The organism is Chryseobacterium soli (genome assembly GCF_000737705.1).
Classification (GTDB): Bacteria; Bacteroidota; Bacteroidia; order Flavobacteriales; family Weeksellaceae; genus Chryseobacterium; species Chryseobacterium soli.
In genome coordinates this window covers 173,015-230,685 of sequence record NZ_JPRH01000002.1, presented here as the reverse complement: position 1 = coordinate 230,685, position 57,671 = coordinate 173,015, and the positions used below count along the sequence as shown (strand labels likewise).

Genomic DNA, 57,671 nt, shown 5'->3' with positions numbered 1-57,671 from the left:
TGTTGCCATAGGTTCCGGAGGAAACATCAATAAGGTATTCTCCATGAGCAAAACCAAAGACGGAAAACCGATGACACTGTCTCATCTTAAAAAGGTATATAAAGAATTCAATGAACTTTCTGTAGAGGAAAGAATGACGAAACACAACCTAAGAGAAGACAGAGCAGATGTGGTTGCACATGCGTTGAGGATTTTCAACAATGTGATGACCTGGTCTGAAATCAACAGGATTTTCGTTCCTAAAATCTCTGTAGCTGACGGGCTGATCCATAATATATACAGCCAGTTACACGACAAGAAGAAATAACTTCAAAGAGTTTATTTGGGCTTCCCAATACAACCATTGTACTGAATGTATACTGTAAAATATCAGTATATATTCAGTATGAAGGAAAACAAAAAGAGTACAGCAGTACCATCGTCTGACCGGATTTCCCGGTAATCATCAACATTTTTCAATTTTTTACAGCAGGTTTGTAAAGTAAAAACCATCATCAGAACGTCTGATAAAAAAGATAATGTTCTGAATATGCTTAAAAACAGAAGAATTCACCATTTCGACATCATTTCTTTTGTAGAATCCAACTTTAGCCAAGACAAAAACTATGGCTATATCTTGCATTATGTTTCATTTATGCATTTAAAATTTGCAAAACATGAGAATGAAATGTCCTACCTGCGGTGGAAGAATCAGTTGGTGTTTCAAAATTCTTTCAAATAAAATTATTCAAAATTATCTGGCTTAAAATCTTAACTTTAAGCAAGTTCACTTATTAATATATTTTTTTAATTATGAATTCAAAACCAATCAAAATAATTCTTACCGGTGCTACAGGAATGGTAGGTGAAGGTGTTTTAATGGAATGCCTTGAAAATCCTTCTGTTTCCGAGGTACTGAGTATCAGCCGAAAACCGTCCGGAAAAAAGCATGCTAAATTAAAAGAATATCTGGTACCGGATTTCCTTGTTGTAGATCTGAATGATGAAAATCTAAAAGGCTATGATGCCTGTTTTTTCTGTGCCGGAATCAGCAGTATAGGAATGAGCGAAGAAGACTATACCAAAATCACATACGATACCACGGTACATTTTGCGAAAGCTGTTCTTCACCAAAACCCGGGAATGGTTTTTACCTACGTTTCCGGAAGCCATACCGACAGCACGGAAAGTGGAAAAACCATGTGGGCAAGAGTAAAAGGAAAGACGGAAAATACTTTGAAAAAAATGGATTTCAAAGGGGCATATAACTTCCGTCCCGGATTTATGAAACCTGTAGACGGCCAGGTGAATGTAAAATGGTTCTTTAAGCCATTTATCTGGTTGTTTCCTGTGCTTTTACCATCAAAATCTCTAACCCTGCATGAAGTGGGGAGAGCAATGATCCATGCCGTACAGCAAGGATATCCGACATCCGTTTTAGAAATAAGGGATATTAAAAGGTTGGCTCAATGAAAGCAATGCTGAAAAGGATCTTCCTTGTCATTTTTATTTTGGGTATTCTCACCGCCATTTCAGCGTTTATACATATACAGCCCCAATTTGGGAAACTCCCATCAGGTGAACGTCTGGAAAGGATCAAAAAGTCTCCGCATTTCAAAGATGGGGAGTTTCATAATTTTTCTGAAACTCCTACCATTGCTGAAGGTCATAGTTTTTGGGGTGAGCTTTATGAAGCAGTATTCAAACAGAATCCTAATGGAATACCTCATCAAGGTATTCCAGCCATCAAAACGGATTTAAAAATCCTGCCGGCTGACAAAGATTATATTGTGTGGTTTGGTCATTCTTCGGCATTGCTGCATCTTAACGGGAAGAATATTCTTACGGATCCTGTTTTCAGTGACAATGCTTCTCCAATACCGTCATCGGTTCCTGCTTTTCAGGGAACTGCCATATATTCTGTTGATGATCTCCCGGAAATCGATTATGTGGTGATCTCCCACGATCATTATGACCACCTGGACTACAAAACCATTAAAGCATTGCAACCCAAGGTGAAAAAAGTCATCTGTGGCTTGGGCGTTGGAGAAGATTTTGAATATTGGGGATATCCGAAAGATAAAATTGTTGAACTGGATTGGTTTGAGAAGTATCAGGATCCCAACGGAGCACTGATTTTCAACACAGAGCCTGCGAGACATCAATCCGGGAGAGGATTTACTCAAAACCAGACACTCTGGGCTTCTTATGTAATCCAGTCTAAGGATAAAAATTACTTTGTAAGCGGAGACGGAGGTTTTGACAAGCATTTTGAGCAGATCGGAAATAAGTATAAAAACATTGACCTGGCCATTATGGAAGATGGGCAGTACGACAAAGCCTGGCATTTTGTCCACAACCTGCCGGAAGAAATTATTAAGGCTTCAAAATATCTTCATGCTAAAAGAATTCTGCCTTATCATAATTCTAAGTTTAATCTTGCCAAACATGACTGGAATACTCCGCTAAACGCACTTACTACCCTGGCGAAAAAAGAAAAAATTCCTGTTTTGACTCCTAAAATAGGGGAAGTCGTATATCCGGATGACAGTCTTCAACGGTTCACGGAATGGTGGAAGAAGTAGGAGTTGTTTTGGTGGATGGTGTTTAGTTGTTAGTGTTTTGATTAATGTGACGTTTGGGAGTATAGGTTTGGGTATGGAAATCTCTGATAAGGCCTTATAAATTAAATATTGAATAGAAAGTACTTATTATTAAACATTTCTTAAGATTCCCGTAAAATGTTTAGAGATAATAAAGTTCATTTTTGCATGAAATAAAGTAAAGTAAAAATGACCAATAACTACTTCTTAAAAGGGTCTGTCATCGCCGCTTTTTTTCTTCAGGGCGGCCTCTTCGGACAAACTCTTATCCATTACTGGAATTTTAACAGCAACACTTCGGTTTCCTCTATTACCACGCCGACTTCCACGCTGGCAGGAGCATCTCTCGCTGCTATTGCAGGAGGAACAAGCGAAATAGATCCCGCAGGAGGAGTCAATCAGAATTTCAATGTAGACAATTTCAATGCCCGGAATAATGATCCTTCCGGCACACACCTAAGGTTCAACAATCCCATCGGTGGAGCTTTACAGTTTTCTCTGCCTACGACGGGTTATAACAATATTATTGTAAAATTTACCACCAGAAGATCGGGTTCCGGAGCAGGAACTCAAACCTGGTTCTACTCTACAGACGGTCTTACTTTCCAGCCTTATCAAACCGTGACTCCACAGGATGCAAATCCGCAGCTGATTACCTTTGATTTTTCATCTGTTTCCGGAGCCGCAAACAATCCGAATTTTAAATTAAAAGTTGAATTTTCCGCGGGTACAGGAGGAACTGTTGGTAACAACCGTTTTGATAATTTCACAATGGATGGTTCCGCAACAGGCAGCGTTGACACTACTCCACCAACGGTTTCTTATCTTCCCAGCAACAACACAAATAATGTATCAGGTACTGTAAATCCCACCATTTCTTTCAATGAAAATGTAAGACAAACAGATAATTCCGCGATCACCGATTCTAATGCACAAAATCTTGTAGAATTCCGTTTAGGAAATGCTTCAGGTACTCCCGTTCCTTTTACCACCACATTCAGTAACAATAAAATCACCGTAATTCCAACAGCCGGTTTAGTTCCCAATCAATCATATTATGTAGCTTTGAAACCCAATACCGTTGAAGATTTCAGCGACAATGGTGTTACCTCAGTCACTTCAACAGTATTTACGACAGCCGGAACATCAGTTTCTCTGGACAGAAATTTTATTACGGTCAATGAGAATGCAGGAACTTTAAGTTTTAAAATTAATGCTAATAATCCTTCCACATCGAGTGTCAACCTGGTGGTAAAACCGGCTCCGTTCAGTACTGCAGACAGCAGTGATTTTACATTCAGCAGCCAAACTATCAATATCACTCCTTCTGCGACTAGCTATACGGTAAACATTCCGATTATTGATGATACCCTTGAAGAGCAGAGTGCCGAATATTTTGTATTAAGTCTTGAAAATCCAGTAGGCACCACTATTACCGGTGATAATACAGCAACGGTTTATATCGTTGATAATGATAAAGCTGCACCGGTTCCCTCCCATCAGATCCAGCTGAATTATCTCGGAAGCTTTGACCCATCAGGAAACAGTACCAGTTCTACGGAAATTGTGGTGCATGATCCTGCCACCCAGCGGTTATTTACGATCAGCTCCCTTACTGATGTTTTTGATATTATCAATTTCAGTACTCCTGGCTCTCCATCTGTCATTAGAACAGTTAATATGGCTCCCTATGGCGGAATTACAAGTATTGCCGTGAAAAACGGAATTATTGCAGCGGCTTCTCCTAATGCCAATCCACAGCAGAACGGTTCTGTCGTTTTCTTTGACATCAATGGAAATTTCCTGAAACAGGTTACTGTTGGAGCATTACCAGACATGATCACTTTCAGTCCGGACGGTACCAAGGTGATTACCGCCAATGAAGGTGAACCGAATGATGCCTATACTGTAGATCCGGAAGGAACCATCAGTATTATTGACATCTCCGGAGGCATAGGAAGTCTTGGTCAAAGCAACGTAACGACACTTAATTTTAATAATTTTGAGTCACAGCTGGCTGCTTTAACCGCTACCGGATTACGAAAGGTAAGGAACAACAATACCCTTTCTCAGGATCTGGAACCAGAATATATTACCGTAAGTGCAGACAGTCAGAAAGCCTGGGTAACCCTTCAGGAAAACAATGCCGTCGCTGAAGTCAATCTTGCTACAAAAACAATCACCAGCATATGGGGACTGGGTAAAAAAGACATGAGCCTTCCCGGAAACGGATTCGATGCGTCTGATAATAACGGAGAGATTCTGATTGCCAACTGGCCTGTAAAAACCTATTATACTCCGGATGCGGTGCAAAACTATAAAATAGGAAATACCAACTACATTGTAACCGCTAATGAAGGCGATGAAAAGGATCTTGCCGGTTTCAGTGAAAGAACAACGGTCGGAGCAAACGGGTATGCTTTAGATCCTGTTCTTTTCCCGAATGCTGCTGTTTTAAAAGCTTCTCACAATCTGGGGAGATTCAGAGTAACCAATGTCAACGGAAATACGGATAGCGATGCTGAATTTGAAGAAATCAATGCATTGGGAGCCCGTTCATTTTCAATCTTCAATGCAGACACTAAACAAATCGTTTATGACAGTGGAGACCGTTTTGAACGGTATATTGCAGCCTATCATCCTTTGATTTTCAATGCTGACAATGAAGCGAATGGTTCTAAAAACAGGAGCCGTGCAAAAGGACCTGAGCCGGAAGGAGTGGCACTAGGTACGATCAGCGGGCAAACGTATGCGTTTATTACTTTAGAAAGAACCGGTGGTGTCATGGTCTATAATATCACAGATCCCAACAGCCCGATATTTACAGATTACAAACATTCCCGTTCCACTTCAGCTTACGGAGGCGACAACGGACCGGAAGGAATTACCTATATCGCTCCTGAAAACACCACAACCGGAAAAGGGTATGTGATCGTTGCCAACGAGATCAGCGGAACTTTATCCATCTATGAAGTGGCTTCTTCTCCTACTTTAGCAACCGGAGAAACAAAAACTGAAAAAGCAACCTTCAATGTATTCCCTAATCCTGTAGCTAAAGGAAACACCTTGTACTTCAACAGGGCCCAGGATTATGAATTGTATGATATGTCGGGTAAATTAGTCGGAAAAGAGAAAAATGCTCTGACGATCAATACATCACAACTCTCTACAGGAGTTTATCTTGTAAAAACTTCGGAAGGACAGATTAAGAGAGTCATTATAAAGTAGAATTAAATATTGAGTCCATCGCAAAGCTCCGGAAATTCCGGAGCTTTTTTTGATTATCATCATTTAGCTAACTGATTAAGCAATAAAAAAACCCTGAAAGATTACTTTCAGGGTTTATATTTTATACTTTGCTTATGCTTTTGGAGGTTCTTCTTTCGGAGTCTCTGAAGTCATATCATCAAAATTCTGTTTCTCTTTTTTCTCGATAACTTTTACAATTTCCTTTTGTACTTCTTCAGGTTTTCCTTTAAGATACTCGGGTAAATTCAATCCGGCCATATTAAAAAGATCGTTAAGAGGCGGTACAGATTTCATCATGCCGGAAACAAAATTAGAGGTTGAGGTTCCGCCATCCTGTCCGTTTCCGCTGTCCCAAACAGTAATTTTATCGATCTTAATATTTTTAACAGCTTCTACCTGAGTTTTTACCAATTCAGGAAGCTTTTCAATTAATAACAACTGGAAGGCACTGTTGGTATCACCACCCGCAGCCTGTATTATTCTGTCATATCCTTCTGCCTGCTTCGTCAGGATCTCATACAAACCTTTTGCTTCAGCTTCCATTTTTGCAAAAATAGCATCTGCCTCTCCTTTGGCCTGTACCCGAATCTTTTCAGCCTCTGCCTGTGCATCAATAATGGCTTTCTGTTTTGCAATTTCTGCATGAACGACGATATTAGCCTGTTGTGTAGAACGCTCTCTCTCAGCTCTTGCAGTTTCTGCTTTCTGTTCCGCAAGATAGGATTCTTCCAAAGATCTTGCCGCCTGTACTTTTTCTGCCGCGGTAGCGATCCTTAATGCTTCCGCCTCCTTTTCTCTTCTTTCGGCATCAGAATTGGCAATGGTAATCTTAGCTTCATTCTCTCCTTTTACAGCGATTGAGTTGGCCAATGAAGTGGCGATACGGGCTTCTTTTGCGGCCTCTGCTTTACCAATGGCTTCATCTTTACCTGCTGCAGCAATACTTACTTCTCTGTCTTTTTGCGTAATGGCAATTTTTACGTCTCTGTCTCGCTGCGTTTCTGCAATCTGAGTATCTTTTTCTCTATCCGCGATGGCCTTTCCGGTTTCCCCGATTTTGGTTTGTTCAGCTACACTGATGATCGCTTCGTTAATCGCTTTTGCCGCCGCTTCTTTTCCTAATGCTTCAATATATCCGGATTCATCTCTGATATCCGTAACGTTCACGTTAATTAATTTTAATCCTATCTTCTTTAATTCATTGTCCACATTTTTAGAAATATTATCCAAAAATTTATCCCTGTCTGAATTAATTTCTTCAATAGTCATCGTTGCAATCACCAAACGAAGCTGCCCGAAAAGAATGTCTTTAGAAAGCTCCTGAATCTGCTCCGGAACAAGTCCCAGCAAACGTTCTGCAGCATTTCCCATAGAATCCGGTTCTGTAGAAATAGCAATAGTAAAACGACATGGCACATCTACACGGATGTTCTGTCTGGATAACGCATTGGTAAGATTGGCTTCAATAGAAATGGGTTTAAGGTCCAGATAAGCATAATCCTGAATAACAGGCCATACAAAAGCTCCTCCTCCATGGATACATTTTGCAGAGCTTCCACCGGTTTTACCGTAAATCACCAAAATTTTATCCGAAGGACATCTTTTATACCTCGAAATAAGGGCTAAAAATGTGACGAATAGCACCAGTGCAATGACTAGTGTAAGAATAAGACTTCCTGGAATTTCCATATATAGTTTATAAAAGTTGATAACATATTAAACTTCAGCAACGACAAGCACTTCGTCATAGATATAGATCACCCGGACAGAATGACTGGACGGAATGTTTTCTTCTGATTCTGTCATCGCCTGAAGCTCATGATTGGCTCCGTTTACAGAAATCAAAATCTTTCCTTTGCCACTCATTTTAGCAGGAATGGTAAGGTACACTTCTCCCACTCTTCCGATCAGATTCTCCATTTTAAAGGTATTGTCTTCAGTGAGTTTTAAGATCTGAAGGATCAGAATGAAGAACAGAAAGATAAATCCGGCCCCAATCACCACTGAAATGAAGATCAAAAGGGTTTTATTGCCTATCGAATTGTAAAATGCGACTCCGCTCCACCCGAATCCTAACAAAAAATTAATAAGATTTCTAAAAGAGAATAGTTGAAAAGGAGTATCAGTATGCCCTGCATCACTAAAGTCAGCATGAATACCGTCTCCGTGGCCACCTCCTATAAAGGTAAGAACAGTTTGAATTAAAAATATCAAACTGGCTGCTAAAGCAATATACCAAAAGCCTTGATTAAGCGGCTCCAGGTTTTGAAGAAATCCGAACATAATTTGTGCGTTTTCTCAAATATAATTAAAAAAAATGACATTTTCAATTAAAAATAACAAAAAACGCCTTGTTTTTTAATATAAAAATATGACTGCTTAATTTCCAATAATGTTGGAAAGTTTATGCTGTAAAAATAGAGTTTCAAAATGACGAAAAGGGATCCAAAGAAACTGATCAATTGTTAATCAGTTTCATAAAAAAAGACAGACTTAAAAGCCTGTCTTAAAAAAATATATTTGTTGTATTTTTTACTCTACGTTAATTACTTTTTGAATTTCCGGAGCATGCTGTTTGATGGTATTCTCCACCCCTAATTTCAGGGTAGAAAAATTCAGTGAGCAGCCTGAACAGTTTCCTAAAAGTCTAACGAAAACCTGATTATCCTTCACATCGATAAGTTCAATATCTCCACCGTCTTTATTAAGGAAGGGACGAATGCTTTCCAATCCTTCCATTACTCTTGTTACGGTATCTTCGTGTTTTATATTTGTTTCCATATTTTCTTCACTTCAATTCGGTTTTTTTTCAATATACTTGAAAAATTATTTTTTTGCCTTTGGCGAGCATCCTGCTATGGTTGTAATTTTTACAGCTTCTGTAGGCGGAAGGCTCTTATTTCTTTCTACAAGGCTTTCGATCATTTTACGGGCAGTATCTGTATAGATTTCTGCAATTTTAGAATTTTCCTGCAAAGCAGCCGGTCTTCCGACATCTCCTGCTTCTCTGATGCTTTGGATCAAAGGAATCTCTCCCAATACAGGAATTCCCAAATCTTCTGCTAAATATTGTGCTCCCTGGTTTCCAAAGATATAATATTTATTGTCAGGTAATTCTTCCGGCGAAAAATACGCCATATTTTCGATTAATCCAAGAACCGGAATGCTGATACTTTCCATCTGGAACATCGCAATCCCTTTTCTAACGTCTGCCAATGCAACGTGCTGAGGCGTACTCACGATAACTGCACCGGTTACCGGAACTTCCTGAATGATGGATAAATGGATATCTCCTGTTCCCGGAGGAAGATCGATCAGTAAAAAGTCTAATTCTCCCCAGTCTGCATCTCTAATCATCTGGTTTAATGCTTTTGAAGCCATAGGACCTCTCCACACTACTGCCTGATTAGCTCCTGAAAAATATCCTATTGAAAGCATTTTCACACCATAATTTTCAATAGGTTTCATCAGATTTTTTCCGTTTACTTCTACTGAAATTGGCTTCTGTCCTTCTGTATCAAACATGGTAGGAACAGAGGGTCCGTAGATGTCAGCGTCTAACAATCCTACTTTGAAACCCATTTTCGCTAACGTTACGGCCATATTTGCAGCAACGGTAGATTTTCCCACTCCTCCTTTTCCGGAAGCGATGGCAATAATATTTTGAATTCCTGGAATTTGTTTTCCTTTTATCTGGCTTAGCTGGATTTCGCTCGGCTCCGGAGAAACAATCTTAAGTTTTAAGTTAATGTCTTCCCCAAACTCGCTTGCAAAAGCCTGCTTCATGGCAGCCTCAAGCTTTTTTTTCTCATGCATTGCAGGCGAATGGGCGGTCATGTCGATATACACATCGTTGCCCATTACTTGAAAATTACTTACTAAGTCGTCTACTTCTATCTCTTTAAGGAAATCCTGAACCTTTTCTTTCGTCAACATATAAATATAAATTGTTCACAAATTTACGGAAATTTTACCTATTTAGAATAAGTAAAATCAAGTATTGAGAAAATCGATAGCGACTCCAACAAAATTACAGGAGCTAAAATATTTCATTTAATAATCAATTGATTAGAAATAATACCGTTTAATTGGCCCTGTTTTTCTCATCAAATTTCACATTTCGGTCTGCTCCTTTTATCTTTTTATTTCCAAAGTTGTAAGTAAGCGAAACGGTAAGCGCTCTGGAATCATAATAATTATCAAAAAAATGGGTAGAATCCTGGTAATAGATTTCTCCGTTACTTTTAGCCTGCTTAAAAATATCGGATACATAGATGTTCATCTGAAGGTCTTTATTCATCATATTCAATTTTACTCCGGATGTAAAATTTCCGACATAGTAAGAATAGGTATTTCCTAAACTTGAAGGAAGGCGGAACCAGTAGTTGATGAAAAGCTGAACTGTTTTATCCTTATGTAAAGAAAAATTATTCTGAATATTGAAAACGGTACTGTTTCCTTTTCTAGAGACTGCATCTGTCGCAAAAACCTGAGTTTTCATATAAGAAAAGTCTACAGAATAATTAGTCTCCCAAAATTTAAACAATGTATCGGAATAACTCAGGGAAATTCCTGTACTGTTTTTATTAAAAAAATTATAGAAATTACTTACCTTATTTTCATCTTCTAATCTAACAAGCTGGCCGAATGCATTAAGCTCTCTCTGAAAATAAGCCGAAGCAGAGAACTTTCCTTTATAGATATAAGAAATTTCAAAATTATGATTGATAGAAGGGCTTAAAGCCGGGTTTCCTGAATAGTAAGAATTGATATTGGTATACCAGCGGAATGGATTGATCGCACGGAAGCCGGGTCTGTTTATCCTTTTAGAGTAGTTAATGCCAAAGGTATTATTTTCATTGGATTTATAAGTTAAATAAGCTGTTGGAAAAAACTTTCCGTAAGAATTTTCTGTACTCTGACCGGAAGAAACCGAATTTCCGTTTACAGTAGAATATTCGTAGCGGAGTCCTGCTTTTACAGACCATTTGTCGTTGAATTGTTTTTCTAAACTGATATAGGCAGCGTAGTTTTTCTCATTATATTCAAACAGGTTGCTTCTCTGAGGATCTGTAATATAGCTGCCTCCGGTAAGATTTTGATATTTGATGTCAGAATTATTATCAAAATTGGTGAATTTAATACCAGCTTCTGTTTTTGCAAATGTATACGGAAGGGTAAGATCTGCCTGAGCAGAATAAATTTTGTAATCTAATTCAGAAGGAGTTTTTACGACATACGAATTTCCTGAAGTATCTTCAGTGGTAAAATCAATATTGCTCTGCGGCGAATTAGAAAAATAATTCCCAGTGATGCTCAGTTTATTACTCAGTTTTCCAAATGTAATATCATAATAAGCGCTTATCGTATTCTGTTTATTTTCAGTCCGGTGCTCAGCGTATGTAGACAAAGTATTGGTATAATTCCCATGTTGAAAATAATCAGAAGTATTGGTAATATCCATTCCTGAATGCCCGAATCCATAATCAAAAACAATTCCTATAATAGACTTTTTACTGAGCTGATAGTCTAAAGTAAAATTAACACCCGCACCGTTCCAAAAATCTCTTCTGTCGTCTGAACTGGCTAATCCGTCCGGACCTATAATCTTATAGTTTTCATAAGAATGCTTCTGGCTGTCATACTGTCTTAATTTCAATGAAGAACGGAGCTTTTCATTTTGATAATTAACTGAAGCGGAATTAGAAAACCCTGCATAAGTAGTCTGTAAAAGACTGGTTGTCAAACTTCCGTTCCAGCCCAGATTCTGATTTTTCTTTAAAACAATATTGATGAGACCGCTGTTTCCCTGCGCTTCATATTTTGCGGGAGGAGACGTGATCACTTCTATCCTTTCAATATTTTCGGATCTGATGCTTTTTAGATAATTAATGAGCTCGCTTCCGGAAAGATTCAGCATTCTTTCATTAATCATCACTGCTATTCCGCTTTTCCCGACCATAGAAACTCCTGTATTCTCATCTACTCTTATCATCGGAGTATTTCCCAGAGCTTCTACCCCGTCTATTCCCTGGGAAGCAATAGAATTGGATATATTGTAGATCAGGCGGTCTGATTTTCTTTCAATCAGTTTTTTTCTGGCCGTAAGGGCAATTCCTTCAATCAGTTTTTCTTCTTTTTTTTCAATATAAAAATCTCTTTCTGCATCTCCGGTTACTGTAATGGTTGTATTCAACAGTTCGGTTCCATCCTGTATCAATCTGATGCTGTAATTTCCATTTTCAGAAAGGCTAAGGGTATATTTTCCTTTTTCATCAGAAATAGTGGTATGTTTCGTTTTATCTTTAACTGCCATAATCTCGATGTATGAAGCCGCCCTTCCCTCTCTGGCAATTTTGCCGGTAATACGCTGCGAAAAAGCTAAAATAGGAAGAAGCAGTACAATGGAAAATAGGGTTCTTGTCATGGTATCGTTTCTATTAAGACAATGCTACTGTTTCTTTTATTACATTTTACAGGGCCCATTTTTTTCAATATATTCGCCAGCATAAATTATCGTATGAAAAAAAGTCTGGTTATATTTTCCTTATTTATTGCTCAGATCGTGTCCTCCCAAAACTATTCGCAGTATGTAAATCCTTTTATAGGAACCGGAGGTCACGGACACACTTTTCCCGGAGCTATCGTTCCTTTCGGAATGGTACAGCTTTCTCCTGACACCAGAATAGACGGGAGTTGGGACGGATGCAGCGGTTACCATTATTCAGATTCCGTGATCTATGGTTTTTCTCATACCCATCTTAACGGAACCGGGGTTTCTGATTATGGAGATATTATGCTGATGCCTACGATGGGAAATCCCAGCTTGAATAATAAAGACTATTCTTCAAAATTTTCCCACAAAAATGAGAAAGCAACAGCTGGATTTTATGCGGTCAAACTTGATAAAAGCAATATCGATGTCCGGCTTACCACCACCAAAAGAGTCGGATATCACGAGTATACTTTCAACAGCGCAGGAAATGCCAATGTTATACTAGACCTGAACCACCGGGATAAACTGCTCGAAGGTGAAGTGAGGGTGATTGATGACAAAACCATAGAGGTTTTCAGGCGAAGTGAAGCCTGGGCCACCAACCAGTACATTTATGCACGCATTGAGTTTTCAAAACCAATGAAAATCTCTAAAAAAGACGTGAATGGAAAACAGGAAAGCAATCTGTATACAGGAACCAGACTGGCCCTGGCCTTTTCAACAGCGGTAAAAAAAGGAGAGAAAATTAATGTAAAAGTTTCTGTTTCACCAACGGGTTATGAGGGAGCCGCCAAAAATATGCTGGAAGAAGGAACATCGAATGATTTTGCAACGATACAAAAACAGACCGAAGCCGACTGGAATAAAGAACTTTCAAAAATTGAAGTACAATCCAGTGACAAGGATAAACTGAGCGTATTTTATACGGCATTATACCATGTTTTCACCCAGCCCAATATCAATATGGATGTTGACGGAAAATACAGAGGCCGCGACAATAAATTCTACACTGCAAAAGGATTCGATTATTATTCGGTATTTTCTCTCTGGGATACCTTCCGGGGTGCTCATCCTCTTATGACATTAATCGACAGAAAAAGAACGGCAGATTTTATTAATACTTTCATTAAACAATATGAACAGGGCGGCAAACTTCCGGTATGGGAACTGGCCTCCAATGAAACAGAATGTATGATAGGCTATCACTCGGTTTCTGTGATTGCTGATGCCATGGCCAAAGGCATTCAGGGATTCGATTATGAAAAAGCATTTGAAGCCTCTAAAAATTCTGCTATGCTGGATATTTTCGGATTGAATGCTTACAAGCAAAATAATTACATCAGTATAGATGATGAGCATGAAAGTGTTTCCAAAACAGTAGAATATGCCTATGATGACTGGTGTATTGCCCAAATGGCTAAAATTTTAGGTAAAAAAGAGGATTACCAGTATTTTATGAAGCGTTCTCAGAATTGGAAAAACCTGTATAATCCCAACAACGGCTTTATGCAGCCGAGAAAAAACGGAAACTGGTATGAACCGTTTGATCCGCGTGAAGTCAATAATAACTACACGGAAGGAAACTCATGGCATTATTCTTATTCTGTGCAGCAGGATATTCCGGGATTGATCGCAGCTCATGGAGGGAAAGAAAAGTTTGAACAATTCATTGATGCTATTTTCTCCGCTTCTGATAAAACTACAGGCAGGGAACAGGTGGATATCACGGGTTTAATGGGACAGTATGCTCAGGGAAATGAACCAAGCCATCATATTGCCTATCTGTATAACTTTGTGGACAAACCTCAAAAAACAGACGAAAAAATAAAGTATATTCTTGATAACTTCTATAAAAATACGCCAGATGGACTGATCGGAAATGAAGACTGCGGACAGATGAGCGCATGGTACGTTTTAAGTTCAATGGGAATCTATTCTGTAACCCCCGGAAAACCGGAGTGGGAAACAACAACCCCTTATTTTGATGAAATTAAAATCCATCTCGAAGACGGCACTACAAAAACGATTACTAAAAGTACAGATAAAGCTGAGCTCCGAAAGCTTGGTTTTGAAAATGTAAAACCTGCAAAAGATCTCAGTTATTCCCAGCTGACCACTTCACCTGTCATTGCAGCGGACCGTATTTTTGATTTTTCCACCAAAGTGGTAATTACTCCGCTGGATCCAAAAGACAAGGTGTATTATATGACCATGGACGCAGGTGATGCAAATGTGAGAAAAACGTTTACCCCCTACAAAGGTCCGTTCGTCATCAATAAAACGACTCAGGTTCATGCATATTCGGAAAGAAAAGGAGAGAAAAGTTCAGTGACGGTTGCGCAATTTAACAGAAGACCCAATCATTGGGATATTACGGTGAATGCAACGCCTACTCCACAATATACCGCAGGTGGAAAATTAGCTCTTATTGACGGCATCAACGGAAGTGAAAACTGGAGGAAGGGTGAATGGCAAGGCTATCAGGGACAAACTTTTGAAGCGATTATTGATCTTCAGTCTCCACAGCAATTTACCAATTTATCCTCCACTTATCTTCAGGACAGCAGGGCGTGGATTCTGATGCCCTCAAAAGTAGAATATTATGCCTCGATGAACGGAAAAGATTTTATTCTTCTGAAAACTGTTGACAATACAGTTGATCCAAAAGATGAAAAAGTTCAGATTAAAGAGTTCGGAACAGATATTTTGCCGACTGAAGCCCGGTATATCAAAGTAAAAGCCTACCATTTTGGAAAACTTCCCGAGTGGCATCAGGGCGCCGGCGGCGAATCTTATATTTTTGTGGATGAGATTTCCGTGAAATAAAACAAGATCTTTACTAAAAAACGACCTCTTTTCCGGTGAAAGAGGTCGTTTTATTGTATTATTTTGAAATTGTTACGATTCTTACTATTATATTTCTGATGAATTGGAGATTAATTCATTCGTTCCGACCACTGCAGTTCCTCAGGCAGTTCCCTGTCTGAAAATTCGATATGAATGACTCTTCTCTTTTTACCATTCGTTGTTCTGTTAGATCCGTGAAGAGTCAGTGGTTTCATAATCATAATTCCCCCTTTTTCTACACTGCATATTTCTTCGGTTTCCACAGTCCAATCAATGGTTTCCGGCCTGTAAATTCCTTTGGAATGAGATTTCGGAACTACTTTTAATGCCCCATTATGCTCATCCGTATCATCCAGATGAATTCTTATAGTGTACATATTTTCTAAAATATCCAACGGAGGTTGTACAGCAAACTGGTTCTGCTTGGTCGTCCATGGACCAAAATCAGGCAGATTCACTTTTTTATCAACGGAAATCGTTAAGTCCTGATGATAGGCAACATACCAATTCGATTTTTCGGGTTTATCAAAATAAATACTTTTTACCACCACGTATTTCTCACCGAAAATTTCCCGGACAACTTTTTTAATATTGTCATTAAAGATGAGGTCTTTGATCTCCGGAATTTCCTTTAAAAACTGTCTTATCGCAAACAGATCTTCAGATTTTCTGAAAGTTTCCTTTGATGTATCGATGTTTTCGAGAACGTGAATTATCTTATTAACTTCTTTGTTAGAAAAAATATTGTTGATAATTCCAAAACCATTTTCAAGAATTACATTTTTATGATCTTGTACATTCATTTCAAAAAAATTTTATAAAATATAAATGGTCAATAATGAATTTCCTGTAAACCTAATTACATTCCTTCATTATTGACCATTGACTAGCATACGCTACATTGATAATTCTTTATTTACATATCTCCACCATGGCTTTCCAGCTGTCCTTCCCACTTCGAAACGGCAGAAGTAGCTAATGCATTTCCTAATACATTGGTCATACTTCTTCCCATATCACAGAAGTGGTCAATAGGCAGGATTAAGGCAATTCCTTCCGGAGGAATTCCAAACATGGAGCAGGTCGCTACAATAATTACAAGAGAAGCCCTTGGAACTCCTGCAATTCCTTTTGAAGTCAGCATTAATACCAATAGCATGGTAATCTGCTGGCCAAGCGTCATTTCAATTCCATAAATCTGAGCGATAAAGATGGATGCAAAAGTCATATACATCATACTTCCATCCAGGTTAAAAGAATATCCCAGCGGAAGAATAAAAGATACTACTCTGTTATTACACCCGAATTTTTCTAATTCTTCAACCAGTTTGGGAAATACAGCTTCCGAACTTGTTGTGGAGAAAGCGATCAGTAAAGGAGCTTTGATTCTTCTTAATAATTCAAAAAGACGATTTCCTAAGATAAAATATCCTACCAGTAAAAGAACCAGCCAGAGTACTCCTAATGCAAAGAAAAAGTCTCGCAGATAGATCGCATATACTTTAAAAATTTCAAAACCGTTGGTGGCTACTACTGCAGCAATCGATCCTAACACCCCAAATGGCGCAAACCACATGATGTATCCAACCATTTTAAGGATGGCATGAGCAACGATATCAAATAATTTCACTACAGGTTTAGCGTATTCATCTCCCAGGTTTGCCAGGGCAATCCCAAACATAATAGAGAATACTACAATCTGCAGTACCTCGTTGGTGGCGAAAGCTTCAAATAAACTTTTAGGAATGACATGTTTCACAAAATCTTCAAGAGAGAATCCTTTGCTGCTTTTCAGGAGATCTTCTGCAGATGCAGCATCCTGGATCGGTAATTTGGTAATGTGTCCCGGCTCCAGCCAGTTGACAAGCATTAATCCAATAAAAAGTGAGACTAGAGAAGCCGAAATAAACCAAAGCATTGCTTTTGTACCTACTCTTCCGATCATTTTGATATCGCTCATTTTAGCAATTCCAACCACCAGTGTGGTAAAAACCAATGGTGCGATAATCATTTGTACCAGTCTGATAAAAACAGTGCCCAGCAGTTTTATATTCTTAGAAAACGGTTCTGCACTTTCAGGATATTGCAGATGCACCATCCCCCCAATGCCTACCCCTAAGATAAGCGCAATAATAATTGCTATAAACAGTTTATTTTGTCCTTTCATATAAATAGTTCAAGTTTCGCAAATATAATAGTTTTTCAATTGGTGTCAGATTTTATTAAAATCAGGTTAAGGCTATGTTACATTTATGATCCGATAAAATTAAATGCCTGATTCCTAAAATATTGTAAAAAATTAAAGAAATATTTCTATGGTATTTATTATTTTGGTACAAATTTTATTATTACATTTGATTGTATTAACAACATTAATAAATATACAATATGAAAAAAACTATCGCAATGGCTGCATTGGCTATAGCTGTATCATTTGGAGCTGTTTCTTGTAAAAAGAAAGTTTCTGATGCTGACCTTCAAACTCAAGCTACAACTGTAGTAACGTCTAATCCTGGTGCTTCTGTAGAAGTAAAAGACGGAGTTGCTCATTTAAGCGGAACGTTCCCTGATCAGCAGTCTAAAGATGCTATGATCACTCAGTTAAAAGCTATCAAAGGAGTAAAAGAGGTTATGGATATGTCTACAATCGCTGCTCCGGCTCCGGTTGCTCCCGTAACTACAACTTCGGCTGTAGATCCTGTAGTTCAGAAAAAAGTTCAGGATGCTGTTAAAGATTTCCCAACGGTGAAAGTAGAAGTAGTAAACGGTGAATTAACGCTTACCGGAAATGTTTCTAAAGAACAGGCCAGAAAAATCAAACAATCTGTAGATGCTTTAAAAGCTGGAAAAGTAAATTATAATTATACTGTAAAATAAGGAGAGATGAGCACATTACAAGATAAATATTCAGGTGTAATTACTGCAGCTCAGTCTGCGGGAATTGCAAATCTTCAGGTTCAGGAGCAGGATGGTATTCTGTATGTTTCCGGTAATGCTTCAAACACTGCAGCAAAAGATGCAGTTTGGAATGCACTGGGAGCAATAGATTCTACCTATTCAGCTTCAGACATCAATCTTGATGTACAGGTTGCAGGGTTGGCTGCAGGAGCCTCTCTTACAGTAGCTACTGACGAATCTAACCTTAACATCAGACAAGAGCCTTCTACGGAAGCAGCTGTTGTAGGAAAAGCAGCGAAAGGAGCTTCTGTAACATTAATCGAGCAGACTTCTGACGATTGGTGGAAAGTAAAAAATGCTGATGGACAGGAAGGATATGCGTATTCAAGATACTTGAAAGCATAATTCTTTTTAAAATCAACGATTAAATATGAACATCCCTGCACAGGGATGTTTTTTTTTATACTTTTACGCCTCGGAAAAAAACTATTCATGAAAAAAATCTTACTGCTGTGGATCCTTATATGCAATGTCATCATTTTAAATGCTCAAAAATTAAGTATTGATGGAAAAGTAGCAGATTTTGACAAAAAACCTATAGAAAATGCTACGGTTTATCTTTTAAAACAAAAAGATTCATCCATCATCAATTATACAGCAACCAATAAGGAAGGTAAGTTTTCATTAAAAATTGATGCACTGAACGAACCTTCTATTTTAAAGATTGACGCTGAAAAGCTGACCTCCTATTCCAAAAAATTTGAAAACATAGATAAATCCTTGTCTTTGGGGGATGTGGAACTTGAAAAAAATACGGTCTTTAATATTGATGAGGTAAAAATTACTGTTTCTCCTGTAAAAATTAAAAAAGATACTATCGAATTTAATGCATCCTCTATCAAAGTACGACCGGACAGTAAGATTGAAGAACTTTTGAAACAAATTCCCGGTGTGGAAGTCAGCAATGACGGGAAGATTACTGTTAACGGAAAAGAAGTGGATCAGATCATGATCAATGGAAAACCATTTTTTGATAAAGACGGTAAAGTGGCGTTGCAAAATCTGCCGGCAGATCTCATTAAAAACATCCAGTTTACCACCACCAAAACCAAAGAGGAAGAATTAAGCGGAAAAACACCTAAATCCAACAATACCACCATCAATTTTAATATTGATGAAAAGAAAAACAAAGGCCTTATCTCGAGGCTTACCATCGGATATGGTTCTGATAAGCGGTATGAGGGAAGCGGACTGGTAAGTTATTTTAAAAATGACACGAAGATCAGCCTTCTGGCTTCATCCAATAATATCAACTCACAGGGATTTTCCAGTGATGAGGTTTTCGACAGCATGGGACAGGGCAGAAATTCATGGATGATGCAGGGCGGTACTGTTACCACATCTGGAGGTAACACCTATTATATGCAAGGTGGCGGCGGCAATAAAGGAATCAACAGATCAACGACTATAGGATTCAGCTATAGTGATAAGTTCGGGAAAGATGCAGACTTGGACACCTTCAGTCTGATGCACAGTGATTCTAATCTCGAAACGCGTTCTAAAGTATCCAGAACAACACTTTTGCCTGCCAATACGTTACAGACCAATTCTGAAAGCAACGGTAAAAATGAGTCCAGACAATATAATTTTGATACTTCTGTAAAAATAAAGCTGGATTCTCTGACCAGTATTTATATTTCGCCTTCTTTTTCAAAATCCAAAGGATATAGTTTCAACAATTCCAAATCGGCTACTTTAAGGGATAATATCCTTCTGAATGAAAGTGATTCCTACAGCAGTGTTGATTCGGAAAGCAGTTCTTTCAGTCCTAATATTTATTTTTCAAAAAAATTCAAAAAAAAGGGCCGTGTAGTTTCTGCGAATATCAACAGTTCGATCTCCGAATCTAAAACAAATAATCTCAACAAATCTGAAAATATATTTTATGAAGGTTCAGATTCTAATGACAACCGAAATCAACGGGCTAATAATAAAACCCAGAATAATAACTACAGGTTTACGACTTCCTATTCGGAGCCTATCACAGATTCCTTGAATATTACAGCCAATGTCAGCTATGATGCAAAGGTTTCCCGCGATATGAGAGATGTGAATGATTTTGATGATGCTACAGGACAGTATTCTAAATACAATGTGCCGCTATCAACCCGTATGAACCAAAATATTAATAAATTTTCTCCGGAGCTTTCTCTGGAACTCAACAAAAAGAAAATTAATCTATGGGCATCGGTGAATCTTGATATTACGGATATGAAAATCAATTCTACCTTCAACGCAAAGCAATATGATCTGCAGAAAAACTTTGTATTGCCCGGATATAATCTGAACTTCCAATATGAATTTTCGCAAAATAAAAGACTGAGCATTTACCATTACGCCGATTACAATATTCCCAGTGCAGAACAGCTGACTCCTTATGAAGACACCTCGAATCCGTTGATAACCTACCGGGGAAATCCTGATCTGAAAAACACATGGACCAACCGGACGTATCTTTATTTTAATAATTTCAATATCGTAAAAAACATCAGCTACTATTTCAATGTTGGGTTTACTTACGGAAATAATGATATCATCAATTATTCTACCTATGATAATTCGGGAAAACAGGTCGTAACGTATGATAATGTAAGTGGGAATAAAAGTGTTAACGCAGGCGGAAGTTTCAGCAAAACGTTTAAATGGAAGACCAACAAACTCACCATCAGTCCGAAATTTAATATGAATTATGGCTACAACAGAAACTTTATCGATGGACAGCAATTTATCAGTAATACATACAGCCTTAATCCGGGATTAAATGTTACCTATGAAATTAAGGATAAAATGACCATAAAACCTTCCTACAGGCTTGGATACAATTTTTCAAATTATATCAATTCCGGTATCGCCAATGTGAATACCGCTAACCAGGCTTTAAAACTTGAGCTGACTAATTATGTATTCCAAAGCAAATTTGTATTTGGAAATGATTTTGAATACAATACAAGCTCGAATATTGCACCCGGTTTTAAAAAGGATTTTTATTTCTGGAATACCAGCTTAGGTTATTCATTTTTCAAGAAACAGTTTACCGCGAAAGTAAAAATCTATGATATCCTGAATCAAAACCAAAGCGTGAAAAGAACGATCACCAATTCTTATTTCGAAGACCGGGAAGATCTTATTTTAAAGCGCTACGTGATGTTTTCTCTCAGCATGAAACTGAACAAATTTGCAGGAAAAAAAATGCAATAACTCCAATATTGGGCTCAATACTGATCAAACGGCTGGAATTTCTCCAGCCGTTTTTCTGTGGTGCCTAATTTTCATTACAAGATCCTTTATAGAAAGTACGTCAGAACTATTTTTATTTTTAAATTAGCCACAAATTTAATTTATGAAAATCCACATTTCTATTGTATTTATTTTCTTCTTTATTTTTGGAAGTTCACAAAACACACCGCCAAAGGACAGTTTTGTGAAAGATAATTTTACAAAAAAAGAATTTTATATCCCGATGCGTGATGGTGTCAAGCTTTTTACAACGGTGTATATTCCCAAAGATATTTCCACCAAGAACAAATATCCCTTCCTGATGCAGAGAACCTGCTACAGCATTGCTCCATATGGCGAAAATGAATACAAAACCAAAATAGGTCCGAATGCTTATCTTATGAAAGACAAGTATATTTTCGTCTATCAGGATGTACGTGGAAGGTATATGAGTGAAGGAACCTTCACCAACATGACTCCACAGGTGGAAAGAAAAACAAAAAAAGATGTGGACGAAAGTACAGACACGTATGATACGATCGACTGGCTGCTTAAAAATGTGAAAGATAATAATGGTAAAGTAGGACAATTCGGAACTTCTTATCCGGGTTTTTATACTGCAGTAGGGGTTTTGGCGGAGCATCCCGCTCTGGTAGCCTCTTCACCTCAGGCACCTATTTCTGATTTCTGGAATGATGATTTTCTTCACAACGGAAAATTCATGCTAGGATATTTCAGAACATTTCCTGTTTTCGGCGTTCAGAAAACTCAACCTGAAAAAGAAGCCTGGTACAAAGATTCCTCCATAAAAACAACCTCAGAAGATGGTCTTAAATTTTACAGAGAAATGGGAACATTAAAGGATGGATATGAAAAATATTATAAAAATAATTTCTTCATGACAGAAATTATGAACCATCCGAACTATGATGAATACTGGCAGAAAAGAAGCCTTTTACCTCATCTTAAAAATATCAACCATGCGGTGATGACTGTAGGCGGATGGTTTGATGCAGAAGATCTTTCCGGACCTTTAAACATTTATAAAACGATCGAAAAAACAAGCCCCAAAGCTAAAAACACGATTGTAATGGGACCTTTTTCTCATGGCGGATGGTCTCAGGAGCAGGGAAAACATTTTCATAATCAGATTTATTTCGGTGACAGCATTGCGACCTATTATCAGAAAAATATTGAAACTAAATTTTTCAATCATTACCTGAAAGGAAATACCAAGCAGGATGCCGGACTTCCTGAAGCAATGATGTATGATACCGGAGCAAAAGAATGGAAAGAATTTACATCTTATCCTCCTAAAAATGCCCAGAAAATAAATTTCTATTTAGCTGACGGAACTCTGAAAAAAGCAGCAGGGCAAAACTTTTCAGAATATTACAGCGATCCGAATAATCCGGTTTTGAGTTCAGACAATCTTAAAGATTTCAATGGTTTCACCCCAAGAAATTATATGTCCGAAGACCAAAGGTTTGCAGAAGGAAGACCAGATGTTTTAACCTTTACAACGGATGTTCTGACGGATGATATTGCATTCGCAGGAGAAATCATGGCCAAGCTGAATATCGCCTCTACTTCTACCGACGCTGATTTTGCTGTAAAGCTTATCGACGTTTATCCGGAAGATTTTAAGCCTGTGGAAAAGAAAGATGGTGTGGTATATGCCAATTACCATCAGATGGTAAGAAGTGAGATCATGCCTGCAAGATTCAGGAATTCACGTGAAAAAGGAGAAGCATTGGTTGCCAACCAAAAAACGGCAGTCAATTTCAGGCTTCAGGATGTGGTCCATACTTTTAAAAAGGGACATAAAATTCAGATCCAGATCAGCAGTACGTGGTTTCCGCTTTTCTCTGTCAACCCTCAGAAATTTATGGCAAATCCGAATATGGCGACAAAAGAGGATTATACAAAAGCCTTTATCAAAGTCTACGGCGACAGTTTCATAGAAGCTGATGTCATTAAATAAAAATAAAAAGCTGTATCAAAATCGATACAGCTTTTTTTATTCTTATCTAAAGTTTCCAGTACTTACTCTTCAATCGTTCTGAAAGTAAGATTCACTCTGGGAGTTTTTACTTTGGTTGTTGGTGGAAGGCGGTGCATCCAGTGATCCTGAGTGGTTCCTTTCATAACCAGCAAACTTCCGTTTTCCAGGAAAACTTCCACTTTTTCTTTGGTATTTTTATGTTTAAACAAAAACTTTCTTTCCGCTCCAAAGGTTAAAGAAGCAATAGCTCCGTGTTTCTTAAGATCTTTTTCTCCATCGCTGTGGTAGGCCATTCCTTCGCTTCCGTCGTGGTATAAATTCAACAGACAGGAGTTATAAGTTTCTCCTGAAACGTCCTCACATTTCTGTTTTAGCATCAACAGTTCGGGAGTCCATATCCTGGCATATTTTGTTCTGTTTGAATAAGTATATTCAAATGCTTTTTCTCCAAACCAGGCGACTTTTCTTTTCGTTAGGATCAATTTTCCAAAGATCACCGCTTCATCATTTTCCCAGGGAATCTGATTGAATAAATAATCATAATAGGAAACCGATTCTTCATTAGAAAAAACCTTTCTGTAATAGTGAACGGTTCCATCATTGGGAAGTATATTGATCGGGAACGCTGATAAATCTTCGAATAGGCTCATCATTTTTGATTATTTTAAAATTAAATTATATTGGATAAAAAGGATATATAAGGTAAAAATATTAGGAATCTGAATACTCTGCACGAGTTAAAAATATAACCATTAAGAACTTTATTTTTTTAAGAATAATAAGGGAATCATTAAACCAATCTTATATTCGTGGGTCATATTCCCCTCCTCCGGAGGGGTGGCAAATCAAAGATTTGACGGGGTGGTTTAAAAATTAACAGGCTAAAACCCCTTTCTATTGATGTTAGATTCTTAACAACTTAATATATCTTAATGGTTTAAACAAAATCAATGTGCTAGTAAATTTTCAGAATACACATGAGAACTTTCCCAGCCTATAATCAGCTGTTTTCTCTCACTTCCCCACATATATCCACCAATAGTACCCGAAGATTGAATCACACGATGGCAGGGAATCAGAAATGCTACAGGATTGCTCCCAATGGCTGTTCCGACTGCTCTGGAAGCTTTGGAATTTCCAATTTTCTCCGCCAAGTTTCCGTAAGTAGATAATTTTCCCATTGGGATAGAAAGGAGGCTTTCCCATACTTTAAGCTGGAAATCGGTTCCTTTTAAATGTAATTTGACGGTATTGAGTTTCGTCCAGTCTGTATTGAAAATAGACAACGCATTTTTCTGCAGTTCATCCTGTTTTTCAAAAAAAGAAGCATTAGGAAATTTAGATTTCAAAATTCCTAATGCTGTTTCTTTATCGTTTTCAAAAGCCATGTAACAGATTCCTTTTTCTGTGGAAGCTGCAATTACATTTCCGAAAGGACTTTCAGAAAAACTGTAATTAATACTAAGGCTTTTTCCTCCGTTTTTATATTCTGCCGGGGACATTCCTTCAATATTCACAAACAGATCATGCAATCTGCTCGTGCTTGATAAGCCTGTCTCGTATGCGGTATCAAATAAACTTGCTTTTTCTTCCTTCAGTAAATTTTTAGCATGTTCAAGACTAATGAACTGCAAAAATTTCTTCGGACTCGTTCCTGCCCAATCCGTAAATATTTTCTGGAAATGAGCGGGGCTTAAGTGAATTTTCTCAGCAACTTCCTCCAAACTCGGCTGAAGTTTAAAATTACTCTGGATATATTCTATTGCCTGAGCAATTCTGTTGTAATCGATTTGACTTTGTGTAGACATATCATTTTGTTTTATCTCACAAATTTCCTAAGAATATCCGACAGAAAAAATCCGATTCCTGCGGAATTTTAGTCTTGGTTAATGTGATAATACGCTAACATTTTGTAATAAAGTTTCGCTGCCAGGAATGCACTTGGTTTAGCCATTGGAGAATCCATTAATTCTACAATATCAAAGGCAACTACATTACATTTTTCAAATACTTTTCTTAATAATTCCAACGTTGGATACCATTGCAATCCGCCTGGTTCAGGAGTTCCTGTAGATGGCGCAATCGATGGGTCAAAAGCATCCAGATCTATCGTAATATAAACGTTTCCTGACACTTTTTCCAATACATCATTGATCCAGTTATCATTTACCGCAATTGCATGAGCAAAAAACACCTGTCCTTCCGGTAAATACTGGTATTCTTCAACATCCATAGAACGGATTCCCACCTGAACCAGGTTATGCTTCTGACGGGCTTCGTACACTGCACAGGCATGGTTGGAAGTAGATCCGTGGAATTCAGGACGCAAGTCTGTATGAGCATCCAGCTGAAGTACGGTAAGATTTTCATATTTTTCTCCGACAGCACGGATAGAACCGATGGATACAGAATGTTCACCACCAAAAAGGGTAAACAACTTTCCATCATTTTCCAAAAGCTCTTTTGTTTTTTGGTAAACAGCTTCTGTCATTGCTTCAGGAGTAGAATTTTCAGAAATTTCTCCACCCAGGTATACCCCTTCCAAATAAGGTTCTGTATTGGTTTCGATGTCATAAAGCTCCATATTTTCAGAAGCATCAAGGAATAATGCCGGACCTTTATCAGCTCCTTTTCCCCATGTTGAGGTTCCATCGTAAGGAACCGTTACCAACATTACTTTCGAATTTTCTAATGATGCATTTTCTTCAGGAATTCCTGCGTATGTTTTCATGTTTTAAATGATAAAAAATTGATGGTTCAAAGATAGTTGAATTTACGTTTATGAGAAATATTTTATGAATACTTTACGATTCGTTTCGGGTTATGTTTCCTATTTTTACAGTAAAATTTTTCAATATGTCATTAAAAGCTGTGCTTTTCGATATGGACGGGGTGATTGTAGATACAGAACCGCTGCACAGAAAAGCTTATTTCAACATGTTTAAGGACCTGGGCATTGAAGTTTCCGAGGATTTATACACTTCATTCACAGGATATTCAACCAAAAAAGTTTCCACTACTTTAATTGAAAAATATAATCTGGATCAAAGCCACGAAGATCTCACTAACAGAAAAAGAGTGTATTTCAAGGATTATTTCTACCACGATGCTGGATTTGACCTTATTCCAGGGGTAAGAAAATTAATTGAACATTATTATGAAAATGGGATACAACTAATCATTGCTTCATCTGCCAGCATGGCAACCATCAACATGGTTTTTGAAAAATTTGGTCTGGAAAAATATTTCAACGGGAAAATAAGCGGTGCTGAACTTAAAGAATCCAAACCTCATCCTGAAGTTTTCCTTCTAGCCGCTGAAATGGCAGGTGAACCTCTCGAAAACTGTATGGTAATTGAAGATTCTACCAACGGGATTTTAGCCGCCCACAGAGCCCATATTTTTTGTGCCGCCTATAAAAGTGAGCATTCTGTTAATCAAGATTACACGTTAGCCAATATTACCGTATCAGATTATTCTGAATTGGAACTTGATAAGATATCCACATATTTTAAATAAAAACAGCCATCAGATTGATGGCTGTTTTGTTTATTTTTCTCGTCATTTTCCAGTAATGACAAACGTATTCAATTAATATCCCAGAAGTTTTAAAACATCTTCAGGTTCCTGTCTTTCACGGAAAATCTCATACTGGAATTCTCCATTTTCATCTTTCTGAATCAGAATATGTCTCGGCTGAGGCATCAGACAATGGTGAACACCGCCGTAACCACCGATCGTTTCCTGATAAGCTCCAGTATGGAAAAAACCGATATATAAAGGCTTCGTATCACTGAAAACAGGCAGATAAATCGCATTGGTATGCTGTTCAGAGTTATAATAATCATCTGAATCACAGGTAAGACCTCCTAAGAATACTCTTTCGTAAGTATCATCCCAACGGTTCAGCGGAAGCATGATAAAGTGTCTTGAAATCGCCCAGGTATCAGGAAGTGTAGTCATGAAAGAAGAATCGATCATATTCCACTTTTCTCTGTCATTCTGACGTTTCTGAGAAATAATTTTATAAATATTCGCACCGCTTTCTCCAACCGTAAAACTTCCGAATTCCGTATAGATATTAGGCTCTTCTACTCCTTCTTCTTCACAGAATTTTTTGATTTGCGATACAATCTCTTCAACCATGTATTGGTAATCATAATCGAACTGTAAAGATGTTTTGATAGGGAAACCACCACCGATATTCAATGAATTTACTTCCGGTGCAATTTTCTTCAAACGGGCGTATACACGAAGACATTTATACAATTCGTTCCAGTAATATGCCGTGTCTTTGATCCCGGTATTGATGAAGAAGTGAAGCATTTTCAGTCTTGCATTCGGGTGCTCGGCAATTTTTTGGCTGTAGTAAGGAATGATATCTTTATATCCGATTCCTAATCTTGAGGTATAGAATTCGAACTTCGGTTCTTCTTCAGAAGCGATTCTGATTCCGATATCGAAAGTCGTGTCGATACTTTCTGTAAGCTTATCCAGCTCACGGTAATTATCCAGAATCGGAGTAATATTTTCAAAACCGCTGTTGATCATATCCGAAATCTTAGCCAGATAATCATCCGTTTTGAATCCGTTACAGATCACTTCAATATCTTTGCTTACCTTACCTTTTTTGTAAAGTGCTTTTACGATATCCATGTCATACGCAGAAGAAGTTTCCATAGAAATATCATTCTTCAAAGCTTCTTCAATCACAAAATTGAAATGACTGGATTTTGTACAGTAGCAGTATCTGTAGTTCTTTTTATAATCGGTTTTCTCAAAGGCTTCTTTAAACCAGCTTTTTGCTTTCTGAATATTTTGAGAAATCTTCGGGAGGTAACTAACCTTTAAAGGAGTTCCAAACTTTTCAACAACTTCCATTAAAGGAATATCGTGAAACAACAAATTGTTCTCAGAAACATTAAATTCTTCGGTAGGAAAATACAATGTCTGATCAATAAGTTCCGAGTATTTTATTTTCATTTTTTGACAAGTGAATTAAGAATGCAAAATTGCTAAAAAACTTTGATTTTTTGGTGTTAAATTTATTATAAATTTCTATTAGTAATACCGCAAAAAATTCAGTAAAATTATCAATAAGTGAACTTTTGAATATATTGTTGTCTTTTATTTTCAGAAATCCCCAATACCTGTTGAATATAAATATCCATTGAACCATATTTCTTATTAATTTCATCAAAAGCCGCATCTAAATAATCGCTTTCGATCCAGCTTAATTTTTCAAGAACTTTTATATCCATTTTAGGATATATGAAATGTAAATGATCAGCAAGGTTCAATCTTTTCTGAACGAGTTTTTTCCTGAGATTATTAGACAAGAGATAATCGTTGTAAATCGTTTCTTTATCAAACTTTAAAATGGTCAGAATTAAGGCTGTAATAATCCCCGTTCTATCTTTCCCGGCCGTACAGTGATACAGAACCGGATGATCGGATTCCAGAATTTCTGTAATAATTTTCTTTATTATTTCCGGATTTTCGGTGACATAATCTTTATAAAAATCCAGCATTCTTTTGTTGGCATCGGAACCATTTACTTTTCCTTTTAAAACTAATTTTTTAGCCTGTGACAACTGATCGCCCTGGTCTTCAAAAGCAGAATAGTTTTTATACACCATATTTTCAGGAAGATGATCAGGTTTATCAGCTATTTCTTTTTTATTTCTAAGATCGATAATCTCTTTAATTCCTAGTCTTTCAAGTTCCTTAAAAGAATTGTTTTTTAGTTGATGAAGATGCCCGCTTCGGTATAACTTCCCTTCTTTTAATGTTTTTCCTTCGGTATTTTTAATATTTCCTACCGTTCTAAAGTTGTTTACCTTTTTAATCGCAAACTGATTTTCTGTTTCGTTTTTGCCATATTCAGGCGCAGAAAACTGTTGTACTTTACATGAAAAAATACAGAATAATGAGAGGATGAGAAATGATATTTTAATTGGGTTTTTCAATAATTGAAAATTTACATGGGGTTTTAAATGGGTTAAGCCCATTGATTGAATATGTATTGTTTAATATTATAAGACCATTTTAATAGATCGCCGGATATTCTATTTCATTGATTCCTACAAAAAATAAAAGATCTCCTGATTCATATTCAATAGAAACCTCATCTTCAATCGCAAAATTGCGGGTTCCTATTCTTGAGGTAATGCTCAAATTTCCTTTGGTTAGAGGCCAGTTTAATCCTTTTGTAGTAATGTTTTCTACGGAAGGAAACGGATACAGAGAGATCATCCTTTTTTTTACGTTTTTCAATGTAAAATTATTCGGAACAAAATAATACTCTGAAAATTCATCATAAAATTTGATATTCAGCTGATCTTTAAATGTATAGGCAACGGTAAGATTTCCTAAAAAATGATCCTGTTCCCCTCCACTTGCTCCTAACACATCAATAGATTGAAAGCCTTTTTCCATGATGATTTCCAATGCTTTATGAAAATCTGTTTTATCCTGATCGAGGGTAAGAATAAATTTGTCCTCGTACACTTCTTCATCGGATCCCGAATGTGAATCAAAATCTCCTGAAATAAAATCGATCCGTTCTAAAGGAAAACCTAATTTTTTCAGGTAATGAAATGCGCCGTCTGTACAGGCAATCAATCCATAATGCTCCGGATTCGGAAGAGAAGCGGGAGGTTCTCCGTTGATGAAAAGTAATGCTTTATCTTTCATTCGGATTCCAGTATTCTTCCGGTTCGTTGTTGATTTTTGAAATGTATCTTGCCAACACAAAAAGATAGTCTGAAAGTCTGTTAAGATATTTAATCAGCTCAGGACGTACTTCTTCTGCCTCGTTTAAGAAAACCAATGAACGTTCTGCTCTTCTGCAGATGGTTCTTGCGGCATGTAAAAAAGTAGCAGGTTTTCCACCACCGGGAAGAATAAAATATTGAAGCGGTTCCAGTTTTTCATCAAAAGCATCCATCCACTGCTCAAGCTCTTCAATTTCAGTATCAGCAATAATCAATGGCAAACGTGATTTTCCGTTGGCCAGCATTAACTTATCTACCGGTGTCGCCGCTTCTGAACCTACCGTGAAAAGATCAAACTGAATTTTTTTCAACTGTCTCAAAACTTCGGTATCTTCTATATGGCTTTTTGCAATTCCGATGAATGAATTTAATTCATCAATATTTCCGTAGCTCTCTACCCTGGCGCTGGCTTTAGAAACCCTGGTACCGCCATACAAAGCAGTTTGCCCTTTATCTCCTGTTTTAGTATAAATTTTCATACTACTAAATTACTTTATTAAAATTATGCTCACAAATCTTAGCCTGAAATATTGTGAACTGGCCTGCAGCAATACATCCATAAAAAAATGACCGATTAAAACCGGTCATCCACAAATTATTTATCTACCTCTACATTTAATGTAAAACGATATTAACCTAAACGGCAAAGGCAACCTCTTTATTTGAAAATAAAAAAATATTTTTTCCATGTTCAAAAAACCTACTGACAAACTGTTGTCATTACCCTGTCTTACCTTTGTTTCAACAATAACAAACTAAACAAAACTATTATGACAACTACCACAACAGCAACAAAACAATTCATTACTTCTGAACAATTATTAGAGCACTGGCAAGGACACAGAAATCTGACCAGAAGAACAATCGAAATGTTTCCGGAAAAAGATTTATTTGAATTCTCCATCGGAGGCATGAGGCCTTTTGCAAAGCTGGCAGTGGAATTAATCGGAATCGGAGGACCTGCTTTGAAAGGAATTAATGAAAAAACGACAGAAGCATATCATGAAGATGCCTTTGTTCCTACAAATAAGGCAGAGCTATTAAAAAAGTGGGACGAAGAAACAGAAGTAATCAACCATTATTTCAATATGATTTCTGAGGAGCGTTTTCAGGAAACGTTCAATTTATTTGGACAGTATGAATTCCCGGTGTACCAGAATATTCTTTACTTTATTGATAATGAAATTCACCACAGAGGTCAGGGATTCGTTTATTTAAGAGCCTTAGGAATTGAACCCCCTTTTTTTTGGGAGAGATTTTAGGATCTTTAATGGCTTTATTAAAGTTAAAAATGCTGACACAGCATAAAATGCCGAATCCAATCATTTCACAATAAAAAACTTTCAGAGGATTGCTCTGAAAGTTTTGTTTTTATTTAACTGATCTATTTTTGAATGGTTAAAATATTTTATAATTTATTTGAAATACGGGTAATCAATTCTTTTAGGCTGATTTTTAAAGATTCCGGTTCTAAAACATCCGCATAATCTGCAAAGGTAATTAGCCAACGGGGAAATCCTTCTTTGATCCAATCGGTTTCAAAAGTGAGCTCAATTCCGTTTTCGGTTTCAATTTCTTCCGTTAATCCGTAATATTTTTTAGAATTAACGAGATGGCCAATGATTTTTTTATCGACCAAAAGTCTGACCTTTGTTTTATTTCCGCTGGGATTCTGCCTGTAATCATTGATCTGGCCATATTCCTGTAAAAAAGGGTGCTGGGTTTTAAAAATCCCCAGAATCCGGTCTACCCGAAACTGTCTGAAATCATTTCTCAACGTACAGAAAGCCATCACATACCAATAATTAAATTCAAAAAAAACACCCACTACTTCAATGGTTCTCGAAGATATTTTTTCCTCAACCGTTTTATATTCCACCTGCAGCTGTTTCTTTTCAGCAATACTTTCAAGGATGATGGGAATGATATTCCGGATATGATCTTCTGTTCTGGGATGATAATTAAAAACATCGATTTGCTTTTCAATATTCTGAATTAAATCTTTATCTGAATATTTTAATACTGATCTAACCTTTTCCATGGCTGTCTGGTAATGATTTCCCAAACTTTGATGTAAAAATTTCTGCATCAGTTTCTCGGCAGTGATAAAACTTAGCACTTCTTCTTTTGTAAACATCACAGGCGGAAGCTTATAACCATCCATCAGAGAATAGCCGTTTCCCGCTTCTCCTATAATGGGAATTCCAGCATTTTCCAGTGTTTTAACATCCCGGTAAATTGTGCGGATGCTTACCTCAAATTTTTCAGCGAGATCCTGTGCTCTTACCAAAGGTTTGGACTGCAACTGGGTAAGAATCGCTGTTACCCGGTCTATTTTTTTTAAATAATGGTCGTTCATTAGTCCTCCTTATACGTTTTTACCAAACGGTCTAAATTAAGACTTCTCGCCGAAGCATCAAAAATTTCACGGTAAGTTCCGTCTTTTCCATAGAGTTCATCATGGGTTCCGCTTTCTACTACCATCCCTTTTTTCATGACATAAATTTTATCTGAATCTAAAATTTGAGATAAAGAATGGGAAATAATCACAACAGTCCTTCCTTCTTTTATCGCATCCAGGGAATTTTTGATTTGCTCAGTAGCAATCGCATCAAGGCTGGCAGTAGGCTCATCCAGAAAAATAATAGGCGGATCTTTTAAAAACAATCTTGCAATGGCAATTCGTTGCTGCTGACCTCCTGAAAGCTGTGTGGCATCATGCTGATATTTTTCCGGAAGATCCAAGATCTGATCATGTAAGTAGGCTTTTTTAGCCGCTTCTTCAATTTCTTCAAAGCTGGCATTCATATTTCCGTATCGGATATTATCTTCTATACTTCCCTGGAAAATATGGTTTCTTTGAAGAACAAGCCCAAGGTCGCTTCTGAGAAAAGTATTTTCGAATTCATTTAAATTCACTCCATCCAGCAAGATTTCTCCGGAATCCGGCAGATAAAATTTACACAAAAGATTAATGATTGTTGATTTTCCGGCACCGCTTAATCCGACCAGGGCGGTAGTTTTTCCATTTTCAATCTTCATAGAAACACCATGCAATGCCTTTGTACCGTTGGGATACGTGAAATCTACATTTTTAAGTTCAAAAGTTCCTATAATTTTCTTTTCAACAAAGGTTCCGTTTTCTTCTACTTCCTGATCTGCATTCAAAATGTCAAAATATCCTTCAGCGTAAATCATGGCATCATTCATATCATCATAAATCCTGTGCAGCTGGCGTATCGGTGCTGAAACATTATTAAAAAGCATGATATGAAGCATAATCGCTCCAATCGTCATCTGCTGATCCAGTACCAGATAAACCGTTAAAAGAATAATTAGCACCACTCCAAACTGTTCTAAAAAAGTTTTCAACCCATCGTAGATAAAGTTGGTTTTTCTTGTGAACATTTGGCTTTCCATCAACTGCATCTGAAGATCATATTGTTTCTTTCCTTCAAATTTTTCCCGTACAAAACTTTTGATCACCATAATGGAATTGATCAGGTTTAAAAGACCTGAAGTTTTCTTCTCACGCTGATTCCTGAGCTGACGGCGGACTCCGCCCAATTTTTTTGCCTGCAGAGAACTTATATAAAAAAAGATCGGAACAATAATCGTAGAAACCATTCCCACATACACATTCTGCATGTACATGATGATTAAAGCAATAATTGCATTAGAGAAAAGGGGAAGTATGTCTATAAAAAAGTTCTGAACAAGTTTCGTTAAACTTTCAATTCCACGGTCTATTCGTATCTGTAATTTTCCTGACTCATGGTTTTCATCATTAAAATAGGCAACTCTGTAAGTTAATATTTTGTCAATCGCTGATTGTGCCAGCACAGAGCTTACGTTAATCCTTATTTTTTCACCATAAAATTTCTGTCCGAAATTGATAAAAATGTTAAGCAGTTCTTTTCCCAGTAAAATAATGGAAATAATAACCAGCACATGAATTCCTTCAGACATCGGATGCGGAAGCTGGGTGAGCTTGGTAACCTCATCTACGGTATATTTCAGAACAATTGGGTTGACCTGGGCGGCGAGAGCCCCCAAAAAAGTAAGAAACAGGGTTCCGTAGATCATTAAACGATACGGTTTTATGAAAGGAACCAGCTGTTTATAAATTCCAAATAAGGTGATGGTTCTGTTAAAGGGTTTTGCCATAAAAGAATGATTAAAAATAAAAAACGTACTGTTTCCGGAAAGAAAAGGTACGTTTTATTATAATTTTCAGCAAATAAATTGCTTCACTTTTTTTACATCAGGTCTAGATTAACCTTCATAAAAATACGTCGTAACATAGTGCAGTTCAGACTTTCCTGCTGCTTTAGATTCAGCTTCTGCCTGCTCCAGTGAATATTGTGACGTAATTTCTTTTTTCTGAAACACAAATGAATTGTTGGCATTCTTATCAACTACTTCGTTGAAGATATGTTCAATCTCAGAATTTGCTAATGATGCAAAACTCATATCCTCAAACCCGTACATCAATCTCAGATCATCATACTGCGAAAAGTTTTCATCTACAAATCCCTGAAGCTGAGATTTTGAATCAAAATTTCCTGCCCAGATATTATAAGCATACTTTTTACTTTTCGGCTTGTCTAAGATACTCTGATATACGAAATTCTCCCCAAGATAAGCTTCCCTTACCTGTGGATCATTGGCAAGATCTTCCGGCAATCCTTCTTTCAGTATTTTCCCTTCAAACATGATATACGTTTTGTTTGTAATCGCCAGGGTCTGCTGTACGTTGTGGTCGGTAATAAGAATTCCGATATTTTTATCTACCAAGCTTCGTACAATTTTCTGAATATCTTCTACGGCAATGGGGTCAACTCCCGCAAAAGGTTCATCTAACAGAATGAAGTTCGGACTGGTTGCTAAACAACGTGCAATCTCCGTTCTTCTCCTTTCTCCTCCCGAAAGAAGATCTCCTCTGTTTTTGCGGACATGCTGTAATGAAAATTCTTCGATCAGCTCATCACATTTGATCTGCTGTTCGCGCTTTGACAATTTGGTAAGCTGCAATACCCCCATGATATTTTCTTCTACAGACAGTTTCCTGAAAATAGAAGCTTCCTGAGCCAGATATCCGATACCTTTTTGAGCTCTTCGGTACATTGCATCCGTTGTAATTTCCTGTTTGTCCAGGAAAATTTTTCCAGAAGTCGGCTTAACCAGTCCTACAATCATATAGAACGATGTGGTTTTTCCTGCTCCGTTCGGACCGAGCAGACCTACAATTTCTCCCTGCTGAACCTGTACAGAAACGCCTTTTACAACTTTTTTAGGACCGTATTCTTTGATTAAGTTTTCTCCTCGTAAAATCATAGCAGCAAAGATAAAGTTTTTTTGAATTCAAACTTTATATTAAAACAGAGTTCACCAGACATTCTCAATGTACAGCATGTATAATATATCTATTTAAACGAAAAAAGAAAATCCATTATTTTTAATTAGCTCTACCTATAACTATCCAATTGGACCCATCGCTTTGTAAAGTAATCCCCCGGTTTCCGACAGTATCATTAAGTGTCCAATTAGAAGAGACATTTCCTAGAAAAGAAATACTTCCGGAAATAAGTATATTGGAATTAATACCCATATACATTTTATAAATTTTTCCTTTGTTCAATGATGTGGCACCCGGCAAATTAATAGGACCCGTTGCAATAACGGTATCATCTGTATCTTGTACTGTTCCCGAAAAAGTTCTGATATTAACGGCTACAGAACCAATATTAGCCCAGGATAATTGAGCATTAATTCCATTTCCTGCAGTTCCTCCATTCGTTACCAAAATCTGATTTGCTTTCCCCCCTGTCTTAGGAAAAATATAGCTTCCTTCCGTAGGAGTCGCCGTTTTCCCAAACTCAAACTGAACACCATCTAGTTCGCGAACGTGAACAGCAGATTGATTATCCTGATTTGATTTTTGACTTATTAAAGAAACCTGATTTTCATATATCTGCATAACAGAAGATTGGTCGGTAAATCCAGAACCACCAGCCTGAATATCTACAATACCCGGTGTAACCTGTAAGGCTCCTATATTGGTCGGTGACTGTGCGACCTGGTGGATAGAATTCTGTTGGATTTGGATCATTCCAATATCTGTTGGATTGGTTATATTATCCGCATTGTATAAAATACTAACTCCCGATCCCATAAAATTTGTTTCAATACCAATGGCGCGGCCCCCTATATTCGCTTCTGTTTTGAAATCACCAACGACTTCTAATTGTTTGGTGGGTACAAAGGTTTCGTCGATACCGATAGCAACTTTACCTTTTTGATAAATGTCTTCGATATTTTCATAAGCTGGGTTTACGGTGCCTTGTATTCTCCAGGGTTCCATATTTTTCGGATCTGGAAAATTTTGTTTCACCCATTTTAAAATCAAGGCATCGAAATAATAGTACCCATTACTTGTAACATTGGCAGTCTGATCGGTAGCAAGCGGATTATCTGCAGCAGCCGTCACATAAACCAATGCTCCGTTCTGATCGGCGGTGTACGTTTTTAATTTTAATTGATTTCCGGTAATTCTTGGAGCGATAATACCATCAAAACGATTGGCATCTGATGGTGAACCGGTAACGTCTAATGTAGCTTTTGGTTCAGCGGTATTGATACCTGTTTGAGCGGATAAAACCGCAGTCAATAGTACTAGACTAATTGAATAAATTTTTCTCATGTTGTGTTGTTTTTTTAATTTATAATACTTGACTCAGCCAAGCATTACTACCTACATCAGAAGGAATACTAAGTTTTCCTCTGAATCTAATTTTTAGTGTGCCTCTTTTATGGTTACAAAAGTATATTCTGTGGTGTTTTTAGTAGAAAATCCTAAATAACCATTACATAAAGCCTCACTTATATCGTTAATAATTTTGGCTCAAAAGTAATTATTTTTTGCTAATTATATATTTTATTCAAAATATTATTGTAATTAAATTTTAATTATCATGATTTTTGTTATTATTACTCAATACAGAAACTGATTAATAGCCTTAAGTTTTGTGGTTTTTTACTTCTTTATCCAAGTCAATATATTTTTCGCTTTTTTAAAGTTTAATCATCAATACATTTTTTTTTTTGACTTATCAAAACAATAAATACACTACAAAAAATTAAATAGCGGTCTATATGGAAGAAGGCTTAACTGCAAAATAAGTTTGTATTAAGATCTACTGCATTTCTATTTTATTTCTATAATTTTATGACACGAACTAAGAACCATGCATTATGGAAAATAATCAAGACCTGACCGATCTTCTTGCTTTAGATCTGGGCATTAATATTACCAACCGCAGACCCTACGCCAAAGAAGTATTCAAATGGCAGGATATGGAATTACTTCCCCACTCTTCCGCCGACACTCTGTTGTGTGAAATTTTTGAATGGAACGGAAGAAACTGGAGAACGACAGAAAACAACCTGATTGGATTTTTATTTTCCGGTGAAAATCTGGCTATCGTTAAAAACCAGCTAATCAAGACCCCAAAACATCAGGCGCTAATTCCTGATTTTGAATTTACCAAAGACAATATGATCGAATATGGTCTTTCCCTACCTTCTTTATTCAATATTGGGGTTAACGGAAATATTAAAAGTGCCAAAAACTTTTCGGTACGGGTGAATGGCGTTACCAAAGCCAGAATTACGAATATTGACTCTCCGGGAATTGAAATTTTAAAAAATTATTCTGCCTTTACCCAAAATGAATCCAAATCGTACAGAAAAAACATTAAGTTCAATTATCTGAGTACTTCGTTATTTTATGCAGAAAGCGTTGAAATATTCCTGGAAAAAGAATCCGGAGTAAAACTTGACGTAAGTTTTCAAACAAAGGATGTAGAAGTTGATGCTAAAATTGATACGGGCACAACGCAGCATTTTGTATTAAAATATTCCGGAAACCAGGCTCCTTTTGCAGCAAAATTTACGAAGGGGAAAGATTTCAACATTATGTGACATATTTTAACTATCTTAGAGATCTTAACCTAATCAACTTTACTATGAAAAAATTAACAAAAAAAGATCTAAAGCAGATTAATGGTGGAAACATTAGACAGCCTGACGCAAACGGTCACTGCGAGTCGGGATGGTTCTTATGTCCTTCCAATATTTGTGTATATGATAATAGTGGCAAGGATCCTATTGTTCCAGGAAAGCCACATTATAATGCCTGTTTTGGATAAAAAATAGAAAAACACCTCAATTTGAGGTGTTTTTTCTTATATCATTGCTTATAATTATTTATTTAAAAGTATTGCTGCTTCTTTAGCGAAATAGGTAAAGATCAGGTCTGCACCAGCTCTTTTGAAGCACGTTAAGCTTTCAATAATTGTTTTGTCGTTATCCAGCCAGCCGTTTTGGGCAGCTGCTTTCACCATGGCATATTCTCCGCTTACGTTATACACTGCAATAGGAAGATCAATCACTTCACGCACCTTGGAAACAATATCCAGGTATGGAAGTCCCGGTTTGATCATGATAATGTCTGCTCCTTCTTCGATATCTTTAAATACTTCATTCAACGCTTCACGGGAATTGTGGAAATCCATCTGATAGGTTTTTTTATCTTTTGGAATTTCCATCTCATCTTTTGGAGCACTGTCTAAAGCACTTCTGAAAGGCCCATAGAAAGAACTTGCATATTTTGCTGAGTAACTTAAAATTCCCACATCAGTAAATCCGCTGTCTTCCAACGCTTCACGGATCGCCAGGACTCTGCCATCCATCATGTCACTGGGTGCCACAATGTCAGCTCCTGCCTCGGCATGGGATACGGACATTCTTGCCAGAGCATCGTTGGTAGCATCATTCAGGATTTTTCCATTTTCGATGATTCCGTCGTGTCCGTAGATGGAATAAGGATCCAGGGCAACATCCGGCATGATGATCATTCCCGGAACGGCATCTTTTATCGCTTTGATGGTAGTTTGCATCAATCCGTCTTTGTTCCAGGCTTCTTTACCGGTATTGTCTTTCAGATGGTCTGACACTTTCATGTAGAGGTTGACAGATTTTACTCCTAACGAAAATAATTCTTTACACTCTTTCACCGTCAGATCTATGCTCCGCCTGAATATTCCAGGCATCGATGGGATCGCTTCCTGTTTGTTTTCGCCCTCCATTACAAAGATTGGCATTACAAAATCATCAGTTGTAAGAATATTTTCTCTTACCAAACTTCTGATAGATTCATTAACTCTAAGTCTTCTATTTCTTGAATGTATCATTTTTGGAATACTTTTTGAATAAGTTTCTACAAATTTACTATAAGTTCTATAAAAAACTATTGCAGGAGATTATAGAATTATTTAATTTTGTTAGAATAGATTTAAGAAATTATAATTTGATGAAAAAACTTTTACTTTTATTTTTATTTTTAGGCACTTTTGTTGGATTTTCCAACAATTTTAAAGCTCAGCTTAGAGAGCCTGGTTCCATCTCACAGAAATCTGATGATGGTGTGCTGGTTGCCTATCCAAATCCCGCAAAGGATTTCCTTATTATTAAGGCAAAAGATTCTGCATTAAGAATCAAGAGTGTGACTTTTTATTCTATTTTAGGAACCCAAGTCGCCAATTATGCTGTCAACATGAACTCCGGAGAAATTAATATTGAAAGATTAAAACCCGGAAAATATTTGATCCGCTATATTCTAAGCGACAATACGCAAAAGGTTACTCAAATAGTAAAACAATAATTTAAATCCTGATAATCATCAGGATTTTTTCTTTTACAGCACTTCTATTTCAATTATTCCGTAACTTTCAGGACTTTTTTATACTCATTATAAAAACAATTTAATGCTAAGAGCCGAACATATTACGAAGACCTATAATGCAGGAAAAAAGACCGCATTGGATGATTTCAGCATCCACGTCCCACCCGCAAGCATTTATGGTCTTTTAGGCCCCAACGGAGCCGGAAAAACTTCATTCATCCGTATCATCAATCAGATTACACAGGCTGATTCCGGAGATGTATTCATCAATGGAGAAAAGCTTAACGCCAGCCACATCCGCGACATCGGTTATATGCCGGAAGAAAGAGGGTTATATAAAAACATGACCGTGGGCGATCAGATCCTTTATTTCGGAGAATTAAAGGGAATGACTAAAAACGATGCGCTGAATGAAGCTAAAAAATGGTTTGAAAAACTGAATATCGACCAATGGTGGAAGAAAAAACTCTCTGAACTTTCAAAAGGGATGGCTCAGAAAATCCAGTTTGTAGTAACTGTTCTTCACCGACCGCATCTTTTGATATTAGATGAGCCTTTTTCAGGTTTTGACCCTGTGAATGCTAATCTTATCAAAGATCAGATCATCGATCTTAAAAATAACGGCACTACGATTATCCTTTCTACCCATAGAATGGAAAGTGTTGAGGAAATGTGTGATTATGTAGCGCTAATCAACAATTCTAAAAAAATCATCGACGGAAAGGTTTTTGATGTGAGAGAAAAATTCAAGAAAAATATTTTCGGAGTAACGCTTTCTGAAGTGGATGATGCCCAGTTTGAACATTTTAAAACCAAGTATGAGATTTTTAATTCTTCTCATGAAAATGAACTGGTTTCTTTTGACTTAAAAAATAACAGTGATCAGAACAGCATCATTCTGGATCTTGTGAATGTTGGAAAAGTAAGATCATTTGACGAAAAAATTCCCAGCATGAATGAAGTGTTTATTAATGCCGTAAGTAATCATCCTTAATTTTTATGAATAATATTTTTTTAATTACAAAAAGGGAATTTCTTACACAGGTTAAGAAAAAATCCTTCATTATATTGACGCTTTTGGCTCCTGTGATGATTATCGCATTCGGAGCTGTGGTAGGATTAATGTTCAAAGCGAATGAATCACACAGCATTATTGAAGTGGTTGATAAAAGCGGACTTTTCAAAGACCAGTTAAAATCCAATGACAAACTTAATTATGTCTTTGTTTCTGCAGCTGATGAAAAATCCAAGATCAATAATTTAAAAGGCAACGAATCATTGGATGGTATTTTGATTTTACCGGAATTAAAGAGTCAAAATTTTGATGAGCTGGAACACAGCACAAGATTGGTCGTTAATAATAAGATCGGCTTTGATACCAAGCAGAGAATCGTTTCAGATATTATCAACGTCATCAAAAAAGAAAAAATCAAGCAACTTGGAATCCAGCAAGCCCAAATTAATGATCTTGATAAAAATTTCACGCTAAAAACCATTAATGTATCGGATAATAATAAAGAGGATTCGGATCTTTCTTTCGGTGTTAAAACCGGTTTAAGCATGGTGTTGATGTACGTCACCTTTATGTTTATTATCATTTATGGGGTAAGAGTGATGAGAAGTGTTCTGGAGGAGAAAAACAACCGTGTGGTTGAAATTATTATTTCTTCTGTAAAGCCGTTTGAGCTGATGATGGGAAAAATTTTAGGGGTAACGCTGGTTGCTCTGACACAATTCACGATCTGGATCACCATGTCGGTTATTGGAGCATTGGTTCTTAATACGGGCTTTTCGCCTTTCCAGAAAAATATTCCGGGAGGCAATGAAGAATTGGTGAGCAAACTTGATATTGGCCAGATTGCAACTCAGGTTTCGCACAGTTTACTGGAACTGAATTTCCCGCTGATTATTTTTGTCTTTATCGTCTTTTTCCTGTTAGGATATATCTTTTACAGCTCAATATATGCTGCAATTGGTTCTGCAGTAGATAATGAGACAGAAACGCAGCAGTTTACTTTATTTGCTATTTTACCGCTGACGTTGGGAATGTATGGAAGTTTTTCTTTAATGAACAATCCTGATGGTCCTCTGGGCTTCTGGCTGTCTATTATTCCCTTTACCTCGCCAGTTGCGATGATTGCAAGGATTCCTTTTGGCGTTCCGGCCTGGCAGATTGCACTTTCTATTTCGTTATTGCTGATTACCACTGTTTTCATGATATTCCTGGCAGGAAAAATATACAGGGTAGGCATCTTAATGTATGGAAATAAGGCTACTTTAAAAGAGCTCTGGAAATGGATTAGAGGATAAGATACATCTATATAAAAATAAAAATCCCGGGAATTTCTTCCTGGGATTTTTTATGTTTCTGAAAACAGAATTTTATTTAAAGATGTAGCTTAGGGTTACACTAATAACCTGTTCAGATTTGGATTTTGTAGTACCTTTAGGTTCGTTATCAAGCCCTGGATATGTATTGGAAAGACCAAGATCATATTTCAGCGCTAATTCCAGCTGTCTTTTGTAGCTGTACCCAACTCCCAATCCTATCCCGAAATTGAAACTGGCAGCTTTTCCAGTTACTCCAGGATATAATGGATTAGTAACATCCGGGTCATAATATTCTCTTCCTACTGGTGAGTTTTTAACATTTTGGCTTACCAAAAAGTTAAATCTAGGACCTACCAATCCAAAAAACTCTGATTCAGCTTCTGAAAAATAGCCTTTAAAATAAATCGGCACGCTCAGATAGTTATTAGCATATACTGCATCATATCCACTTCTTCCTTTAGCATCTTTATCTTTTCCTGTTTCTCCTGCTCCGTAATAGGTAACTTCGGGCTGAATGAAAAACTGGTTAGATTTCCCTACAGGGATTAAGGCTAAAGCACCTCCCTGAAAAGCAAATCTTGCTCCTGAAGGATTGTGGGCATTTCTTACTCGGGAATAGTTTCCTCCCGCAGTGACACCAAATCTCGTACTTGAAAAATCAATCTGGGCGAAAGATAAAGTAGAGAATGCCAATGCTGAGGCTAATAAAAGTTTTTTCATATTGTTTTGTTTTTTAATTATGCTAAAATTTTCGCAACAGTTGCTCCGATATCAGCAGGAGAATCTACTACGTTGATTCCGTTTTCTCTCATGATCTGCATTTTTGCCTGAGCAGTATCTTCATCACCTCCTACGATAGCACCAGCGTGTCCCATTGTTCTTCCTTTAGGAGCAGTTTGTCCTGCGATAAATCCTACTACTGGTTTTGTAGATCCGCTAGCTTTGTACCATCTTGCTGCTTCAGCTTCCAGTCCGCCACCAATTTCACCGATCATTACCACCGCTTCAGTTTCAGGATCGTTGATGAATAATTCCAAAGCTTCTCTTGTTGTTGTTCCGATGATTGGGTCACCACCGATACCGATTGCTGTAGAAACACCGAAACCAGCTTTTACCACCTGGTCTGCAGCTTCATAAGTTAAAGTTCCTGATTTAGAAACAATACCTACTTTTCCTTTTTTGAAAACGAAACCTGGCATAATACCAATTTTAGCTTCTTCAGAAGTAATAATTCCCGGACAGTTTGGACCGATTAATCTGCAGTCTCTGTCAGCGATATAAGATTTTACTTTTACCATATCTGCTACAGGAATACCTTCAGTAATACATACGATTACTTTGATCCCTGCTTCTGCAGCTTCCATAATAGCATCTGCAGCAAATGCAGGTGGTACGAAAATGATACTTACGTTAGCTCCAGCTTTTTCAACAGCATCAGCTACCGTGTTGAATACAGGTTTTCCTAAGTGCTCGCTACCTCCTTTTCCTGGAGTAACACCACCTACGACATTGGTTCCGTATTCAATCATCTGGCCTGCATGGAAAGTACCTTCGTTCCCTGTAAATCCTTGTACAATTACTTTAGAATCTTTGTTTACTAAAATTGACATTTTATTGTTGTTTTAATTTATTTATACTTTTATTAATGCTCACAAATTTACTTAATTTTCTTTGATTTTGGATAAAAGCTTCCAATTTGTTTATTTGAGATTTCTCAGCTTTACTTCTTTTTTCAGATAGGTTTTAAAATCTTCGGCAAACATCCCGATATAGGTTCCTTTTTCAAGGTCTCTATTGACTCCTGTTTTTCCAAGAATCACAGATCCGCTTTCAATGGTATTGCCTGATGCAACGCCTACCTGTCCCCATAATGTAACCTCATCACCAATGATACAGCAGCCCGCGATTCCTACCTGAGAAGCAATAAGGCATTTTTTTCCAATAACGGTGTCATGCCCTACCTGTATCTGGTTGTCTAATACAGAACCTTCCCCGATAACGGTAGAATCTGTCACTCCTCTGTCGATGGTACAGTTGTTTCCGATCTCAACATTGTTTTCAACAATAACATTTCCTACAGAAATCAGCCTGTCGAAATTTCCGTTCAGTTTTCTGTAGTAGAAAGCATCTCCGCCTAATATGGTTCCGGACTGAATGATGACATTATCTCCAATAACCGTTCTGTCTCCAATGACTACATTAGGGAAAATAAGGGTATTTTTTCCGATCCTAACATTATTACCGATCACTGCGGAAGAGTGGATTTTAGTACCTTCTCCAACTTCTACATCATGCAGTTCTTCGGTGAAATTATATATTCTCGTAAAGTGGGTATTGATTGTATTAAAGTCTCTGAAAGGGTCATCAGAAACCAAAAGGGCTTTACCTTCCGGGCATTCCACCTCTTTATCGATCAGGATGATCGTAGCGGCAGAATTAAGGGCTTTATCATAGTATTTGGGATGGTTAACAAAAACGATATCTCCTGGCTGTACCATGTGAATCTCATTAGTTCCCAATATTTCAAAGTCTTCAGGACCAATAAATTTTGCATTGATGAGTGATGCAATGGTCTTAAGTTTTTGTGGAGAATGAAATTTCATAACAATTAATTTTCTTATAAAACAAAATTCGGAATGCTAGTGCAAACCGAATTTTTATAAACTTTATTGATTATTTTACTCTTTCTAAGTAAGAACCGTCTTCTGTACTCACTTTGATTCTGTCTCCCGGTTCAATGAACAAAGGAACCATTACTCTTGCTCCTGTTTCAACGATAGCGTTTTTCAGGGCATTGGTTGCTGTATTTCCTTTTACACCCGGATCAGCTTCAATAACATCTAAGAAAACTGACTGAGGAAGTTCTGCAGAAAGCGGCGTTTCGTCTGCCTCTTTCAGAATGATCGTTACTTCTTCACCAGCTTTCATAAACTGAGAGTTTTCGATCATTTCTTTATCAAGATAAAGCTGAGAAAAATCGTCATTGTTCATGAAGTGGAATCCATTCTCATCATCGTAAAGATATTGGAATTTTCTTGTAATTACTTTTACTTCTTCAATTTTGTGCCCTGCAGAAAATGTATTATCAAGAACTTTTCCATTCGTTACTGATTTCATTTTTGTTCTTACGAAAGCAGGTCCTTTTCCAGGTTTTACGTGAAGAAATTCAATTACCTTGAAAATATCATTGCTGAATTCGATGCAAAGTCCTTTTCTTATATCGTTACTTGTTGCCATTAATTTATATATTATCTTTTGTTTTTTTAACTGATTTTTATAGTAAGGAAAATGTTAGCTTTCCTTACCTGTTCCGTATCCTTTTACAATACCTCTAGGAGAGTTCTGGATAAACTGAAGAATTTCATCTCTTTCAGCAGTTGGAAGCATTTCTTTCTCAATATGGGAAATCGCCTGTGAAACATTCATTTTCATTTGGAAAATAGCTCTGTAGATTTTTTGGATTTCGAAGATTCTTTCGTTGGTAAATCCTCTTCTTCTTAATCCTACAGAATTGATTCCTGCGTATGCCATCGGTTCTCTTGCCACTTTAACGTAAGGAGGAATATCTTTTCTTACCAATGTTCCTCCGGAAATCATCACGTGTTTTCCGATTTTCCCGAACTGATGCACAGCAGAAAGACCTCCCATTACGGTATAATCTCCAATTTCCACATGTCCCGCAATCCCGCATCCGTTTACGATGATAACGTGGTCACCAATAATACAGTCGTGGGCAATGTGAGAAGTTGCCATTATCAGGCAGTTTGCACCTATTTTAGTAAATCCCAGGGCTTTTGTTCCCCTGTTTACCGTTACACACTCTCTGATGGTCGTATCGTCGCCAATAATAACCTGAGTATCTTCCCCATCAAACTTTAAATCCTGCGGAATCGCAGAAATTACCGTTCCTGGAAAAATCCTGCAGTTTTTGCCAATTCTTGCCCCATCCATGATGGTTACATTGGGTCCAATCCACGTTCCTTCTCCAATTTCCACATCACCTGCAATTGTAGTAAATGGTTCTACAATAACATTTTTGCTGATTTTCGCACGTTTATCTACGGCTGCTAATTGATGAATCATTTAATCAACTTTATTTTTTGCAACTTGAGCCATCAGCTCTGCTTCTACCACTACGGTATCTCCTACATATCCATATCCCTGCATATGTACAATGCCTCTGCGGATTGGTTCAATCAATTCTATTTTGAAAATGATAGTATCTCCCGGCACTACCTTTTTCTTGAATTTTACTTTATCAATTTTAATGAAATAGGTAGAATAGTTTTCCGGATCCGGAACGCTTGCCAATACCAGGATTCCTCCGGTTTGTGCAAGTGCTTCAACCTGTAAAACTCCCGGCATTACCGGCTCTTTTGGAAAATGCCCAACAAAGAACGGTTCGTTCATGGTGACATTTTTCAATCCTACTACATGAGAATCTGAAAGTTCAAGGATTTTGTCTATCAATAAAAACGGTGGTCTATGCGGCATCAGCTTCATAATTCCGTTGATATCAAAAACAGGTTCTTTCGTTAAGTCAAAATCAGGAACATTTTTTTTCTTCTGCAATTTCCACTGGCGATTTAATTTTTTCGCGAACTGGGTATTAACAAAATGTCCAGGTTTATTAGCGATAACTTTTCCTTTTATTTTTACTCCTGCTAAAGCCAGATCACCGATTACATCAAGTAATTTGTGTCTTGCCGCTTCGTTAGGATAGTTCAGGTTAAGATTATCAAGAATACCATTTGGACGAATAGACACATTGTCTTTTCCAAATGCTTTTTTTAATTTTTCAGTCGTTTCCGGGGTAAGATCTTTGTCAACATATACGATCGCGTTGGAGATGTCCCCACCTTTGATCAGACCGTGATCTAAAAGCATTTCTAATTCGTGTAGAAAGCTGAAAGTTCTTGCCGATGAAATTTCTTCTTTAAATTCCGAAATATTTTTCAGCGTAGCATTTTGAGTCCCCAATACTTTGGTCCCAAAATCTACCATGGTTGTAATTTCGTAATTATCCGAAGGGATAATGGTTATTTCCGAACCCGTTGCTGGATCACTATAGCTAAGAACTTCTTTTACCACCAAATACTCTCTGGCAATACCTTGTTCTACAATTCCCACACTTTCGATAGCTTCTACAAAAAACTTTGAAGAACCATCTAAAATTGGGGGTTCCGAAGCATCCATTTCCAACATTGCGTTATCTATGTCACAACCCACTAAAGCTGCCAGAAGATGCTCACAAGTATTGATTTTTACGCCTAATTTTTCTAATGTAGTTCCTCTTTCTGTTGCTACCACATAGTTTACATCAGCTTCGACCTGAGGGTGCCCCTCTAAATCTGTTCTTACAAAGACGAAACCTGTATTCTCTTTAGCAGGTTTAATGGTCAGTTTTACTTCTTTACCAGTATGAAGGCCAATTCCAGAAAGTGTTACTTCTTGCTGGAGTGTTTTTTGCATATCACTCATTAGTATGATCTTTTGAGTTATCCTCAAGATTATTTATTCTTTTTACAATTTCAGTAAAATTCCTGAAATGAACATAATTTCTGCGGAAGTCAGAGGCTGTAATTGCCGGAGACCCGTATAATACCTCTTTATCTTCAATATTATTATTCACGCCGCTTTGTGCCTGAATTTTAACCTGATTTCCAATATTGATATGCCCAACGATTCCTACCTGTCCTCCAATCTGGTTCCAGTTTCCAATCGTTGTAGATCCTGCAATTCCCGCCTGCGCAGCAATCACATTATTCTGGCCTATTTTTACGTTATGTGCGATCTGGATCAGATTATCTATTTTAGTTCCTTTACCAATGATGGTAGATCCTATCGTAGCTCTGTCGATGCTGCAGTTTGATCCTATTTCCACATCATCTTCAATGATAACATTTCCCAGCTGAGGAATTTTCTTGAATCCGTCAGCTGTAGGCTGGAAACCAAAACCATCACCACCAACTACCGTATTGGAATGAATCACACAATTATCACCAATGATGCAATAATCATAAATTCTCGCTCCGCTGTCAATTTTGCAGTTCTTTCCGATTCTTACTCCTTTTCCTATATAAACGTGGGGGTAGATTTGAGTACCCTCTCCTATTTTCGCTTTTTCCGAAACATAAGTAAACGCTCCAATATACGTTTTCTCTCCAATAAGTGCGGTAGCATGTATAGAAGATCCGTCTTCTATTCCATCTTTTCTGCCCTGCATCTCCTGGTACAGATTCATCAGAATCTGAAAAGCAAGATAGGCATCTTTTACTGCAATAATGGTGGGGGTATAGTTATCTTTAACCAAAAGGTCCTCCGAAACAATAAGTACGGAGCACTTTGAGGTGTCCAAAAAGTGTAAAAATCGTTCTTGTGCTATAAATGACAGATGCCCGGATTCTCCATTCTCTATTGGTGAAACTCCAGTAATAAGTGCGGTTTCGTCACCTATTATTTTTCCGTCAATAAAACTTGCAATTTGCGAAGCTGTAAATTCCATATTCTGCAAAGATAAGAAATTCTATAATTCGCAAACATTTTTTAGTTTTGGATCGTGAATTTTAATATTATTTAAGAATTTATTTTAAAGATTTCTCTGGGGAAAGTTAAGATATACCGTACCGTTTTATTCACCATCAATCCGGATAAAAGCTGATCTTCAGACTCTTCCAATCGTATTTTTCTACCGTTTTTTTGCAGTAAATAAATAGGCTGTTTTTCTGTATCATATGGCAGAAGTTTTCTTTTGATCTCGTGTACCAATTCCACTCCGTTATCAATTCCAAAAAATTCATTCGTCTTCATTATTTTTTCTTCAATGAATTCTTTTTCAAACTGATGCGATGAAACAATTGTTTTGGGAAGGTTTCTCTGGATCACACATTTACACCAATAAGATAAAATAAAATCGTCAGAATTCTGCCATACTTTCATCGCCTGAATGACATCATTATCATCAAGCTGCGTAAATCTTTCTACGTCTTCATCCGTTGCCGCACTTTTTTCGCGGTATAAGAAATATTTCAGATTTTCCGTTGCCGGCAGATCGATTCCCTGCGACACTAAATATTTTGCTCTTTCTAAGATTTTAACCAGAATAAATTCTGCTAAAGCGGAGGTTTTATGGTAATATACCTGCCAGTACATGAACATTCTTGCTGCCAAAAAGTTCTCAATGGAATAAATTCCTTTTGCATCAATCACCAATTCTCCTTCGTCACAGACATTCATCATAGAGATAATTCTTTGGGTATTGATATTCCCTTCTGATACGCCGGTAAAAAAGCTGTCGCGGTTTAAATAATCCAAACGGTCCACATCCAGCTGAGAAGAAATAAGCTGGTTAAAAAATTTCCTGTGGTATTTGCCCCGGAACATTTCAATAGCCAATGACAGTTCGCCATTAAACTCATCATTCAGCCTGTTCATCAGCAAAAGCGATAAATTTTCATGATGCCAGTCGTCCATCAGCATACTTTCCAGTGCATGGGAAAAGGGTCCGTGGCCGATATCGTGCATTAAAATCGCCAGCATTGCTCCTTTTTCTTCTTCTTCAGAAATTTTAATTCCTTTTTGTCTTAAGGTTTCCAATGCAGTAAACATCAGGTGCATTGCTCCTAACGCATGATGAAATCTTGTATGGGTTGCCCCCGGAAAAATAAGGTTTAATAATCCGGTTTGAGAAATCCTTCTCAGTCTTTGAAAATAGGGGTGCTCGATGATATCGAATAAAATTTCGTGAGGAATTTTGATGAATCCGTGAACGGGATCGTTGATGATTTTAAGCTTATTCTGCATTGAAAGTTCCATATTAATACACAAATTTAGGGAAATTAATTTTTAGCATTATTTAATTTTTGTTCACAATTATCCTGTAATTAATAGAAAATAATAAAGTTTAAATGAAAAACTCAACCTATCTCATAAAATTTGAGTATATTAAATTTTACAAATTATTAAACAACGAAATATGCCTTCATTGTTTCACGAAATACCCCAATTATGAGTGACAAAAAATTTAATATCGCTATTCTTATCGATGGTGATAATGCGCAGGCTAAATTATTAAAAGAAACAATTGAAGAGGTTTCCAAATATGGCAAAGCTACCATCAGAAGGATTTATGGTGACTGGACTTCCCAAAGTATGAATTCATGGAAAGAGCTTGTGAATCTCTATTCCATTAATCCTATTCAAAAATTCTCTTATACCAGCGGGAAAAACTCAACGGATGGCGCCATGATCATAGATGCAATGGATATTCTGCACGGAAAAAGCGTGGAAGGCTTCTGCATCGTTTCGAGTGACAGTGATTACACAGGCCTGGCGAAAAGAATCCGTGAGGAAGGACTTTTTGTAATGGGTATCGGGGAAAAGAAAACCCCGGAAGCTTTTGTAAAATCATGCGACATATTCACCTATACTGAAAATATTTCTCCCAAAATACGGAAAGAAGCCAAAACAGACAGTCAAAAAGAGAAAGAAAATAAGGCGGCAGGCAAACAGAAAAAAGAGGCTTCAAGTGCTAAAGCTCCTCAGTTTCAAAGTTTCTTATCTCCGAAAGATGAAGAAACAATTTTAAAAGCATTTGAAATTTCTGCTAACGAAAATGATATGGCATTTATTTCAACCCTTGGCACCAATATCAGAAAAATAGATCCCAGTTTTGACTCCAGAACGTATGGCTATTCTACTTTATCAAAGCTTTTTGATGATCTTCCCCTTTTTGAAGTGGTACGAAATGAAACCAACCATCCTTTATTGAAGAGAAAATAAAATTCATCTATAACTCCTGAAATTATAAAATTTTTTACACCGCCAGAGCTAACCAACTTTTTGTTTGTTTTATAGTTTTATCTTTGTTTTAATAACCAATTATTTTAATGAGAAGCCTCTCTATTATCATTCTTTTTCTGGTAAGTTTCACTTCTCTTTCAGCGCAATCTATTTCTGAGACTCAAAAACTGGCATCACTTTGTAAAATCTGGGGATTCTTAAAATATTATCATCCCAATGTAGCAAAAGGAAATTTTAACTGGGATCAACAGCTTTCTCAAAAGATTAATGAACTTGAAAAAATTAATGATAAGGCGCAATTAAATGAATTGTATTCTCTTTGGATTGACAGTCTTGGAAACGTGGAAGAATGTGCAAAATGTGCTTTAGCAGAACCCAAAACAGAATTCCTGAAAAATTTTGATCTAAGCTGGATTGATCAAGACAATCTTTACACGAAAGAAGTCAGCCAAAAACTTCATTACATCCAAAACAACCGGAATATCGAGGAACCTTATTATTTCGGAATAAGTGAAAGAAAAGTATTTTTCAGAAATGAAAACTCTTACAGCACCAGGTTTACTTCAACATCCATCAGCCTTTTAGAATTATTCAGATACTGGAATCTGGTTGAATATTTTTTTCCTTACAAATACAAGACAGATCAAAACTGGAATGATGTTCTGACAGAAATGATTCCGAAATTCCTCAACAGTACTGATGATGTACAGTATCATCTGACCCTGGCAGAGCTGGTGACAAAAACAGATGATTCCCATGCTTTTTTATTTTCACCACTGATCAGCCTGAATCAATACGGAAGAAGAAAAATTCCTGTAGAATATTCATATGCTGAAGGAAAGCTAGTGATTACCAAAATTAAGAACATTCAATATCAGGAAGAAATTCCGTTGAAAATAGGTGATGTCATTTATAGTGTTGACGGAAAAACCATTCCGCAGATGGTGAACAGCTTTGAAAAATATATTCCGGCCTCCAATTCCTGGGGGAAAATAAAAAAAGTGAAAAGCCTGTTTCTTTTTTCAAACAAAGATTCTTTGGAGCTACGGCTGCAGAGAGAAGGACAGAATATATCGATAAAGGCAAAAACCTATCTCCCTCGTGATATCATTAGTGAAAAGAAGGCTTTACCTGAAAAATGGAAATTTATAGATCCTGAAAAGAAAATCGGTTATGTCAACATGGGAATTATTGAAAGAGATAACCTTGAGGAGATGTACCGGAATTTAAGAACTGCAGAATCCATCATTTTCGATTTAAGAAACTATCCCAAGCAAACTATTATTCCTTTAAGCAGGCTTATCCTTCCTGAAAACTCGATTTATTATCGATTTAATTTCCCTGATGGCAAATATCCCGGGAAATTTTACAGCCGGAAAAACAGCATTGGCCTGCATAATCCTGATTACTATAAAGGAAATGTGGTGATTTTAGCAGACGAAAACACCCAAAGTCAGGCAGAAACCACCACCATGATGCTGAAACAGCATCCCAGATCAAAGGTAATAGGAAGCTATACTTCCGGAGCCAACGGAGATGTAATCACTTTTAATATAGCCGGTCTTAAAACGAGTTTCACCGGTATTGGAGCCTATTACCCGAATGGAATGGAAACGCAGCGAACAGGAATTATTCCTGATATTTATATACAGCCGACAGTAAAAGGATTGCAAGAAGGAAAAGATGAAGTTTTGGAAAGGGCTTTGGAATATATCAAAACCGGAAAGTAATTTTTTGAATTCAGACTGAAAATCCAGATGTACAACCCTTATCGTATACCTTTTAAAATAGGTAATTTGTGTTATGCATTTTCCGAAAAAAAACTTATGATGTATCCTTTAAATGTGGTATCTTCATGGTGAATTATGTTGATTCTGCCGCGTCAGTTTTATTTAACTAATATTTAACCTTTTATTCCCCTATTTTAGGAGATTTTGGAAAGATTTGGTCAACATTTTGATACTATAACCATGTAAAAAATAAATTATGTCGGAAAAGATATTATGGATAGATGATGAAATAGATTTACTTAAGCCCCACATCGTGTTTTTAGAAAAAAAAGGTTATCAGGTAACTCCTGTTAACAACGTGAATGAGGCATTAGAACTAATGGATTCAGAAAAGTTCGCCTTAACCCTTATTGACGAAAATATGCCTGGGATTTCCGGGCTTGAAGCGATTCCTATGATTAAAGAGAAAGATAATTCTCTGAAAATCGTCATGGTAACGAAAAGTGAGGAAGAACATATTATGGAAGAGGCCATCGGGTCTCAGATTGCAGACTACATCTTAAAGCCTGTAAATCCTAACCAAATCCTGTTGTCGTTAAAGAAAAACCTTCAGGAAGACAATCTTGTAGAACAGAAAACAATTTTACAATACCAGCAGGAATTCAGAAACCTTTCTCTTGAGCTCTCTTATTTAAGAACGTATCAGGATTGGGCAGAATATTATAAGAAGATCTTAAGCTGGGAGATTAAATTTGATAAAGTGGCAGACAATGAGTTTGCCGATCTTTTACAGTCACAAAAAGAAGAAGCCAATATACAGTTCGCAAAATTTGTTGAAAATAACTACGAAGGATGGCTTACAGATTCTGAAAAACCCCTGATGAGCCACACGCTTTTCAAAGAAAAGGTAAAACCGGAAGTAGAAAAAGAGAAAGTTCTTTTATTAATGGTAGATAATCTCCGTTACGATCAATGGAAAGTGATAGAGCCTTTATTTACCAAATATTACAATAAAGTTTCAGAGGATTATTATTACAGTATTCTTCCTACGGCTACGCAATATGCAAGAAATTCATTTTTTGCAGGATTGATGCCGTCTGAAATAGAAAAACGTTTTCCTGAAAAATGGTTCAACGATAATGAAGAAGGAAATAAAAACGAATTTGAACGTGATTTCCTTGAAGATCAAATGAAAAGAATTGGCTTAGGGTCTAAGTCTATGAAATATCTTAAAGTTCTGAATGCTGATTTTGAAAGAAAAATCTACGATGATTTTAACCAGCACAAGAACAATGATCTATTGGTGATTGTGTATAACTTCATTGATATTCTTTCCCACGCTAAAACAGACAATCATATTGTAGATCAGCTGATCCGTGATGATAAAACCTTCAGATCGCTTACTTACAACTGGTTTGAGAATTCATCCATCATCAAGATCATTAAGGCAGCCGCAGAAAGCGGATATAAACTGGTGATTACTACCGATCATGGAACTGTGTACGTTAAAAAACCAAGTAAAGTGGTGGGAGACAGAGAAACCTCTACCAATATCCGTTATAAAACCGGAAAAAGCTTAACGTATGACACCAGTGATGTTTGGGCGGTTACGAATCCGGAAAAACTGTTTTTACCGAAAGGAAATTTGAGTTCAAAATACATTTTTGCGAAGAACAATATTTTCCTTGCCTATCCAAAAAATTACAATCACTTTGTGAACTACTATAAAGAAACCTACCAACATGGAGGAATTTCACTGGAAGAATGTATTATTCCTTTCAGTGTTTTAGAACCTAAATAGTTTGTAAGGTTTACATCATTATAAAAAGAAGCGGAAAAGATCAACTGATCTTTTCCGCTTCTTTTTTTCTATAGTCTTAAAGAGTTTATATCTTCGTAAAAAAAACGCAATGTATGTTATTTCACTTACCTATAAAGTTTCCATAGATCATGTTGAATCACTGATTCCGGAACACAATTCCTTTCTTCAAAGATATTATGATTCAGGACAGCTTATTGCATCAGGAAGGAAGGAACCTAGAACGGGAGGAATTATTATCGCCAATGCGGAATCGAAAAGTAAAATAGAACAGATCATCAGAGAAGATCCTTTTTATATTCATCAAATGGCAGATTATGAGATCACAGCGTTTATTCCCTCAAAATATAATGAGAATTTTAAATTTTTTATAAAAGACCAATGAAATTAATTACTTATAACGTCAACGGCATCAGAGCCGCTTTTACTAAAGATTTTTTAGGCTGGTTAAAAACAGCAGATCCTGATATTATCTGTATTCAGGAAAGCAAAGCCGGAAACGACCAGATTGATATCGAAAGCCTCGAAAAACTTGGGTATCACAGTTATTGGCATTCTGCTGTTAGAAAAGGATACAGCGGCGTGGGAATAGCCTCTAAAATAAAGCCTAACCATGTAGAGTTCAGCTGCGGTATTGAAAGCTATGACAATGAAGGGAGAATCATCCGCGCGGATTTTGACGGGTATTCTGCTATTTCAGTGTATGTACCGTCTGCTTCCAATATTGAAAGGCTGGATTTCAAGATGCAGTTCTGCCATGATTTTTTAGCCTATATAAAAGAATTGAAGAAAGAAATTCCGAATCTTATCATTTCCGGAGATTTCAATATCTGTCATCAGGCGATTGACATTCACGATCCCATCCGCTTAAAGAATGTTTCCGGCTTTTTACCGATGGAAAGGGAATGGATGACCAACTTTATTGAGGAGTGTGAATTAATCGACAGTTTCAGGTTTTTTAATAACGAACCTGATAACTATACCTGGTGGAGTTACCGGCAGAATTCCAGAGCGAAAAACAAAGGCTGGAGGTTAGATTATACCTTCGCATCCTATACTTTAAAGGATAAGCTTTTCAGAGCCGTTATTTTAAAAGAAGCAGTGCATTCTGACCACTGCCCTGCTTTAGTAGAATTAGATGTATAAACGAAAATAAAAAAGCCAGCTGATTCAGCTGGCTTTTTTTAATTTAAAATCATAAATTAATCGACAATTTCATATTCTACCGGAATCGTACCGTGGTCGGTATTTCCGATTTCATCGAACGCGGCTTTAGAAATATCTAATGCTCTTGATGAATGGAAAGGTCCTCTATCATTTATCCTCACTATAACCTCTTTTCCATTGTTCATATTGGTAACTCTAATGTTAGTCCCAAAAGGAAGCGTTCTATTTGCTGCGGTAAGCTTTGAATTATCAAAGATCTCGCCGCTGGCTGTTTTTCTACCGTTAAATTTATCGTGGTAGTACGATGCATAACTTGTTTTTTTCGCATCTACGGCATTATTTTTGAAAGAATAAATACCTAGCGTTGAAATCATCATTATGATTACGAGAATGAATCTTTTCATCATTTTGAACTTTTATTGGTTTTGACGGGACAAATGTATCAGGAATCTTCTTAAGTCCCTACTCGATTTGTTAAAAACAGTTAACAAAATCTTAATTATTCGTTAATGAACCTTGTAACTCCCTACCAATAGGCTTTTTAGAACACATTGTTAAATAACGTTAAAATTATAGTTAAAACGTTAACGAAATTAACAAACAAGGCTGTTTTTGAAAAAAACATAAACAGCAATATACTGATAATCAATGTTTTATTAAAATTTAAATTTAACTAAAAAGGCTAGTCTCAATTTCTTTTGAAAGATAAATTTTAAGATTATCAATACTTAGAACAAGCTTAAATTTATTTTTAGAAATGCCTTTTACCGTTGCCAGACCTCATATTTAAAGTTTTATCAATACAAATACAATAAGTATTATGCTATGATTGTTAATATAAATACTTTCCTTAACGAGCTGTTTTCATATTAATTACATTTTTAGATTTATACATATTATATTTTTTTTCCAAAATTCATTACTTTTTAAGCTAGGTAATAAGTTTTGTGTGATGTTTGGTGACTTAATTTTTCAAATCAGACACAAATTTTTTATATTTCCTCTGATTTTTTCAGCCGATTCCGATGGAAATTCGTTGCCAAAGTTTAGCCACCCATTCAAACTTTTCACTTTCCTTGATACTGCAATCAAAAAATTCATTTATTTCTCTGACTTATTTATATATAGTTGGTTGAATAATATTTTAGAAATGAGAGATTATTGCTAAAATATTCTTGTTTTAGCTTTTAGCTTTTATAAAAATAAGATTGTTATCCAAAATTATTACTTTTAAATATGGCAATTCCTTGATATGAAGCACAGAAAGACAGCATGTAAGCATTATACCTATATATTAATGACAATGTTCTATATTTTTTTAACTACCGTTATATGCCACTTATTTACGAAGAAGAGTTTTTATGTTCTAAGTGGTATACAAATGATTATTAATTCAAAACTTGATTGCAAGCTTTTATGGAAGTGAGTAGTAAAAACAAAAAAGCCAATGATGAATCATTGGCTTCTATATATATATTAAAGATAAAATCTTACTTTAAATATTCCAGTACATAATCATATGTTCCAGCCGGATATACTACAGACATACTAGGAGATCCTGTAATTGCATTTCCTGCTCCAGTACCTAGTGTATAAGAGTATAAACTTCTATCATATACTACATTAGTCCCTGTTTTATAGATTGTAATTCCATACATACCCGTCATTCCAGTTGGTGAAGGGACGTTCACCGCTGTTGAAGTTCCAGTAGCTGTGAAAGTTCCTTTGATAGCATATATAGGAGCATTACCTATAGATGTATTTGTAAGTGTTTCAACAGTACCTATACTTACTTTTGGACTTGTTCCCATTGGTAACCATCTACCAGCAGTAATACTTGTAGATTGTCCAGGGTTAGAGAAATAGTAGAATCCAGGAACTACAGCAACCTGTACTCCTTGTCCTGAAACAGTATTACCTGTAGCACTGTTATAAACAATCATTCCGT

49 protein-coding genes and 1 pseudogene (2 of these 50 running past the window's edge) are annotated in these 57,671 nt (G+C 36.8%); 21 read left to right on the top strand and 29 right to left on the bottom strand.

The genetic code is table 11. The features are described 5' to 3' along the window. From IW15_RS06340 to IW15_RS06325, 4 genes are all read left to right on the top strand, one after another. Positions 1-307 carry the 3' portion of a Ppx/GppA phosphatase family protein gene (locus tag IW15_RS06340; RefSeq protein ID WP_034710087.1) on the top strand. 581 nt of this gene lie to the left of the window's left edge, so only the last 307 of its 888 coding nucleotides appear in the window; its start codon lies beyond the left edge, outside the window; it ends in the stop codon at positions 305-307. A gap of 485 nt (positions 308-792) precedes the next feature. Then, on the top strand, positions 793-1,452 hold the full coding sequence (locus IW15_RS06335) for an NAD-dependent epimerase/dehydratase family protein (RefSeq protein ID WP_034710086.1): 660 nt from the start codon (positions 793-795) through the stop codon (positions 1,450-1,452). Further along, positions 1,449-2,564, top strand: a complete 1,116-nt coding sequence (locus IW15_RS06330; RefSeq protein ID WP_034710085.1) for an MBL fold metallo-hydrolase — start codon at positions 1,449-1,451, stop codon at positions 2,562-2,564. Before IW15_RS06335 ends, IW15_RS06330 begins: the two co-directional genes overlap by 4 nt. Before the next feature lie 207 nt (positions 2,565-2,771). Continuing rightward, positions 2,772-5,810, top strand: a complete 3,039-nt coding sequence (locus IW15_RS06325; RefSeq protein ID WP_034710084.1) for a choice-of-anchor I family protein — start codon at positions 2,772-2,774, stop codon at positions 5,808-5,810. A 132-nt stretch (positions 5,811-5,942) separates the two neighbouring features. On the opposite strand, the gene IW15_RS06320 is transcribed toward IW15_RS06325, so the two are convergent. From IW15_RS06320 to IW15_RS06300, 5 genes are all read right to left on the bottom strand, one after another. Beyond that, positions 5,943-7,520 (bottom strand): flotillin family protein, encoded by a 1,578-nt coding sequence (locus IW15_RS06320; RefSeq protein WP_034710083.1) that lies wholly within the window; start codon positions 7,518-7,520, stop codon positions 5,943-5,945. Between the two features lie 27 nt (positions 7,521-7,547). Continuing rightward, positions 7,548-8,114 carry a hypothetical protein gene (locus IW15_RS06315; RefSeq protein WP_034710082.1) on the bottom strand — a complete coding sequence of 189 codons (567 nt, stop codon included), beginning with the start codon at positions 8,112-8,114 and terminating at the stop codon, positions 7,548-7,550. A 249-nt stretch (positions 8,115-8,363) separates the two neighbouring features. Beyond that, positions 8,364-8,612, bottom strand: coding sequence for a NifU family protein (locus tag IW15_RS06310; RefSeq protein WP_051881798.1), 249 nt, complete (start codon positions 8,610-8,612; stop codon positions 8,364-8,366). Between the two features lie 45 nt (positions 8,613-8,657). Then, entirely contained in the window at positions 8,658-9,767 is a 1,110-nt protein-coding gene (locus IW15_RS06305) for an Mrp/NBP35 family ATP-binding protein (protein WP_034710081.1), read from the bottom strand. A 148-nt stretch (positions 9,768-9,915) separates the two neighbouring features. Further along, complete coding sequence (locus tag IW15_RS06300) at positions 9,916-12,258, bottom strand: TonB-dependent receptor domain-containing protein (RefSeq protein WP_117584547.1); 2,343 nt, start codon at positions 12,256-12,258, stop codon at positions 9,916-9,918. Positions 12,259-12,351: 93 nt separating this feature from the next. On the opposite strand from IW15_RS06300, the gene IW15_RS06295 reads away from it, so the two are divergent. After that, the gene (locus IW15_RS06295) at positions 12,352-15,153 is read left to right on the top strand and encodes a GH92 family glycosyl hydrolase (protein ID WP_034710080.1); all 2,802 of its coding nucleotides are present in this window, start codon (positions 12,352-12,354) and stop codon (positions 15,151-15,153) included. A gap of 110 nt (positions 15,154-15,263) precedes the next feature. Here IW15_RS06295 and IW15_RS06290 read toward each other — a convergent pair whose 3' ends face one another. Together IW15_RS06290 and IW15_RS06285 are read right to left on the bottom strand one after the other, a co-directional pair. Continuing rightward, entirely contained in the window at positions 15,264-15,977 is a 714-nt protein-coding gene (locus IW15_RS06290; protein WP_034710079.1) for a phytanoyl-CoA dioxygenase family protein, read from the bottom strand. Between the two features lie 113 nt (positions 15,978-16,090). Beyond that, complete coding sequence (locus tag IW15_RS06285; protein ID WP_034710078.1) at positions 16,091-17,341, bottom strand: dicarboxylate/amino acid:cation symporter; 1,251 nt, start codon at positions 17,339-17,341, stop codon at positions 16,091-16,093. Positions 17,342-17,562: 221 nt separating this feature from the next. Here IW15_RS06285 and IW15_RS06280 point away from each other — a divergent pair, with 221 nt between their 5' ends. The 4 genes from IW15_RS06280 (at position 17,563) to IW15_RS06265 (ending at position 23,332) form a co-directional block, all read left to right on the top strand. Then, a complete protein-coding gene (locus IW15_RS06280) occupies positions 17,563-18,051 on the top strand; it encodes a BON domain-containing protein (protein ID WP_034710077.1) in 489 nt (162 codons plus the stop codon). A gap of 6 nt (positions 18,052-18,057) precedes the next feature. Further along, positions 18,058-18,477, top strand: a complete 420-nt coding sequence (locus IW15_RS06275; protein ID WP_034710076.1) for an SH3 domain-containing protein — start codon at positions 18,058-18,060, stop codon at positions 18,475-18,477. A gap of 87 nt (positions 18,478-18,564) precedes the next feature. Continuing rightward, entirely contained in the window at positions 18,565-21,330 is a 2,766-nt protein-coding gene (locus IW15_RS06270; protein WP_034710075.1) for a TonB-dependent receptor, read from the top strand. 142 nt (positions 21,331-21,472) lie between these two features. Further along, positions 21,473-23,332 carry a CocE/NonD family hydrolase gene (locus IW15_RS06265; RefSeq protein WP_034710074.1) on the top strand — a complete coding sequence of 620 codons (1,860 nt, stop codon included), beginning with the start codon at positions 21,473-21,475 and terminating at the stop codon, positions 23,330-23,332. Between the two features lie 62 nt (positions 23,333-23,394). On the opposite strand, the gene IW15_RS06260 is transcribed toward IW15_RS06265, so the two are convergent. The 3 genes from IW15_RS06260 to speB form a co-directional block, all read right to left on the bottom strand. Next, positions 23,395-24,003, bottom strand: a complete 609-nt coding sequence (locus IW15_RS06260; protein WP_034710302.1) for an alpha-ketoglutarate-dependent dioxygenase AlkB family protein — start codon at positions 24,001-24,003, stop codon at positions 23,395-23,397. 297 nt (positions 24,004-24,300) lie between these two features. Continuing rightward, positions 24,301-25,161 carry a bifunctional helix-turn-helix domain-containing protein/methylated-DNA--[protein]-cysteine S-methyltransferase gene (locus IW15_RS06255; protein WP_034710073.1) on the bottom strand — a complete coding sequence of 287 codons (861 nt, stop codon included), beginning with the start codon at positions 25,159-25,161 and terminating at the stop codon, positions 24,301-24,303. Positions 25,162-25,229: 68 nt separating this feature from the next. Then, a complete protein-coding gene (gene speB, locus IW15_RS06250; protein WP_034710072.1) occupies positions 25,230-26,084 on the bottom strand; it encodes an agmatinase in 855 nt (284 codons plus the stop codon). Positions 26,085-26,209: 125 nt separating this feature from the next. Between speB and IW15_RS06245 the strand changes: the two genes are divergently transcribed. After that, positions 26,210-26,872, top strand: coding sequence for an HAD family hydrolase (locus IW15_RS06245; protein WP_034710301.1), 663 nt, complete (start codon positions 26,210-26,212; stop codon positions 26,870-26,872). Between the two features lie 72 nt (positions 26,873-26,944). Here IW15_RS06245 and IW15_RS06240 read toward each other — a convergent pair whose 3' ends face one another. From IW15_RS06240 to IW15_RS06225, 4 genes are all read right to left on the bottom strand, one after another. Next, on the bottom strand, positions 26,945-28,336 hold the full coding sequence (locus IW15_RS06240) for a type III PLP-dependent enzyme domain-containing protein (protein ID WP_034710071.1): 1,392 nt from the start codon (positions 28,334-28,336) through the stop codon (positions 26,945-26,947). A gap of 110 nt (positions 28,337-28,446) precedes the next feature. Continuing rightward, on the bottom strand, positions 28,447-29,322 hold the full coding sequence (locus IW15_RS06235) for a tyrosine-protein phosphatase (protein ID WP_228384312.1): 876 nt from the start codon (positions 29,320-29,322) through the stop codon (positions 28,447-28,449). A 79-nt stretch (positions 29,323-29,401) separates the two neighbouring features. After that, positions 29,402-30,049: a thiamine diphosphokinase gene (locus IW15_RS06230; RefSeq protein WP_034710070.1), complete on the bottom strand. Its 648-nt coding sequence runs from the start codon at positions 30,047-30,049 to the stop codon at positions 29,402-29,404. Then, complete coding sequence (locus IW15_RS06225) at positions 30,039-30,608, bottom strand: cob(I)yrinic acid a,c-diamide adenosyltransferase (protein WP_034710069.1); 570 nt, start codon at positions 30,606-30,608, stop codon at positions 30,039-30,041. Before IW15_RS06225 ends, IW15_RS06230 begins: the two co-directional genes overlap by 11 nt. 291 nt (positions 30,609-30,899) lie before the next feature. Between IW15_RS06225 and IW15_RS06220 the strand changes: the two genes are divergently transcribed. Next, positions 30,900-31,391 (top strand): DinB family protein, encoded by a 492-nt coding sequence (locus IW15_RS06220; protein ID WP_034710068.1) that lies wholly within the window; start codon positions 30,900-30,902, stop codon positions 31,389-31,391. A 146-nt stretch (positions 31,392-31,537) separates the two neighbouring features. Here the strand turns inward: IW15_RS06220 and IW15_RS06215 are convergent, their stop codons facing one another. From IW15_RS06215 to IW15_RS06200, 4 genes and pseudogenes are all read right to left on the bottom strand, one after another. After that, a complete protein-coding gene (locus IW15_RS06215) occupies positions 31,538-32,488 on the bottom strand; it encodes a helix-turn-helix transcriptional regulator (protein WP_034710067.1) in 951 nt (316 codons plus the stop codon). Next, positions 32,488-34,215: an ABC transporter ATP-binding protein gene (locus IW15_RS06210; RefSeq protein ID WP_084681379.1), complete on the bottom strand. Its 1,728-nt coding sequence runs from the start codon at positions 34,213-34,215 to the stop codon at positions 32,488-32,490. The genes IW15_RS06215 and IW15_RS06210 overlap by 1 nt, the downstream gene beginning before the upstream one ends. Positions 34,216-34,740: 525 nt before the next feature. Then, positions 34,741-35,466, bottom strand: a pseudogene (lptB, locus tag IW15_RS06205) (LPS export ABC transporter ATP-binding protein); the annotation flags it as partial. Positions 35,467-35,587: 121 nt separating this feature from the next. Then, positions 35,588-36,832 (bottom strand): hypothetical protein, encoded by a 1,245-nt coding sequence (locus IW15_RS06200; protein ID WP_131368507.1) that lies wholly within the window; start codon positions 36,830-36,832, stop codon positions 35,588-35,590. Positions 36,833-37,383: 551 nt separating this feature from the next. On the opposite strand from IW15_RS06200, the gene IW15_RS06195 reads away from it, so the two are divergent. Both IW15_RS06195 and IW15_RS06190 read left to right on the top strand, forming a co-directional pair. Continuing rightward, complete coding sequence (locus IW15_RS06195) at positions 37,384-38,112, top strand: hypothetical protein (RefSeq protein WP_034710065.1); 729 nt, start codon at positions 37,384-37,386, stop codon at positions 38,110-38,112. A 44-nt stretch (positions 38,113-38,156) separates the two neighbouring features. Then, entirely contained in the window at positions 38,157-38,339 is a 183-nt protein-coding gene (locus IW15_RS06190) for a bacteriocin (protein ID WP_034710064.1), read from the top strand. A 54-nt stretch (positions 38,340-38,393) separates the two neighbouring features. On the opposite strand, the gene hemB is transcribed toward IW15_RS06190, so the two are convergent. After that, complete coding sequence (hemB, locus tag IW15_RS06185) at positions 38,394-39,383, bottom strand: porphobilinogen synthase (protein WP_034710063.1); 990 nt, start codon at positions 39,381-39,383, stop codon at positions 38,394-38,396. 119 nt (positions 39,384-39,502) lie between these two features. On the opposite strand from hemB, the gene IW15_RS06180 reads away from it, so the two are divergent. From IW15_RS06180 to IW15_RS06170, 3 genes are all read left to right on the top strand, one after another. Continuing rightward, positions 39,503-39,853: a T9SS type A sorting domain-containing protein gene (locus IW15_RS06180; protein WP_034710062.1), complete on the top strand. Its 351-nt coding sequence runs from the start codon at positions 39,503-39,505 to the stop codon at positions 39,851-39,853. A gap of 103 nt (positions 39,854-39,956) precedes the next feature. Further along, positions 39,957-40,868: an ABC transporter ATP-binding protein gene (locus IW15_RS06175; protein WP_034710061.1), complete on the top strand. Its 912-nt coding sequence runs from the start codon at positions 39,957-39,959 to the stop codon at positions 40,866-40,868. 5 nt (positions 40,869-40,873) lie between these two features. Next, positions 40,874-42,184: an ABC transporter permease gene (locus tag IW15_RS06170; RefSeq protein ID WP_034710060.1), complete on the top strand. Its 1,311-nt coding sequence runs from the start codon at positions 40,874-40,876 to the stop codon at positions 42,182-42,184. Between the two features lie 72 nt (positions 42,185-42,256). Here the strand turns inward: IW15_RS06170 and IW15_RS06165 are convergent, their stop codons facing one another. The 8 genes from IW15_RS06165 to IW15_RS06130 all read right to left on the bottom strand — a co-directional run bounded on the left by IW15_RS06165 (position 42,257) and on the right by IW15_RS06130 (position 50,008). Next, on the bottom strand, positions 42,257-42,925 hold the full coding sequence (locus IW15_RS06165; RefSeq protein WP_034710059.1) for a porin family protein: 669 nt from the start codon (positions 42,923-42,925) through the stop codon (positions 42,257-42,259). Between the two features lie 17 nt (positions 42,926-42,942). Next, complete coding sequence (sucD, locus tag IW15_RS06160) at positions 42,943-43,815, bottom strand: succinate--CoA ligase subunit alpha (protein ID WP_034710058.1); 873 nt, start codon at positions 43,813-43,815, stop codon at positions 42,943-42,945. A 90-nt stretch (positions 43,816-43,905) separates the two neighbouring features. Next, entirely contained in the window at positions 43,906-44,808 is a 903-nt protein-coding gene (locus tag IW15_RS06155) for a UDP-3-O-(3-hydroxymyristoyl)glucosamine N-acyltransferase (RefSeq protein ID WP_034710057.1), read from the bottom strand. A 70-nt stretch (positions 44,809-44,878) separates the two neighbouring features. Then, positions 44,879-45,442: an elongation factor P gene (gene efp, locus IW15_RS06150; RefSeq protein ID WP_034710056.1), complete on the bottom strand. Its 564-nt coding sequence runs from the start codon at positions 45,440-45,442 to the stop codon at positions 44,879-44,881. A 54-nt stretch (positions 45,443-45,496) separates the two neighbouring features. Next, positions 45,497-46,288, bottom strand: coding sequence for an acyl-ACP--UDP-N-acetylglucosamine O-acyltransferase (lpxA, locus tag IW15_RS06145; RefSeq protein WP_034710055.1), 792 nt, complete (start codon positions 46,286-46,288; stop codon positions 45,497-45,499). Next, positions 46,289-47,686, bottom strand: a complete 1,398-nt coding sequence (locus IW15_RS06140; protein ID WP_034710054.1) for a bifunctional UDP-3-O-[3-hydroxymyristoyl] N-acetylglucosamine deacetylase/3-hydroxyacyl-ACP dehydratase — start codon at positions 47,684-47,686, stop codon at positions 46,289-46,291. Next, positions 47,679-48,710 (bottom strand): UDP-3-O-(3-hydroxymyristoyl)glucosamine N-acyltransferase, encoded by a 1,032-nt coding sequence (lpxD, locus tag IW15_RS06135; RefSeq protein ID WP_034710053.1) that lies wholly within the window; start codon positions 48,708-48,710, stop codon positions 47,679-47,681. Before lpxD ends, IW15_RS06140 begins: the two co-directional genes overlap by 8 nt. A 71-nt stretch (positions 48,711-48,781) precedes the next feature. Beyond that, on the bottom strand, positions 48,782-50,008 hold the full coding sequence (locus IW15_RS06130; protein ID WP_034710052.1) for an HD domain-containing protein: 1,227 nt from the start codon (positions 50,006-50,008) through the stop codon (positions 48,782-48,784). 204 nt (positions 50,009-50,212) lie between these two features. Here IW15_RS06130 and IW15_RS06125 point away from each other — a divergent pair, with 204 nt between their 5' ends. From IW15_RS06125 to IW15_RS06105, 5 genes are all read left to right on the top strand, one after another. Then, complete coding sequence (locus tag IW15_RS06125; protein WP_034710051.1) at positions 50,213-50,986, top strand: NYN domain-containing protein; 774 nt, start codon at positions 50,213-50,215, stop codon at positions 50,984-50,986. 107 nt (positions 50,987-51,093) lie between these two features. Further along, entirely contained in the window at positions 51,094-52,737 is a 1,644-nt protein-coding gene (locus IW15_RS06120; protein ID WP_034710050.1) for a S41 family peptidase, read from the top strand. 256 nt (positions 52,738-52,993) lie between these two features. Further along, positions 52,994-54,538, top strand: coding sequence for a T9SS response regulator signal transducer PorX (porX, locus tag IW15_RS06115; RefSeq protein ID WP_034710049.1), 1,545 nt, complete (start codon positions 52,994-52,996; stop codon positions 54,536-54,538). 109 nt (positions 54,539-54,647) lie between these two features. Beyond that, positions 54,648-54,941 (top strand): YciI family protein, encoded by a 294-nt coding sequence (locus IW15_RS06110; protein WP_034710048.1) that lies wholly within the window; start codon positions 54,648-54,650, stop codon positions 54,939-54,941. Next, positions 54,938-55,702 carry an exodeoxyribonuclease III gene (locus tag IW15_RS06105; protein ID WP_034710046.1) on the top strand — a complete coding sequence of 255 codons (765 nt, stop codon included), beginning with the start codon at positions 54,938-54,940 and terminating at the stop codon, positions 55,700-55,702. The genes IW15_RS06110 and IW15_RS06105 overlap by 4 nt, the downstream gene beginning before the upstream one ends. Before the next feature lie 56 nt (positions 55,703-55,758). Here IW15_RS06105 and IW15_RS06100 read toward each other — a convergent pair whose 3' ends face one another. Next, positions 55,759-56,130, bottom strand: coding sequence for a septal ring lytic transglycosylase RlpA family protein (locus IW15_RS06100; RefSeq protein ID WP_034710045.1), 372 nt, complete (start codon positions 56,128-56,130; stop codon positions 55,759-55,761). A gap of 1,083 nt (positions 56,131-57,213) precedes the next feature. Beyond that, positions 57,214-57,671, bottom strand: partial view of a hypothetical protein gene (locus IW15_RS06095; protein ID WP_034710044.1) — the 3' portion only. The gene runs 268 nt beyond the window's last position; only the last 458 of its 726 coding nucleotides appear in the window; its start codon lies off the right edge, out of view; it ends in the stop codon at positions 57,214-57,216.

Excerpts from the sequence above, each read along its gene's own strand:
- IW15_RS06325 (WP_034710084.1), top strand. The coding sequence starts at position 2,772 with ATGACCAATAACTACTTCTTAAAAGGGTCTGTCATCGCCGCTTTTTTT.
- IW15_RS06270 (WP_034710075.1), top strand. The coding sequence starts at position 18,565 with ATGAAAAAAATCTTACTGCTGTGGATCCTTATATGCAATGTCATCATT.
- speB (WP_034710072.1), bottom strand. The coding sequence starts at position 26,084 with ATGAAAACATACGCAGGAATTCCTGAAGAAAATGCATCATTAGAAAAT.
- IW15_RS06230 (WP_034710070.1), bottom strand. The coding sequence starts at position 30,049 with ATGAAAGATAAAGCATTACTTTTCATCAACGGAGAACCTCCCGCTTCT.
- efp (WP_034710056.1), bottom strand. The coding sequence starts at position 45,442 with ATGGCAACAAGTAACGATATAAGAAAAGGACTTTGCATCGAATTCAGC.
- IW15_RS06320 (WP_034710083.1), bottom strand. The coding sequence starts at position 7,520 with ATGGAAATTCCAGGAAGTCTTATTCTTACACTAGTCATTGCACTGGTG.
- IW15_RS06330 (WP_034710085.1), top strand. The coding sequence starts at position 1,449 with ATGAAAGCAATGCTGAAAAGGATCTTCCTTGTCATTTTTATTTTGGGT.
- IW15_RS06245 (WP_034710301.1), top strand. The coding sequence starts at position 26,210 with ATGTCATTAAAAGCTGTGCTTTTCGATATGGACGGGGTGATTGTAGAT.
- IW15_RS06100 (WP_034710045.1), bottom strand. The coding sequence starts at position 56,130 with ATGATGAAAAGATTCATTCTCGTAATCATAATGATGATTTCAACGCTA.
- lpxD (WP_034710053.1), bottom strand. The coding sequence starts at position 48,710 with ATGGAATTTACAGCTTCGCAAATTGCAAGTTTTATTGACGGAAAAATA.
- IW15_RS06200 (WP_131368507.1), bottom strand. The coding sequence starts at position 36,832 with ATGAGAAAAATTTATTCAATTAGTCTAGTACTATTGACTGCGGTTTTA.
- IW15_RS06290 (WP_034710079.1), bottom strand. The coding sequence starts at position 15,977 with ATGAATGTACAAGATCATAAAAATGTAATTCTTGAAAATGGTTTTGGA.
- IW15_RS06225 (WP_034710069.1), bottom strand. The coding sequence starts at position 30,608 with ATGAAAATTTATACTAAAACAGGAGATAAAGGGCAAACTGCTTTGTAT.
- IW15_RS06280 (WP_034710077.1), top strand. The coding sequence starts at position 17,563 with ATGAAAAAAACTATCGCAATGGCTGCATTGGCTATAGCTGTATCATTT.
- IW15_RS06335 (WP_034710086.1), top strand. The coding sequence starts at position 793 with ATGAATTCAAAACCAATCAAAATAATTCTTACCGGTGCTACAGGAATG.
- lpxA (WP_034710055.1), bottom strand. The coding sequence starts at position 46,288 with ATGATTCATCAATTAGCAGCCGTAGATAAACGTGCGAAAATCAGCAAA.
- IW15_RS06300 (WP_117584547.1), bottom strand. The coding sequence starts at position 12,258 with ATGACAAGAACCCTATTTTCCATTGTACTGCTTCTTCCTATTTTAGCT.
- IW15_RS06295 (WP_034710080.1), top strand. The coding sequence starts at position 12,352 with ATGAAAAAAAGTCTGGTTATATTTTCCTTATTTATTGCTCAGATCGTG.
- IW15_RS06305 (WP_034710081.1), bottom strand. The coding sequence starts at position 9,767 with ATGTTGACGAAAGAAAAGGTTCAGGATTTCCTTAAAGAGATAGAAGTA.
- IW15_RS06210 (WP_084681379.1), bottom strand. The coding sequence starts at position 34,215 with ATGATCTACGGAACCCTGTTTCTTACTTTTTTGGGGGCTCTCGCCGCC.
- porX (WP_034710049.1), top strand. The coding sequence starts at position 52,994 with ATGTCGGAAAAGATATTATGGATAGATGATGAAATAGATTTACTTAAG.
- IW15_RS06310 (WP_051881798.1), bottom strand. The coding sequence starts at position 8,612 with ATGGAAACAAATATAAAACACGAAGATACCGTAACAAGAGTAATGGAA.
- IW15_RS06215 (WP_034710067.1), bottom strand. The coding sequence starts at position 32,488 with ATGAACGACCATTATTTAAAAAAAATAGACCGGGTAACAGCGATTCTT.
- IW15_RS06105 (WP_034710046.1), top strand. The coding sequence starts at position 54,938 with ATGAAATTAATTACTTATAACGTCAACGGCATCAGAGCCGCTTTTACT.
- IW15_RS06240 (WP_034710071.1), bottom strand. The coding sequence starts at position 28,336 with ATGAAAATAAAATACTCGGAACTTATTGATCAGACATTGTATTTTCCT.
- IW15_RS06125 (WP_034710051.1), top strand. The coding sequence starts at position 50,213 with ATGAGTGACAAAAAATTTAATATCGCTATTCTTATCGATGGTGATAAT.
- IW15_RS06155 (WP_034710057.1), bottom strand. The coding sequence starts at position 44,808 with ATGAAATTTCATTCTCCACAAAAACTTAAGACCATTGCATCACTCATC.
- IW15_RS06120 (WP_034710050.1), top strand. The coding sequence starts at position 51,094 with ATGAGAAGCCTCTCTATTATCATTCTTTTTCTGGTAAGTTTCACTTCT.
- IW15_RS06285 (WP_034710078.1), bottom strand. The coding sequence starts at position 17,341 with ATGAAAGGACAAAATAAACTGTTTATAGCAATTATTATTGCGCTTATC.
- IW15_RS06265 (WP_034710074.1), top strand. The coding sequence starts at position 21,473 with ATGAAAATCCACATTTCTATTGTATTTATTTTCTTCTTTATTTTTGGA.
- IW15_RS06110 (WP_034710048.1), top strand. The coding sequence starts at position 54,648 with ATGTATGTTATTTCACTTACCTATAAAGTTTCCATAGATCATGTTGAA.
- IW15_RS06140 (WP_034710054.1), bottom strand. The coding sequence starts at position 47,686 with ATGAGTGATATGCAAAAAACACTCCAGCAAGAAGTAACACTTTCTGGA.
- IW15_RS06255 (WP_034710073.1), bottom strand. The coding sequence starts at position 25,161 with ATGTCTACACAAAGTCAAATCGATTACAACAGAATTGCTCAGGCAATA.
- IW15_RS06190 (WP_034710064.1), top strand. The coding sequence starts at position 38,157 with ATGAAAAAATTAACAAAAAAAGATCTAAAGCAGATTAATGGTGGAAAC.
- IW15_RS06260 (WP_034710302.1), bottom strand. The coding sequence starts at position 24,003 with ATGAGCCTATTCGAAGATTTATCAGCGTTCCCGATCAATATACTTCCC.
- IW15_RS06195 (WP_034710065.1), top strand. The coding sequence starts at position 37,384 with ATGGAAAATAATCAAGACCTGACCGATCTTCTTGCTTTAGATCTGGGC.
- IW15_RS06130 (WP_034710052.1), bottom strand. The coding sequence starts at position 50,008 with ATGCAGAATAAGCTTAAAATCATCAACGATCCCGTTCACGGATTCATC.
- IW15_RS06165 (WP_034710059.1), bottom strand. The coding sequence starts at position 42,925 with ATGAAAAAACTTTTATTAGCCTCAGCATTGGCATTCTCTACTTTATCT.
- IW15_RS06220 (WP_034710068.1), top strand. The coding sequence starts at position 30,900 with ATGACAACTACCACAACAGCAACAAAACAATTCATTACTTCTGAACAA.
- IW15_RS06175 (WP_034710061.1), top strand. The coding sequence starts at position 39,957 with ATGCTAAGAGCCGAACATATTACGAAGACCTATAATGCAGGAAAAAAG.
- IW15_RS06315 (WP_034710082.1), bottom strand. The coding sequence starts at position 8,114 with ATGTTCGGATTTCTTCAAAACCTGGAGCCGCTTAATCAAGGCTTTTGG.
- IW15_RS06275 (WP_034710076.1), top strand. The coding sequence starts at position 18,058 with ATGAGCACATTACAAGATAAATATTCAGGTGTAATTACTGCAGCTCAG.
- IW15_RS06180 (WP_034710062.1), top strand. The coding sequence starts at position 39,503 with ATGAAAAAACTTTTACTTTTATTTTTATTTTTAGGCACTTTTGTTGGA.
- hemB (WP_034710063.1), bottom strand. The coding sequence starts at position 39,383 with ATGATACATTCAAGAAATAGAAGACTTAGAGTTAATGAATCTATCAGA.
- sucD (WP_034710058.1), bottom strand. The coding sequence starts at position 43,815 with ATGTCAATTTTAGTAAACAAAGATTCTAAAGTAATTGTACAAGGATTT.
- IW15_RS06170 (WP_034710060.1), top strand. The coding sequence starts at position 40,874 with ATGAATAATATTTTTTTAATTACAAAAAGGGAATTTCTTACACAGGTT.